This window comes from Prevotella sp. oral taxon 317 str. F0108, from assembly GCF_000162415.1.
GTDB lineage: Bacteria > Bacteroidota > Bacteroidia > Bacteroidales > Bacteroidaceae > Prevotella > Prevotella conceptionensis.
The window spans coordinates 335,883-393,553 of sequence record NZ_GG740074.1; the positions used below are offsets into that span (position 1 = coordinate 335,883).

Genomic DNA, 57,671 nt, shown 5'->3' on the forward strand with positions numbered 1-57,671 from the left:
AAGTTAATGCTTTTCTCTAATTATTATGTACCTTTTCTAGATTAAGGATTAAATATGAAAGCAAAAACAATTAGAGAAATTGCGTTGGCTTGGAAAAGTGAAAAGCAACGCTACGTTAAGCAGTCCACCTATGCTGCTTATGTGTTGATTTTAGAGAACCATTTACTGTCATCGTTTGGTGACTGTGAAGTTCTTAGTGAGAAACTTGTACAAGAATTTGTGCTGCAAAAACTCAATGCCGGGCTCTGCATTAAAACGGTGAAAGACATGCTCATCGTATTGAGAATGGTGATGAAGTTTGGTGTGAAGAACGGTTGGATGAACTATTGCGAGTGGGACATTAAGTACCCAACCACGGAGGGCAACAGAGAAATAGAAGTGCTGACGGTGGCACAACACAAAAAGATACTCGATTTCATCAGGCAGAACTTCACATTTCGCAACCTTGGCATTTACATCAGCCTGACCACTGGCTTGCGGATTGGTGAGATATGCGGTTTGATGTGGGCCGACATCAACACAGACACAGGCACAATCACCGTAAACCGTACCATCGAGCGTATCTACATCATAGAAGGTGAGCGCAAACACACGGAGCTGGTTATAAACACGCCAAAGACTAAGAATTCTTGCCGTGAGATACCGATGAACAAAGAACTATTGGCTATGGTGAAACCACTGAAAAAAGTGGTAAACGCAAGTTTCTATGTGCTAACCAATGAAGAGAAACCCACAGAGCCACGAACATACCGAAACTATTTCCATCGGTTGATGGGACATTTGGATATTCCTCGGCTGAAATATCACGGACTGCGCCACAGTTTTGCTACGCGCTGCATTGAAAGCAACTGCGACTATAAAACAGTAAGCGTGTTGCTTGGGCATGCGAACATCACAACAACCCTCAATCTCTACGTTCACCCCAACATGGATCAGAAGAAACGGTGTATCACAAAAATGCTTAAATACCTCAATAAGTAAGTCTGTTTTTGCGATAGTCAATGGCTAAAGGCTGGTCCTAAAAAACGTCTTTGTCAGTTTTTGGGGGACTTATCTGGCATCTTTCACCTGCATTTTGAGTGAGCATCGTTGGGCTATGCCATCGAAAAGGCAAGTGAAAGATACCAGACAAAAACAGAAAGACAGCAAAAGATGTTGCTTTAAGCGCGGTTCAATGACAGCGTATACAAGGAGTATGAAAAGATAGGTTTAATAACTTACCCCCTAAGCCTTAAACTTAACTACTCATTAACTGGATATATCGGCAACCCACGAACTAACAAACCCATAACCCCAGAAAGTTAATTGCTGTAATAATACTTGACAAAACACACGCTGCTCACCAACACATTCTAGCGAAAACAATGGTCTAAAAGTAGGAAAAAGAACGCTATTTCCCATATTCCGCCGCTCTTAATATATCCACTTTTAAGAACACGGAGTGCATTTAGCACCATTTTGCCTTTCTAGATGGTAGCCTGTTCGTGTTTTCTCCACCCCCAATTTCCTGCATTTTGCACCTAAAAAACCACATTTTGAAGTGTATTTCGCCCTTATTCTATACGTCATACTATCGAAACAAATGCTTTAAGTGCCAATACTCACCGTATTTTGTTGCATTATGTTGTGCATATTATTGCATTTAACCTTGCGTTTTGTAGCATATTGGCCAGTGTTTAGCTGCATTTTGCAGTGCATTTTGGTGCTAAATGCAATGCGTTTTGCCGCTAAATGCAGTGCGTTTCGGTGCTAAATGCTGGATATTTTGGTGCAAATCGTACTAAACTGGGTACTAGTTGCATATTCATACTGCACCAAATGGGTTGGCCACCATTATAAGCCCTGCTCCATTCTGCACCAAAACAAACCTGCGCGAGAATTGAATATTTGCGACTGGCTGGGCGATTGGTGATAAAAAAGCCAGCCATAATGTTAAAACTTACACTGAAAAGAAGACAAAAAGCTTGAGTTGACAAGTTGACGAACTGACGAGTTGATACGTTCTTATATCGTGCTTCTACACAAGCTGGGGCCTATATTTGACATAAGAACATAAGGGACATAAAACAAATCAATGGATATTTTTTCTGGGTTAGATAGCCAACATATTATTAGGCGCATCCATTTTTCAACTTTAGGAGTTAAGGAGTTAAGCCAAATGTATGGGTGGCGTTGGCCATCTTTTCACCCTTTCACCTTTTCACCTTTCTCAGATAGTTTCCATTTTAAACTAGGCAAGTTTGCAAACAAAGGGGATGTGCCGCAGCAGGCACATCCCCTTATGTTGCATTCGACGGCCATTCGTAAGGCCTTAATTCATCATCATTGAGCCATCTTCGGCAATGTGATGGGGAACAGCGGGCTGTCTACATGTTCCTTATAAACGATGTTCACCATCTTCTTCACCACATCGGGATGTTGGGCGGCAACGTCATTGTCCTCGTGTAAGTCGGTTGCGAGGTTGTAAAGGTGTGGCGTGCCCTTAATAACAATGAGTTTCCAATCGTCCATCCGCACGGCAATCTGATTTGTTTCGGCAAACTCCCAATAAAGATGGGGGTGACGTTGCTGTGCCTTATCGTTGCCCAAAAGCGTTGGGGCGATGGAGAGTCCATCGAAAAAGTCGGTGGTTAGACACTTGTTTCGATAGCGTTGCACATAGTTCTTTACGCCTGCCAGTTCGCAGAAAGTGGGCATAAGGTCGTAGAAGGCGAAAGGCAAGTCGCTCACTTTGCCGGCCTCGACACACCCTTTCCAGCGCGCAATGAAAGGAATTCTGATGCCCCCTTCGTAACACTGACGCTTAATGCCGCGCAACTTTCCGTCGCGATTGAAGAACGAAGGGTCGGCACCGCCTTCCTCGTGCGGTCCGTTGTCGCTCGTGAAAATCACCAGCGTATTGTCGTCTAGCCCCTTTTGTTTTAACATCTTCAATATCTCACCAACATACAAGTCGAGCCTTGTTATCATGGCTGCAAACTGCGCATGGGTGTGTTCTACGGCGTTGTATCGCGATGCCTCTTGCCCACCCCACGTCTTGTCTACAAAGAACTTCTTTTTATAGAAGGCCACAAGCGAATCGTTGGGCTGTGCCAACTCGGCATGAGGAAGGGTGTAAGTGAACACGCCAAAGAAGGGTTTGTCGGCCGTTTGCGTTTCGAGCCACTGCAAAGCACGGCGGTGAATGAGGTCGGCCGAGTATGCCGTTCGCTTAAAATAGTCGTCGCCAAACATCGGATGCGCAATGTTGTCGTCCAAAACCACGCGCTGCACGCCCTTATCTCCTCGCGACCTGCTGTACGAATTGAGGAAATTGGGGTAGTAGAGGTGGGCTTGGAACTGGCAGATATAACCAAAGAACTCGTCAATCCCCCGCTTGTCGGGCGTTGACGTCGACCCTTCGTAACCGCCCGCCCACTTGCCAAACATGCCCGTTTGGTAGCCGTTGGCCTTCATAATCTCGGGAATGATTACGTGATTGGCATCGTAGGGATGTTGCCCCACGATGCTGAAATCTCGGTTTTGGCCGTAAAACACGGGCTCGCTCTCGGCCCAATACTCCTTGTTTCCGCGCACTTCGGTGTGCCCCGAATGCTGTCCCGTCATGAAACATGCCCTCGACGGCGCGCTAACGGGTGCCCCCGCATAAGCTTGCGTAAAGCGCATGCCCTCTGCGGCCATGCGGTCGATGTTGGGCGTTAGGATGTGTTGTTGGCCATAACAGCCCAAATCGCCGTACCCCATATCATCACACATGATGTAAATGATGTTGGGTTTGGTGTTTTTTGCGGCCAAAGCGGGGGTTAGGGCCAACCATGCAGCCTGCGAAAGCAGGATAGATGATGTTGTTTTCATCGTTTTTAATTGCCTAATCCAAATAGTTTATTGTAACCAGGGTTTTGTGTTAGCTGCTTATTCAGCACGATTTGGCTGGTGGGAACCATGCTTAACCCAAATCATTCACTGCTAGGACCACAGACGAACGTTTTCGTTAAGCCAAATGAACAATGCCGAGCTTGTTCGGACATTGTCATGGCGAGAAAACGCACTTTTCGAGGAACGAGAAAAGAACGTTTTCGTTAAGCCAAATGAACAATGTCGAGCTTGTTCGGACATTGTCATGGCGAGAAAACGCACTTTTCGAGGAACGAAAAGAACCTTTCTTCTGCAACCGAAAAGCTGAATGATGCAAAAAGCGTGCTGAACCACAACAGAAGAAACGCCCAGGCACCACTTATCATGATGCCCGGGCAAAAAGAAGGAAAACTGTGTAAAGCCCATTTGCAGGGCAGATACCCGCTACTTGGCGTAGCCTGGGTTTTGTTCTAGCTTGGGATTGTCGGAAATATTCTTCTGTGGAATGGGCAGATACCTGTTGTAGGTGTGGAAAGTACGCTCCTCCACCGCACTGGTTCCATTTACAATGGCGCGCCTGGTTGGGTCAACCACAGTAGTGTCCACGGTTCCTGTTATGCGTGTCAGTATGCCGTTCAACACCGTCTCGGCCACCATCTTGCCATTGGTGGTGGTCCAACGCAAGATGTCTGCACGGCGAAGACCCTCACCGGCGAACTCCGAACCGCGTTCACGGCGGATTAACTCGCGCAGTTTCTCCTTGCTGTTGTATTTAGACTGGTCCACATCGGGCATCCCTACACGCTTACGCACCATGTTTATCTTGGAATAAACATCTGCCGAGGGGCCGTTCAGTTCGTTTTCGGCCTCGGCCCACGTCAATAGCACATCCGCATAGCGGAACACTATCGGGCAACACTCAGTGTCCCAAACATCCGCATACTGACTCATCGGGTCCAGATATTTTCGCCACGTGAGCGCGGTTTTAGAAGAGTTGGCAGCATTCGAAGGATAGTTCGGGTTTTTCACGCCATCCCAGTCCTCGTCCAGCGTATTGTACACCTTTTTGTTCCAGTCGGCACCGGGAAAGAGTATCGTCATCGCCATACGAGGGTCGCGTGCGTGGAAGGGATGGGTTGCATCATAGCCCGAACCCGCTTCATCGATGGCCATTCCGTTACTCATCTCGTAGTTGTCTACACATTTCTGTGTAGGAACAACCGACGACCATCCCCCGTCGCCATTGTTGTACAACTGCCCGATGGTGCCCAACGAGTGCGTACCCGTTTTGTATTGCACGGCAAGGATAATCTCTTTCGAGTCTCTCCCATCCAACTTAAAGAGGTTGGTATAGTCTTTGTCGAGCTCATACTGCCCCAAGTCGATGATGGCCTGTGCTGCATCCTTCGCTTTCTGGTAGTCGGCCCAATACAGGGCGGCGCGCATCTTCATGGCCAATGCTGCTCCCTTTGCGATAAATCCACGCGATGCGGGCTTGTCGCTAATGTCGGCAATGGCCTCCTCCAAGTCTTTAAACACAAGGCCTTTCACTTCCTGTTCGGTATTGCGTGGAACCTGCGCTTCCTTTGCGCTGGTAAAGGGCCTAACGATAGGTACGCCCCCATAAAGGAAACCCATACGGAAGTAGTTGTAAGCACGAATGGCCTTCACCTGCGCCACAAGGTTCTTTTTAACGGCCTCGCTGCTAAATGCACACTTACCTACATTTTCGAGAAAGGTGTTGCATCGGCCGATAATGGTGTAGTCGTAGAACGACCACCCCGGAGAAGACGGCGACACCGAACCGTTACCGATGTTGGTAAAGCCTTCCCAAGGGAAGTTGTTGTAGCCGAAATCGGAGCCGGCATCCCAATATAGTAAGGCGGCACCTCCTTCCCAACCATCGTAGCAGCCAACGAGAAACTTCTCTGCATCGTCACTTGTCTTCCATGTCGTAGGTGGCGACATGGCATCTTTCGGTAATGTGTTGAGGAAATCATCGCAAGACGACAGTGCCAACGCTGCCGCACCTGCCAATATGTATGTTTTTATTGCTTTCATAATGTGTAGTGGGCTTTTACTGTTTAGAATGTGATGTTGATACCTATGGCGTGAGAACGCAACAAGGGGTAAGACGAACCGCGCTCACTGGTTATCTCAGGGTCGATGTTGAACGGCAGACTGTGGAATGTCAACAGGTTCTCGCCTGCATAGTAGATGCGCACCCGCTCAACACCAATGGCTTTGAGCACGTTCTCTGGAAGAGAGTAGCCCAGCTGCAAAGTTTTCAGGCGCAGGTAAGCGGTGTTCCACAACCAGAAGGTAGACATGGCACGGGTCATGTCGCTCGGACTGTTGCCCGTCTCGAACACGCGGGGCATCTTTGCATTGTGATTGCTCTCCGTCCACGAGTCTTTCCACATGGTTGACGGGTGACTAGCATCGCCAGAGAACTCTCCTAGCACCTCACGGTTGAAGATATGCGACACGCTGCCAACGCCTTGCCACGTCATCGACAGGTCGAAACCCTTCCAAGTGGCACCGAGATTGATGTTATAAGTGATGGCTGGGATGTCGGTATGCTTAGTATAGACGCGGTCGTTCGAGTCTAACTTGCCGTCGCCATTGGTATCTTCATAGATAATGTCGCCGGCCATGAACTTCCTTCCAAACGGATTGCCGTATTTTGCCGTAAAGGCATCGGCCTCTTCCTGCGAATTGAAGAACTTGCCCGTTGCCTTATACATGTAATAGCTGTTGTATTGCTGGCCCAGGGCTGTTCGGCGGTCTCCCTTTTCTATATATTCTGTTCCTTCTCCCAAGTTCAATATCTTGTTCTTGTTGTAGGCGAAGTTCACACCGGCATTGATTGCCCAGTCTTTGTTCAGCTGTTTGGCATAGGCTAGTGAAACTTCTACACCCTCATTGCGCAACGCACCGATGTTGTCCTTATATTTTCCGAGCGCGAACTCTGCCGGAGCAGACACGTCCATGATGATATCCGTTGTTTTTCGGTTGTAGTAGTCTATCGAACCCGTCAAACCGCCGAAGAGGGTGAAGTCGACACCAACGCCCCATGTGGTTGAACGCTCCCACGATATGGTAGAGAGGTGGTAGTCTCCCTGGTAATAGCCCTGCATGAGCTGTCCGCCGAAGGGATAACTGCCATCAAGCTTATAGGTGTTCATCCAGGGATAGTAATCTGATGTGCCGTCTTGTTTTCCCGATAAAGCATCTTGGTTGCCTAGTTGTCCCCACGAGGCGCGCAATTTCAGGTCGTCGAGCCACGATTTCGAACGTTCCATAAACGGCTCTTCGGAGATACGCCACGCAGCAGAGAAAGATGGGAAGAATCCCCAACGATGTTCCTTGGCAAAGCGCGAGGAGGCATCTGAACGGAAGTTGGCCTCAAAGAGGTAACGCCCTGCATAATCGTAGTTCAAACGGCCGAAATAAGACACCATCGTCAACTCGCGCGTGTATCCCGAATTCTTTTGTGTCGAGGCATCGCCTGCATCCATGTCGGTAAGGTTGTTGTTGGGGAAGTTCTTACGATACATCCAGTCGGGCAAGTACTTGTAACGCTCGGTGTGCCATCCAAGCATAGCCTTGAAATTGTGTTTGGCAACCGACTTGTCGTAGTTCAAAAAGGCGTCGAACGTGGTTCGGTGCCAATCGTAATGGCCTATTTCCAACTTGCTGGGGTCGGTAGCCTTGTTGGCGTTGTACTGGATAAATTTCTGGAAGTAAGAGTAACGCTGCGAAGCATCGACGTAAGCTCCCTGAAGCGTCAGCTTTAAATCCTTAAACACCTGATAGTCTATGCCAATCATGCCCGTAAAGTTGCGGTTGTTGCGGTTTACGGTCATCCCCGACTCGAGCCAGGCCATCGGGTTGCCGTCCGAAACGGTGCCATAGCTGCCGTCTTCTTTCTTATAAGGTATCCACGGCGCAATGATGTTCAGCTGGCGGATAATCTGGTCGCTGCTGCCACCTGCGTATGCACTGCTGGCATCGCGGTAGTTGTTTTGGATATAAGCCAAGTTAAGATGTGCCGTAATGCGTTTAGACAACACCATATCGAGGTTTGCCCTAGCATTAAATTGCTCGCGCCCGGCGTTGGGCAGAATACTGCTCTGTTTGAGGTATCCCGCAGAAGCCAAATACTTCACAAACTCGTTACCGCCCGTCACGTTCACGTTGTGGCGGTTTTGCCAAGCCGTCTTAAATGCCAGCTTATACCAGTCGGTGTTGGGATAGTTGTATGGATCTGAGCCGTCGCGGAACTTCTGAATGGCCTCTTCTGTGAAACGCGGAGCTTTGCCGCTGCGCTCCAAAGCCTTGTTGTAATAGTAAGCGGCATCGGCAGAATTCATCCGTTCCATCAGTGCCGTGGCGTTCTGAATGCCCAAAAAGCCCGAATAGTTCACCTTCGGCGCACCGTTCTGCCCGCGTTTTGTGGTTACTAGAATTACGCCGTTAGAAGCTTTCGACCCATAGATGGCTGCCGAGGAGGCATCTTTCAGCACGGAGATGCTTGCGATGTCCTGTGGGTCCAGCGAGTTCAGCGTTCCTGCCTCCACCCCGTCGATAAGGATGTAAGGCGAAGCAGAGTTGAGCGTGCCGACACCACGCACCAGTATCAAACCGCCGTCAAGACCTGGTGCACCGCTTGCCCCAGTAACCGTGACGCCTGGAAGTAACCCCTGCAAACCCGAAGAGACGTTCGCTATGGGGCGGTTCCCAAGTGTCTTGCCATCGAGTTGGGCAACAGAACCAGAGAGGTTTGCCTTTTTCTGTGTGCCATAGCCCACCACAACAATCTCGTTGAGGGCACGACTGTCGTCGCTCAACGTCACGTCGTAGTTGCTTACGCCGTTTCTCACCATCACCGCTTTCGTGGCAAAGCCAACATAACTAATCTGCAACTCCGTGCCCGGAGCCACCGAAACAGAGAAACGACCATCGGCACCTGTCACGGCCAAGGCTGTTCCACCGGCCTGTACAGAGGCACCGATGATGGGGTCGCCATTGGCATCTGTCACCATACCGGTGATACTTTGTTTTTGTTGTTGAATACTTGCAAACGTATTCGCATCAGCCTTTGCCGAAACCGAGGGCGAGCCAAAGGCCATTAACCCGAGAACTAAAGAAAATGCCACGCTGCCCGCAACAAAAGGCGGGTGCTTTCTGCGCATCTGTTCTTCTTCCATAAAATTAGACATACTTTTTTTGATTTAGGTTTTCGGGCACAAATATAACACTTTATCCGTAATTCAGCAAAACTTTGATTTGGATTTATTTTGAAAGACGGGGATGGCAAACGGCAGTGCAGTCTGGCGAAAAAGTGAAGCTTACAGTACAAGTAAAATCTTAACGCTTCAAAAGTAACGACTCCCCGAGCCTAGCAAAGAGCTCGAGGAGTCCCAAAATAATTTACGAAACCTAGAACTTACCACCTAAGGCCTGGTAGAATTCGTAAGTTTTCTTTATATATTCAAGTTCCTTACTTGTCATATCACGAGTTCTAAAATACTGTCGACCACAGAATTTAACCTTTACCGATTTCGAATACGCCAAAGCAGAAATTAAAGACTCATTTTTATCATCTATCTGTTCATCACACCATTCCCATATACTGGTTTCATTATCTCTCTGCATCTCTTCCGGTTCGAATGTAAGAATTTTATCATTCCCTAGATTAAACATAATTGTCTTAATAAAAAGCCAATCATCAGCAGCGTATTGAATTCTAAATCGGAAGTCTGATGCCGTTTTATCACGCAAAAGAAAGTAACAATATATTCTATTCACGTTTGTATACTTCGGAGCATTCTTAGGTTCAACCCAAATCTTGTTCTCAAACTCATCTTTTCTGAAGGTGAAGTCTGAACGGTGAGCAGCTATTACTGAATCTACGTTAATCACCATGTCTCCTTTTTCACTGGACTCATCAGAATCTGTTGATACAGAATCTTTATCCGAAGAACCTTTCATGTAGGAACATGTTACCACACCGACCATTAGGATACTAAACACTGTTAATCCACCAAAAAAGAGGAGGATTCCTTTGATTAATTTTTTCATTGTCTAACGTTTTATTTGTTGTCATGTATTTTAATTATCTCGCACAGTTCATCTTCGAAACTAAAGATTTCATTAAGGCCCGCTATCTCGTGCTTTGTTTCTGTCTTATCTGCCTTAAAAGTAGAAATATACTTCTTATTTTTCCCATTGAAGTATAATCTACAAATAGGTTTACGATTATTATCGTCGAGTAGGATGGAAAAATAAGTGAGTGCATCTCTGTAAACGACACGTGATACGTCGACCGACTTGCGCACAATGGCTCTAACTATATTAAAGCCGTCAAGTTCTTCTTGAGTAGTAACGACTCCGTCCTTCAACCCTATTGCAGATTCTACCGGTTCACTTTCCGCATGCGCAGAAATCGTTTCTGTTGCTTCACGTTGCTCTTCCGAATTAAGTGCCGTCTTCAACCGCTTAGATATAAGTTCATTAATGTAACTATTAAAAGCACGTTTTACCAACTCAGAAAATTGGTCTTGCACTTTAGATGTTATAACTCCATCATACACCTTCTTTGCAAAATACTTCACGAACTCGGGCGTTGGGTTAACAAGTTCCTCCGCAAATATCTTCTTCAACTCGGTAGAATATTTCAAACCACTTGCAGAACTCAAAATGTCATCAATGTTGAAATACGATTTATGGAACTTCTTAAGCTCTACAAGCTGGTAGTCTTTCACATCAGTAATATCCAATTCAAGGAAAGGCTTGTCATCCATGATATTTTGGTTCTCCAAGTCGGTATAGAAGAGATACCTTATGCCATTTGTAAGCACACCAAACTTAGCCTTGGAGGCTACAAAATACTTTTTCAATTGTGTATCATGCAACAACAAATCTTGATGCCAGTGCTTACATTCGATAAGAATGATTGGTGCTCCATCTTTCATAATGGCATAATCGATCTTTTCACCTTTCTTCTTAACAAGGTCGCAATCCATTTCAGGTACAACTTCTAATGGGTTGAAAACATCATAACCCAACGCATTAATGAACGGCATAATGAATGCATTCTTTGTCGCTTCTTCGGTTAGGATGTTAGCTTTTTGCTGATTAATTTTTTCAGCTAGCTGTTTAATCAAGTCCTTTAAGTCCATAGTCTCTTTTAAAAGTCGTTTTAGATATTATTTATGGTAGTTGTATGTATCTGTTTATTTCTAAACGGTTTTTCAAGCACAAAGTTAATCGATAATCCTATTAAATCCAAGCATCTTATACTTTAATTTATCCGAAGTACATAGAATTTATATAAATTGGAAGGAGTTTGTAGTCTTTATTATGCCAATACTAGATGAATACTCCTCTCAGATACGAAGCGCAGGACTAGTCAACTCACCTGTTTACAAACTCACAAATAACGACCCCCCGTATACATCACCTCAATGTAACTATTCAGCAATAAGGCGTACAAACTATTATTGATTACCAACAAGTTACACAAACGGACACATACAAATTTTGGTAAAGTAATGTCATTTCGAGCTTTTTTCCGCAATATCACGTTTATAAGTTCTTGATAATCAACGTTCATTATTGCTGAATAGTTACCACCTCAATAACAAAAAGATCACAAACCATAAATTTGCAAGCTCATCACATTACAAACTTACAAATCCATCAATTAACAGGCTCGTCAACCAACCAACTCAAAAACTCATCAACATTCAAACTCAAAACCTTAAAATTATTGTTTTTATTTTACAACACCCCTCAGATTTTCACTTCATTCTAGCGAGAAAACAGGTTAAAAAGTAGGCAAATCACTACCATTTCTAGCCTTCCACGCCTTTCTCTATGTCCATTTTTAAGAACAAAGCCTGCATTTTGCACCTTTTTAGCTTTCTAGATTGGTTGCCAACTCATTATTATCCACACCCAATTACCCGCATTTTACCCCTAAAAACCCACTGTTTAACGAGCATTTTGCCCTTTTGAGCCATGTGTTTCATGGATGGGAAAGGTTTTATTTATACCATTGCAATGTATATTTATGCTTTTCGCATCGCATTTAGCACCATTTTGCCTTGCGTTTAGCACCATTTTACCATGCGTTTTGCACCAAAACGCAAGGCATTTAGCGGCAAATTGCACTGCATTTAGCACCAAAACGCAGGGTATTTAGCACCATATTGCACCACATTTTGCTAAAAACGGCCTAAAATATGGTGCAAATGGCAGCTTCTTTAAATAAAAATTCATTCTGTAGTGTTCATGGACTAACCTCTTTTTGCACCAACAACAACCTTCGCGAGAATCGATTTTTTGCGGCAAGGTGGGCGTTTGGTGATCAAAAAGGGCACTCATAATGTTAAAATTCTTACCAAAAATAAGACAAAGCAGATTATGCCGTTTACGCGCGGAAAGGAAACGGAGACGGAAAGCACGTATGTTTACAACCGCCAGCACAAGCGGTTGCCGCGCATGCAGCTCACAACCAACGGAGGCTGCATCAGGCAAACGCAAAAGTAATCGGGCATTGGCAGATGGGGTTCGGCTTGTAGAGAACACATTGAATAGTTTCCGCTGGGCCACCTTTTTGAGGCGTAACCACGTTTAGCGACGGACAAACAGGGCAGAATTTTCAGATTTTCCATATCTTTGTTCGGTATTTCGCACATCAGCGGGGCGGCTATCTTGGGTTTACAGCACAAAGACAATCAACACCCCGCAATCTATACGAAAATGATAGTCAAACATACTTGCTTTTGGAAAATTGTTGTTAGGCGTTTGCTTACGATGCACCTACGGCTTTCCTTATCCAATTTTGTTTGGCAATAAAAGTCAAGCAACTTCGATGAAAATAAATGCGAATAGCATGGCAATAACGAAAAAACAACTAACTTTGCTGAGAAAGATATTACAACAAAACCGCTTAACCATTGTTAGAGATATGGTAGAAAGTGACATTTTCTCCCGTTTAAAGGATGGAGACCTTGCCGCCTTCGAAAGCCTGTACAAAACATACTACGCCGTTTTATGCAAGCTTGCAAAGACAATCACCCACAGCCATGAGTTGGCCGAAGAGATTGTCGACGACCTCTTCTTTTATCTTTGGGACAACCACGGCCAACTGCAAGTTGAGTCGCTGCAAGCCTATCTCTTCCGTTCGATAAGAAACAACAGCGAGAAGGCCTGCCGCTCGTTGGCCTTCCGCAAGGGCAGGGTTACAGACAGCATAGACAACACCCTGCTCTGCCTACACGAATACCTATCCGACCCCGAACACCCATTGGGCTGGTTGCTTGAAGAGGAAATGAAAAACACGGCCAAGAAAGCCGTAGACGAGTTGCCGACAGAATGCCGACAGGTGTTCGAGCTGAGCCGTTATGAGGGCAAGAAGTATTCGGAGATTGCCCAAGAGCTGGGCATTTCTGTCAATACGGTGAAGTACCACATCAAAAACGCCATCAAAACGCTATCGTCTAGGTTGCCCGCAGATGTGGTTGGCGTGCTGCTTTTCGTGGTTGTCTGGTGGTAAGGGACGTCATATTCCACTAATAGAACAAACAGAAAGTACCAGATAAAGACAACAAACAATGAAGAATGGGCTAAGAAAATGAGAAAGCCGCAAGTGTGTGTGTTTTAGGGCATGCCTGCAAACAGCTCAAATTGTCTATGAGGAACAGCAACCTCTACTTTATCTTGCAAATCGAAATTGAAAACCATAGCCTCGACCATAGCGTGTCTGTTCTCGGTTTTCCCGCCATTATGGTAGAAGTGTTCTTTTGTAACGACATTGAATTGCTGCCAGAAACGACTCACCATCTCATTTTGGCGAAAATCGTTGTGATGCCAAGTGGAAAGGATAAACCTTGCTCGTGTTTGGCGCAAGGCATGGAAAAGTTCCTCTTCATCCTTTTCCGTCCAACCATTATAATAGTCAACATACCGCCCGTAATAAGGTGGGTCGCAATAAATAAGGTCGTTTTCCCCTGCCTGTGCTATTGTTTCAAGAAAGTGTACGTTATTGAAAACCCATTTTTTCCCTCCAATTATACGAGCAATGTTTTCAATCTGATTACATATTTTGGTTATATATGCAGGTGCAAATCGCTCGGGTTTCTTGCAAAAGGGTATGTTCCAACAACCTTGCTTGTTGAAACGCATCATCCCATTAAATCCTGCACGAGACAAGAATATAAAATCATACGGGCTGTGCTCCTTGTTGAACCTGTCGCGCACAAGACGATAGTGGGCATAACCATCCTCATCCGCCACCTCCAAAAGGGCACCTTCACGTTCAAGATATGCACGCATAGTATAAGGCGTAACCTCTCCGTTCTGTACCTTCTGGTAGAAATTGATGATGTGCGGATTGGTATCGCCAACAATGTGCGTACCCATTATGGGGCAGTTGAAACCCACCACGCCAGTTCCAAAGAAAGGTTCTATCCAGCGTGCAGTAAGGCTAACGCCCGAAGTCAATATCAGGTCATTAATCCACGGGACCAATTTCGTCTTGATACCTTGCGATTTTATAGGGGGAATGATAACAGGCATCTCTACTTTTTCAATTCTGTAAGTCTTTTACTCATTTTTTCCAGATACTCTATATAAGTTTTAAGATTGTGGTAATGCTGTTTCCCCATGCCAGCCTTTTGGGCATCGGCCGCATTATAGTAGTTCATCCAATAATCATTGAAAACCTCTTCTCCATACTTGGCGAACGTTCCCTCCCCATTCACGAGTTTGTCTACATCAACAACACCTCCGATGTTCCTCGTGTTTCCACTTCCTGGTTGGTCGCTTGCTATCTTCCACTTTGGTTGGACAAAGAATATGAAGTGTTCTATAACCGACTTTATGTCCGCCAGCGTGTCAATACTATATACCTCCATGTCCTTACCATCCTCGACACCCTGTTTATAAAGCACCCCAAGTACAAGATGGCATTTATAATCATCATACGGATAATCCGTGTTCCTTTTTACTTGGCGGTCACGGAAATAGCCCCAATAAGAGCCAAGCGTAAGGCCGTTCACCTTTTTGTCGTCACGGTAGTAGCTGGATTTAAAGTCTACGGCAAACAAATTGCCTTCCTTATCTTTAAATGTCAAGTCTGGATAGAAGTTTTGTGCCGAGGGAAATTCCAAAACAAGCCCGTTGCGCTCGGCAAAGGAAGCCAGTTTTGGGATGAGTATAATTTCTATAACCTTCGATACCACCTTCGTATCATTGGTTATTCCATAAATATTCTTATTCACATCTATAAAGCCCTTTACTATCCAATCATTGTTTGGGGTCTCAAGTAACGCTTTGTATGATTTCACTTCTTCTGCCAGAAGTTCTTGAAACACTTTCTTATCCATACTTTAAACATTTTACGAACGACATGTTAAGCCTTTTAAACTATCTTGCAACACAGATTTCATTTCAGACGGACTAGGTAATCTTAGACTTTTGGAACATTCCTTTTATCTCTTGAAAAGTGAAATCGATGCAAAAGAGCAACGCATGCTGCACTTCTAAGATAGCGGTCGGCTTGACCCTCGCTACCTTACCATATTTTAGTGGGTGTTATTTTCGTGTCCCTAAGCCTAGGATAGCACGCACACCCACGCGCTAAGCACAAGACAAAGATACAATAAAATTTGAACTCCACCCTTATCCACCACAAGCAAAACGTCATTATGCGCCGAAAAACAAGTTCTTGAAGGACAATTCAACGCACACCACAAATGCACTTGGGCGTGCCCTTGCCCAGAAAACATACTTCAAAACGTGCAGGATGGGGAACGACTCACCAACAGGAAAAACGCCAGACACATGAACAACGTCCTATGAAGGCTTATGCCACACACTGGAATTCATCTTACACAACCATTCTTTATCTGAGCATTATTTACAAGACAGCAACTTGCGGAACGGGCATTCTAGAAAGAAGAATGCCCAACAGCCACATTTTCTTGCGCTTTTCACTACCCTACCACCACCCCAAAAGGCTCTATCATGATAAAGGGGAACCGAGTATGAAAACAGAAAACGAGCATATCGACAACCTGATACGCCACTTTGTGCAAGGCGACATCACTGCGGAGGGGCTTTGCGAACTGAACAATTTCGTTAGGCAAAGCGAGGAAAACAGGCTGTATGTACGCAACTTGCGCGAACTGCTTTTCGACCGCGCTGCCGCAAAGGCACACGAAGAGTTCGACGTGGAGCAGGCTCTGCAACGCTTTCATGCGCATGTACACACTGGCAACACTGGCGAAAAACAGGCACAACGCCTGCCAATAAAGCTGCTGGTAAGGGTTGCTGCGGTTTTTCTCATTGCCGTGTTGCCCATCGTTGCCTACTTCTTAGGCATGCAAAAGGTAAACCGGCAGTTTGCCATGATAGAGACTAACGCCCCAGATGGTTCGCAACTCAGCCTTGTTCTTCCCGACGGCAGCAAGGTAAAGCTCAATTCGGGTTCAACAATCAGGTACTCGCAGGGGTTCGGCATATCGGATAGAAAGATATATTTGCATGGAGAGGGGTTCTTCTGCGTAAAGCACAACGAGCGGATGCCATTGTCTATCGTTACCAAAGACGTTGTTTTGCACGACCTCGGAACGGCTTTCAAAGTGAGCAATTATCAGGAAGACCAACACGCAACGATTAGCCTTTACGAGGGCGAACTAAGCATAGACAACCTCATTTCGCAACAAAAGGGCCTTGCAGTAAAGCCGGGCGAACGTATCGTTGTAAACAAGACAACGGGCCAACTGCATAAAGAAAGCGTCAAAGAAACAATGGATGAAGGCGCAAGCATGAACACTTTTTTGAGACGTAACCACGTTTTGCGACGGACAAACAGAGCAGAAGTTTCAAATTTTCCGTATCTTTGTTCGGTATTTCGCACACGAGTGAGATGTTTATCTTGGTTTTACAACTCTAAGATAATCAACACCTCTCAATTTATAGGAAGTCCAAAAAGACAAGGCTACGTCCATGTTTTGCAACCGACAGATAGGGCTGAATTAATTTATTCGCATCTTTGTTTGATCTCTCGTGTGTGAGAGGAGTGCTTATCTTGGTTTTGTTTCAAAAAGGCAATCAATTCCTCTCCATTTGCAGAAATATTAAAAGTCAAGTCTATTTCATTATTTTTTTCATTTTTACTTGTAAGTTTAAAGAAAATAAGCTATATTTGCCAAATATCTAATCATTAAAACTGACCATTATGAACCTGACATTAACAGCCATAAAGCGGCTCGCATTGTCGCTCCTTTTGCTTTTTGTAATAGGGGTTTCAACTTTAATGAGCCAAACCTATTACGATCGAATAACAAATGTTCAGACCCCTAATGTGGCAAACCTTGGCGTTTATGAGGAAATACCCATTACACCATTTACAGGCACTCCCAACATTAGTATTCCTCTTTATGAACTCAATCTGGAAGGTTTAAAGTTTCCCATAACCCTATCTTATCATTCAGGTAGTGTCAAACCCGATCAACACCCCAGTTGGGTAGGGCTTGGTTGGACGCTTAATGCGGGTGGTGTTATCTACCGAACAATCAACGAAGGTCCAGACGAGTACTCTGCGCCAGGCATTTTCTTTGACTATACCCATCGGGGATATTACTTCCAGCATAGTATACTAGATAACGACAGTTGGAACAATGCCGATTATTTGAAAGAGCGAGCAAGAACTACTTATACTACGTACTGGGATAGAGCGCCAGATGAATTTTCCTTTCAATTCTTGGAGTACTCAGGTAAGTTTTGGCTCTCTGAAAAAGGAGAATGGAAGGTGCAATGTAGCAAACCAATAAAGGTAGAGTTTAATGGCAACTTTGTGGATATCCCAAAAGATTTACATTGGCCTCCAAACGAAATGCGTCGTAACCAAACGCCAACGTTCGCAGGTTTTACGCTTATTGACGAAAAAGGGAATCGTTTTGAATTTGGATATACGTCCTCTGCCATTGAATATTCGAAGAAGTTCTTTAAGCAGGGTCTAGACATTTGGTTTGCCAATGCCTGGCATCTAACGGGTATTGTATTGGCGAATGGTCAAAATGTAAGACTAAATTACGAGCGGGGTGCTTATATAGACCAGCTTTACTCCTCGTACATGAGAGTTTTAGACCAAGAAGGGAAAAACCCCAAGTGGTCTTCATGCAATTCCTCTTTTGCTTCTTCGCAAGATATGACCATAAGCGGAGAACTTCTGTCGCCAGTTTATTTGGAATCTATTAATGGAGAAAATGAGGACTTGGAATTTAACCGTACCTTGTCTAACGACCTGCGGGTTCAGTCGTCTAAATACCATGATTACTTTACTTCCATGAAATTGTGGCCCGCATTCAACCTGTTGATGTATGATTTGAACCCGGAACAAAAAGAAGATTTAGATGGATGTCTTTCCAAACTGAAATGGTATAAACTTTCAGACATCACCGTTGAACGTAAGAACGGATACCCAAACATGCATCTTGTACTCGACTATGATGAAAATCCTAATCAGCGACTCATCCTAAAATCTATAAGAGAAGAAGACATGCAACATGCAAGGACCGCTAAAAAGTATAGTTTTGAATATAACCGTCCCGACATGTTGCCCCCATACCTCTCTAATGAGACAGATCATTGGGGATATTACAATGCACGCGAAGCTAGCATAATGGATTTAGACGGCTATTATGCAAAAAAGGAAGCTAATCCTAACTGTGCCTCATTGGGATTGCTCACAAAAATAACCTATCCTACTGGTGGTTATACGCGCCTGGTGTTCGAACCACACCAATATTCTAAAAACTTAAAGCTAAACCGTTGGGAAGGTTGTTTTACAGAAAATGTAGATAAGTATGCAGGTGGTGTCCGCATAAAGGAAATATACTCCTCACCCACTGATAGAGCGGAAGACGAGACCTTAGTACATCGCTATTATTTCAGTAAGTCAAAGGATGGACGGTCTAGTGGTGTATGCGGTGGACAGTTTAAGTATTTCTACCGTAACAACACGATTAAACCTTTTGGCAATAAAAGCTCTAAGCGAGTGTCCATATTCACTTCTAGTTCTGTTCTTCCTGCTTGTGCCAATAGTCAGGGTACAAGCGTAGGTTACACGGATGTGATTGAAACAAATGCTGATGGCTCTTACCAAAAGTACCACTATACCAATTTTGATAATGGACATTTGGACGAACGTTTCGAATGCAACATGCAGCAAGGGATGGAAAATAACGAGCAGTATGCCAACAAAGGGCAAGAGCGAGGACTGTTGTTGCGTAAACAAAGTTTTGACAACACGGGTAAGCTGCGTCAAGATGAAGACATAAGCTATGTGAAAAATAAGATAATCGAGAATTATGTGCGTGCTATGAATGCCAATTGTTACAATATCTGTGGGGGCGAGGCTGGTTCTTATGGCGAGGGCGTATGCTATAAGATATACACCTACTCAATGTTGCCAGCCACACGTCGTGAAGTGTTTTTTGAGAATGGCGACAGCCTGGTTAAACAGTTTCGATACAATTATAATGCTCGTGGAATTTTACAAGAAACCATTACCACTCTACCAACGAATGATAAGCTACGGCATTTTATAACATACGCAGAAGACATGAAGGCTACGCCAACTTATGATGCCATGGTGAACCGCCACATGGTGGGCGTACCCATCGAACAGTTCACGTTTAGAAACAGTTCACTCGTAGATGCCACGTTAAATACGTTCAAGCTTAATATTAAGAATAGCTGGCCCGTGCTTGATAAAGTTTACCACGGAATGTTCAAATTGCCTTACTCCAAAACCGAACCTGTACGTTTCGATGGCGAAACCGTTCCACAACGGTATGGTGAGGCCGAAATACAATTCAACAACTATGATGCTAGCAACAACTACCGTGAAGCCATCGGTAAAGGAGGTAGGCGCGTGGTGTTCTTTTGGCAAAAGGGGTTCAAACAACCTGTGGCAATTTTTAAGAATGCTCAGAACAACAGGGACACAATATATGAAAAGCGTGTAAACCGCGTATGTAAGGGACTAGCTGTTGAGTGCAAACCATACGCTAAAAAAGAAATAACATTTACTACAGAACAAGAAACAGAGGTGGAAGTAGAAATGTTTTTCCCCGAGAGTGATAAAAAGGACTTCTTTATGTATGTTGGCGTAGATCAGCATACTGTGAATCTGCTTATCGATTTCAGGCGCGATCCCCAAAACCGTGATAGATATTATGCAAAGCTGGGGCGAATATCTGCAGGTAAACACACGTTGCATGTAGTGGTAGAGTATGTGGGTAAAGAAGGGAAAGCTGACGAAAGTGGATATTCTGTGTATGCAAAAGTAAATTGTTATTATACGGTTATAACTTCACTTCCACCACGCATTGTAGGCTATAATAATGTTTTCTATGAAGGGTTTGAGCATGGAAGAGGGAAGAATACTTTCCCTGGTGGTTTTCATAGCTATTGGGGTTATCGTGGTCTGTATCGTGCACGTTTGGACATCGATCCGAAAAAACGGTATTTTATCGATTATCAAGTGTACCACAATGGGGGCTGGCAGTATAAGTGCGCTCCATTTACAGATGGAGAGTACATTATAAATGAGAACAACGAGCCTATTGATGACATACGGATATACCCCGAGGATGCGGAAGTGATGTCATTCAATTATGATGGAACAGGGCAAATAACAAGTCGAACTGACCAACGAGGCTATACCTATTCTTACGGATACGATGCCTTTGGACGATTGGTCAGCGAACATGATACGGATTGGAATACACTGAGAAGTTACGAATACCATTACAAAAATCAGGAGGCAAAATGAAAATGATTAGGCATTATACATTTAATTGGCAAGCAACATTGCTATGCCTTGCAGTATTTCTTGCAAATCCTTCTACAAAGTGCTTTGCGCAAGACAATACGCGGAGCTATATCAAGACAAGCGTGCATGTAAAAAGAAACATCGACGGATGGTTAGACAACATACAGTACGTTGACGGCCTTGGCCGACCTGTGCAGAATGTGCAGATTCATGTTACGCCAAACAAAAACAATTTGGCCGACAGGATTGAATATGATGTTATGGGAAGAAAAAGCAAGATTTGGCTGCCCATACCCACTATGGCAGACTATGTGGAAACTGCTAACATGTATAATGACTACATGGGTGTCTATCATGAAGACACAGCTCCATTTGAACTGCGCACTTACGAATCTTGGCAGAAAGGAAGGAAAACAGCAAACATCGGCCCAGGACAGGCGTGGGCAAAGCATCCCTCAATCTCATCTTTCCATACCAACAAAAGCAGTGGTGTACTAGCTTGCAAAAAGTACGCTGTGGATGAAGCCACTGGTACATTGAAAGAAGAGGGTTTCTATCCCAGCAACCAATTGCTCGTGCAAAAACTTACCGATGAAGACCGAAATGAAAAGTATGTTTTCGCCGATGCTGAAGGGCGGCAGTTGCTGGTGCGTAGAGTGGATGGAAACACGTATAGCGACGTATATTTTGTACACGATCTACGTGGCAACATTCGCTACGTGCTGCAACCGATGTACCAAAAGCAGCCCAGTATCGACAAGTTTGCCTTTCGTTATCTATACGACGAGACCAACCGCTGCATCGAAAAGCAATTGCCTGGCTGCGAGAAAACAGACTACGCCTACGATGCTGCCGACCGGATGGTGATGTCGCAAACAGGAAACCAACGTCGAACAGGACATAAAACGTTCTATCGATACGATGCTTTGGGACGTAACACCTATGTGGTGGAGCGCGCCGTGGGCAACGACAGCCTCGTAACAATTAGAAAGTTTTACGACGATTATAGCTTTCTCGATCAACAGGGGTTCAACAGTCCATGTTTTAAAGTTAGTGCACAGCGTGCCCAAGGCCTGCTAACAGGACGCGAAGTGGCAGTATATGGTTGCGACAGCCTTTTGCGCGAGGTGAATCTATACGACCGCAAGGGTAGACTTACCCGTCAGATACGCACCAACATGCGGGGTGGATATGATGATACGAGTTATGAATACAGCTTCACCGACAAACCCGTAAGCAAACTTATGGTTCACAGTACAGCAAATATGCCTACACTAACGCAACGCTACGAATACGAGTACGATCATGCCGACCGACTGGCAAAGGTTACTTATAGCCTGAACAATGCTGAAAAGAAAACGCTGCGCGAAATAGATTATGATGAGTTGGGAAGAGTTAACTCTGAAACAACAGGAGATATACCAGAGTTGGGACAAGTAATTAACTACAACATAAGGTCTTGGCCCACTAGCCGTTATTCCCCTTTACTTGAAGAGCATATCTGTTACGAAGACGCCACACAGGTCTTTATGGAGAGCGTTACACCTTGTTATAATGGCAACATCTGCGCCTACTCTTCTTCTGTGGGCAAACCCCAGAGGGGTTACCTTTGGGGTATCTGTAATATTACGCGTAGTTTCAGTTATTGTTATGATGGTCTTTCGCGTCTGAAAAGGGTTAAATATAAAGATAGTGATAGCCCAGACCACAACTACAACACCAACTATGAGTATGATTTGCAAGGAAACCTGCTCAAGTTGCAGCGCAATGGCCTTTGCGACTACGATACTTATGAACCTATAGACTGCATTTCAATGGAATACGATGGCAACCAACTGCACAAAGCCACCGACCCCTGCACCGACCCCGCTTTCCCAAATGCTCTATACTTTGCGGATGGAGCAGACCAACCAGAGGAGTACACTTACGACGCCAATGGCAACATGACTGCCGACTTAAACAAACACATCCGCAAAATAAGCTACAACACGCAAAACTTACCACAAGAAGTACGTTTCGACGATGGCAGCAGCATTGCTTACCTCTACGATGCCGACGGAAACAAGCTGCGCACCAGCTATGCCATAGCCTCGTATTCCGAGAGCATGCCCATTACACAGGTGATGCACGGCAACGTTTCTTCACAAACCCAACAACCATATATGGCACGCAACAGCATCGACTATTGCGGCAGCGCGGTTTACGAGAATGGTAAGCTGGCCTACGTGCCGATTGATGGTGGCTACATAACCTTCGCCGACAGCACTGCCACATCTGCCCCCACCTTTCATTATTATGTTAAAGACTATCTGGGCAACAACCGCCTTGTTGTTCGCGACGACGGCTTTGGCGAACAAATGAACCACTACTACCCCTTTGGTGCCTTAATGTCGGTAAGCACTCAAGGTGCAGCCCAACGCTATAAGTATAACGGCAAAGAGCTAGACCGCATCCACGGCCTAAATCTCTACGACTATGGCGCACGCCAATATGATGCAGCACTAGGACGATGGACTAGCATTGACCCATTGGCCGAGAAATATTACGACATCTCACCCTATGCGTATTGCGCAAACAATCCAGTGGTTTTTGTAGATCCTGATGGATGTAAGTTTGACTTCTCCAAGATGACAAAGGGTGAATACCAAAGTTATCTAGGCCAGATAAATCCGTTGCGTGAGGCTAGTCCGTTGTTTAACACGATGTACTCATCATTAGAGAACTCTAAAGAAACATACTTTATAAGCTTCGACAGGGTGCCGTCTGTTGTAAAGCAAGCAGGTGATATTGATGGACATTTCGTGATGGATGATAACGGTGGAGGCAGTGTTGTTTTCGATAAGGAGAAACTGGGCAACATCACGAACGTCGTGTTGGCAGAAGAACTCTTTCATGCATACCAACATGACAATAGGAAAGGGTATGACAAAGGAGAATTTAATAGAGAGTTTGAAGCAAAGATCGTCGCATACTTTATTGGACAAGATATGGTAGGATCTGCTGCTTTTGACAATACGAATGGTTTTGTAGATCGTATTTTAGATGGTAATTATGGCAGTGCTTTTCAATATCTAACTCCGAAAGCCGTTATGTCCAAGCCTTTTCTCGATGATTATATCTCTAGTGCAGAGTATTTTGCTAACTATAACATCATAAACAAGGTCGGAGGAGTAAACTATCATCTACACACTACAGTCAGCCCTTATTCTTTACAGAAAATAGTATTAGACACATATAATAAATAACACAATACAATATGAAGACAAAAATTTTAGCAATGTTTTTCTTACTGCCTCTATTCTGTTCGGCACAAATCACTATGGATGATGATTGTTTTGATAGGAGTAACAGGATATTCGCAAAAGTAATACTCGAAGTTTTTGATACAAGCTTCGTCCATAAAATGGTGGATAATGGTCAACGTTTTCTCCTTGTGCTGAACGTTGATACTGCTGGGTATGTGCTAGGTGTGCGTAATGGTAGAGGCAACTTTCCCGAAACCCAAGTAAAGGAAATGACGGATAAGCTCAGAGAGTACTTCCAAACTAATATGGTACAGTTCCCCCTTTGCTATGTCCTTCAAGACATAGGACTATCGAGTGAGGACCAATTAAAGTTGGCACGTAAGATATTTAGCGAAAAGAAAGAGAGGCTATTCGGTGCAAATTTCCCAGGAGGCTTGTTTTTTCCTTATGAAGCTGATAAAAGGAAAGGCTTTAAGGGTTCTAAGTTCGACTATTTGTTGCTGAGAATAAGCCAGCAGAAGATACCGATTAAGAAGAAAGTAAGTAAAGGTGGGAAAAAGGACGATTAGAATGATAACGCGCCACATCACCCACAACGGCTGTGACCTGCACAACAACCCCCAGCGCATACAGTTTGCCAACGGCAACGTAACGCAATACGCCTATGGGTAGATATGATTAACCTATCAACAGAAAAGAATAGTATATATGAGTTTGCGGGGCATGCTGCCCCAAAAACAGATGCAGGAACTGATACGGGGAATGCAATTGATAATGAGAATAAGATACGGAAAGAATTGGGAAAACCATTAAGAAAAAGGAACGAGAAACATGTTGAATAGTGTATATCTAATGCTAGTGGCCATGCTTTTGCCTGGTGTTTCTAGCAAGTACCAGCTTATGAGGGATTATACATGGACTTACCAGTATACCTTAATTATGAATGTAGACAAAAGACCAGTGAAGAAGTCTGAGAAAAGGCTGATAAGTACACAAATTATGTGCGGAAACGGTGGATGTAGGACAATAGCTTTTAAGGATTCAAGCATAGCTTTATCTTGGAAAGAAACTGGGCCTATAGATACATTGAAGTGGAGTATCAAGGGTGACACCTTGACGTTGTTCACGCATTTTGATCACATTGAGTTTATGCGGAAGAATACGTATGAGAAGTTTATAGTGCGAGTGAATAAGGAACAACAAAAGGGGGATCTGGTGTCATTTAAATGCCCGAATATTTCATATCATTTTGCCTTAGAGCCAACTGATGTACAGACACAAGGGAAATAGAAGAAGGCCTACACGGAAAAACCCGCCTAGTGGCCAACGAAATCGTTGCTCACACCTTGAAATAGAGGTTAAACCCTATGATCTGCAAAAAGAATATTAAACAACGACAAATGTGACATCAATGATATGAAAGCAAAAGTTATCGCATTTCTCCTTTGGGCCTGTCTTCCATGCCTTGGACAAGTGGTGATTTTACTTGTTGTTGCTTGTAAAGAAACGGATGGTAGCAGGGAGTATTACCCACAGTTACCCGTAACCTCCTATGCGCTTAAGACCAACGGAGACACGTTGAATGTTGTAGAAACGGATGCCAAAGGGGGAAATGGGCGTGTGTGGAAACTGTATCTTAAAGGTGATGAATACTATATGGAGTGGCTTGGCGTGGAGATGCTGATGATGTCTACCCATCAATTAACCGATTCCTTATATGCAAACTCGATGAAGTATCAGCAGTATCGCGTGTGTATAGAGCGTATGAACGACTCGCTTTTTGCCTGTTCGTTCTATCAAGACATACCCACAAAATGGCTTTTGCTTAGAATGTATTATGACAAGGACTATAATCTTACCGCTATACAGCGAGAAGAGGCTTTTGTTGATTATGAATGTGAGCGTTGAATTTAAAGTTTTGTTTCTGAAGAGTTTTACCATTGCAGCTATGCGTTCAAGCCAGTATGTGTAGAAACGATTACGGCACAGGTAAATGCCATACAACGAGTAATTTGAAAGTTTAACAACCGAGAAATATGGAAAGGAAGGGTTTAATAAAGATATTGATGGCTATCACTACGATTGTTGTTGTGCTTGTTTCTTTTATGAGATACATGGAAAAAGGTGATGAGCTGAAATTCCACTTTTCTTCTGGAATTAAATCATACACATTGAAAAGGCAAGGAGATACGTTGAAGCTTATAGAAAACAATGGTGAACAAACACGAAACAGGGTGTTTGTTATGTATCGTAAAGGCAACGATTTCTATTCGGCTTTGCTCGGCCGCGAACGGCTGGTTTTGTCTAACCGATTAACGCTCGACACCATATATAAGAACTCTCTCGTGGGTGCGGAAGTAGCTCTTGCGGTAAAGCAAGAAAAAGATTCACTTCGTTCCTCTTTTATTTTTGTGTCGGGTGAATGCAATTTTCCTCGGATAAAGCTGTTTTATGATAAAGAATACAACATAAAGAAAATACAAAGCTATGAGCTCCTTTTAAACTATGCGCCAGATTAGGGCGAAGTATTATGGGATGTCTGAGTTCCAGGACCGGATAATGAAACCATGTATGGTACAGAGGATAACCCCTATATCTAGAGAGGCTGTCATGTCTAATGCCTTTCTTGATGATTATATGGTTAGTGCCGAGAAATATGCGAAGCATAATATAGAAAAAGAAATTGGTGGAATAAATTATCGCTTGCATACAAAGGTTATGCCTTATGCACTGCAAAAGATAATATTAGACACCTATAAATAAGACATCGATAATATGAGAACAAAAATTATTGTATTTCTCCTTTCATTCTATCTACCCTGTCTTGGGCAGGTAGCGATTGATAATGATTGTGGTTTTCGCAGTTGTAGGATATTCGGGCGAGTGGTGTTGACAGTTTTGGGACTAAATACTGTACGAGAAATGTTAGAACACAATCAACGCTTGACTTTATGGCTAAATATAGACAGCTTAGGATATGTTCTAAGTGTTAAAAAGGCTGGTGGGGAAATGCCCCAACCACAACACGAGGAAGCGGTAAGTAAACTTAAAAGCTACTTTCAACAAAATATGGTACAGATGCCTATTTGCTATGCTCTAGAAGACATTGACCGTACGTATGAAGAACAGCTGAAGCTTGCGATTGAAAGTTTTCGTGAAAGTGGACTAAGAACAATCATTGCATTTTTCCCAGGTGAACTGCCGTTGCGCTACGAGATGGCTAAGAATTCTGGCTATAAAGGTTCAATGCTCGACTATTTGTTGCTGAAACTAAACGAGCAGGAAATACCGATTAAGAAGAAAGTACGTGTGCATGAGAAAAAGGACATCTTCGTTGAGCCATGAACAACGCCAAGCTTGCTTAAAGTATGATTGGACAAAATCTGCATTTTAGTCTAAAGGTTAGTTGATAAGTAAAATATACAAATTTGGTGCTCGTTCACCTTAAAAACATAAAGAAGATGAAGAAAAAGTTGATAAGTAAAATATATAAATTTGGTGCTCGTTCACCTTAAAAACATAAAGAAGATGAAGAAAATATTGTTCTATCTACTTGTAATCGTTTGCCTCACTACCTCATGTGTTTGGCAAAGAACAAAGAGATATAAAATACCGAAGACAAATAAGGTACTGCTAATTTATAGACCTTGGTTTACGGGGGCTGCGTACGTAACAATTAGAGACAGTGGTGCGACTGCGCTCAAGAAATCAGACGTTGATGTTATACGCGTTCCCATATACGAATCGACAGAACTTAATTTTGTGCTGGAACAGTCTGATCCCGATAAAATATATTATGTCGACCCATGGGATTTTGCCACACTACATCCTAGACAAAAGAAGTATAAAAAAATCAGGTTTGAAGACAAACGATTTTACCAGCCGAGACAACCAGCTACCAGGTTCGATGTTCGGCCTGGGTATATAGAGGTGGGTGTAAGAGCTTATGCCAACTATGTAATTTACAGCGAAGGGAAGGACTATATCGAACTAGAACCATTCTGATGTTTGATACTATTACCAATATTGAGGGGTGCTATAGACAAGCCCAGGTAATATTTCCTAAATAATAGAAATAATGAAATTTAGAACTACACTTATGAATAGACAACGATTTCTGCACATCGTCTTGGCAGCATTCATTCAATGTTCCTACGGGATAATGGCGCATGCCCAAGGGTTTAATGCGGTAGAGAAAATACGCAACGCCTACCGCGTGGGCGACAGGATGACGGGAAGGCAGCTGCTGGTGGGCAATGTGGCTGGCCTGCTTAACGATAGTATATGCGACTTGTCTCAAACGCAAGTGGCCAACGATCGCTATACCTGCCGTTATGAAAAAGGCCCAAACAATGACGTGATTAGCCGATTGGAGCATGGCACACGCTATTTCTTCGAACACAAGGGCGACAGCTTGCTTATTATGGGGTTTGAAAACCATTTGGCAAAGATAGATTACGACCTACCCGAGCTGTGGTTAAAGTTCCCCATGCACGCTGGCGACAGCCTTTCGGGACTGTATCATGGTTGTGGACTATATGGCGAACGATGGAATGTGAGGAAACTAGGTGATTATAAAACGTGGGCAAAGCTGTGCCGAACAATGGTATTGCCAGAAGGCGACACACTACGCAACGTGTTGCGCCTGCATACTCAACGACAGGTCTGCACGCTCAATAGTCCAGCGAGAATGCCCGGCGACAGCCTGCCACACTTTACAACCGACAGCATTCGCTGGCATTTGGCCAACAACAAGGGCGTACTTGTCGAAAACGTTTATCGCTGGTATGTGGCGGGGTGGCGTTATCCTATACTAGAAGCTTACGTTACGGGGGGCACGCAGAGCCAAGCACCTTTGTTTACCACAGCATTTTATTATTCGCCTCGCGAACAGGAATGTCTGTCCGATGACAATCCAAATACGCTTATCCGTAAGGCTGTAACCCAACAAGAGGTCAATGGCAACGCACTCGCAGATAACGATAAGGATCTTGACTATAAGGTTTCGGTAGACAGTGAACGCAAAACGATACGCCTGACTTACAATTTGGAGCGAGAAACCCACGTTCGGCTTATCCTCTCGGATAATGCAGGCATTGTTTACAAAACTTCAGAACGAAAGGACACACCAGGCAAAACACATGTACAAGAGATAGGGTATGGTACGCTCCCACGAGGACGTTATGTGTTATATATCAATGCGAATGGGAAACGCTACGCAGAGAAATTTAAACACTAATAGCCTGTAAAGTCTAAAAGTTCACAAAAGTCAAGTAAGTAAGGACTATGTCCTATTTAGAATGAGGTAGCAGGCGAAGTTATTTTTATTAAACAGCCTGAAATTGAGAACCAATTCAGGCTTATAGCATCTATTCTTCGCCTGCCCCTGCATTTTATCTCTCTAAGGTTTAAATTCGCCGCAAAACAGAGGGCGATACGAGAAAAAGACGTATCTTTGCCGCAACAGAATATTCAGCAAGCATCTACTTAGCCACTGCACCAAGGGGGCGAGTAGCCGCATAGCCTTCTGACAAAGCATAAATAAATAATGAAAAAGAAACTTTTACTACTATTACTCCTAACGGCAAATACGGCCTTGTCCACATTCGCCATCAACAAAAAGCCGTTCACCATTCCAGAGGTTAAGGAGTGGAAAGGGACAGAAGGAACGCTCGTTCTTTCGGGTCGCATCGTGTGCAATGGTGCAGAAGAAAGACGAATTGCACAGCAACTGGCCGACGATTATCGGCAGATGTTCGGCACGGCACTGACCCTTGCCCAAGGTAAGGCGCAGAAAGGCGACATCGTATTGAGCCTTAAAGCCCCCAAGACGTTGGGCGAAGAGGGTTACATCATGACGATAAACGCTCAGGCTACCATCGCCGCCGCCAACCGAAAGGGCCTTTATTGGGGCACACGAACCCTGCTGCAACTTGCCGAACAATCGGAAACGCGCGCTTTGCCCTGCGGCTTTATCAGCGATGCGCCCGATTATCCGTTCCGCGGCTTTATGCTCGACTGCGGCCGAAAGTTCTTTTCCATGCCCATGCTCCGCCAATATGTGCGCATGATGGCTTATTATAAGATGAATGTTTTTCACATTCACCTCAACGACAACGCCTTCCATTGGTTCTACAACGAAGATTGGAGCCGTACGCCTGCTGCTTTCCGCATGGAGAGTAATTGGTTTCCTGGCCTCACGGCTCGCGATGGACATTACACCAAAAAAGACTTTATCGCCCTGCAAGAGCTGGCCGACAGCGTGGGCGTTGAAATACTTCCCGAAATTGATGTGCCTGCACACTGCTTGGCTTTGACGCGTTTTCGTCCCGACTTGGTGAGCAAGGATTATCCGCCCGACCACCTCGACCTGCTCAACCCTAACACCATTACCTTCTGCGACTCGCTCTTTACCGAGTATCTTGAAGGCAAAAACCCCGTGTTCCGCGGTAAATACGTGCATGTGGGAACCGACGAATACTCGAACAAAGACCAAAACGTGGTGGAGAAATTCCGTGCTTTTACCGACAATTATATCCGTTTGGTTGAGAAGTTCAACCGTAAGGCGGTGGTGTGGGGTCAACAGACGCACGCCAAAGGCACAACGCCCATCAAGGTGAAGGATGTGTTGATGTTCTCGTGGTCTAACGATTACTCCAAGCCCGACGAGATGATGAAGTTGGGATATAACCTTGTGAGCATCCCCGATGGTCAGGTTTACATCGTGCCGAAGGCCGGCTATTACTTCGATTACCTCAACACGAAGAAGCTTTACGACGAATGGACACCTGCCAACATCAACGGCATGAAGTTTGCCGAACGCCATAAACAAATTGAGGGTGGCGCATTTGCCGTGTGGAACGACATCGTGGGCAATGGCATCAGCGACAAGGATGTGCATTATCGCGTGCTGCCTGCACTGCAAACGATGGCCACCAAGATGTGGACGGGCGCCAAACCAACATTCGCCTACGATGCGTTTGTTGGCAACGCTCGCGCATTAAGCGAGGCACCCGGCATGAACTACGCGGGCTATTACCCTACGGGCATGGTGTTGCAACAGCCATCCGTCGCCCCCAATGCCGTGCAGAAGATACCGCAAATAGGCTGGAACTATCGTGTTAGTTTCGACATCGAGGCGCAACAAGAGGCTCGCGGCACCGTTCTGTTCTCCTTCGGCGACACGCATTTTTATCTTTCCGACCCCGTTGCAGGCAAGATTGGTTTCTCGCGCGACGGCTATCTCAACACGTTCGACTACCAGTTGTTCCCTGGCGAAAAGGTTCGCATGACCGTTATTGGCGACAAAGAGAAAACCTCTCTTTACATCAACAACCGCCTTGTGAGCGATTTGCCCGTACGAAAGATGAACTTTGGCAAGCGCGGCGACATGTATTACATCAGCACACTGGTGTTCCCACTGCAAAAAGCTGGTAACTTTAAGAGTAAGATAACCAACTTAAAGGCAGAAAGTATGGAATAGTGGGGTCCAAAAGGAACGTTTTCGTTAAGCCAAATGAACAATGTCGAACTTGTTCGAACATTGTCATGGCGAGAAAACGCACTTTTCGAGGAACGAGAAAAGAAGGTATGGTGCAGCATGCTTTGGCGCAACGTGTCTTACCAATACGGCAAGTTAACAAGAGTAGTTTATCCTGAACTGTAATTTTAAAACCCTCCACAGAAAAGGCGCAAGTATTGTCTTTCGACAAAGCTTGCGCCATAACAGAGTTATATAATTTGCGACAGCTTAACAACGTGCCACAAACAGGTAAGGAGTGCCACGCCCCCCGCTACAAAATGCAATGAGGCGTGGCTAACGTAGGGTTAGTTTTCCCAAGGGTTGTAATCCTTCACGTCCCAGTAGGGTTCTTCTTCAAAATCGTCGGCCTTGGAATCGGCAGCACCACCAATTTCACCTTCTCCTCCCTGAGGCAGAGAGGCCTCGTACATGATAGGATATGCATTGAATGCAACTATTTCAGCCAACGGCTTTTCGTATGTTCTCTTACTTTTCATTTTACTATCACTTTTTTGCCTTTGTGGATATACACACCCTTGACAGGGTTACTAATTCTGCGACCGCTAAGGTCGTAATAAGAGTCGTCGGAAGTTGAAGTCGGATTGTCGTCTGCGCCCACTTCCTCTATGCCCGTTGTTTCGTCGTTGTCGAATAGCAGTGTGAGTTTCGCACCGGCAGGCACATTGATGTTGATGTATGCCTTGTGCACGCCTATGGTAAGTTTGCCCTCATCCTTGAACTGCTGTGCTTGCGTTACGCGGAAGGCCTTGCCTTTGCTTACGTAGAAGTTGGTGTTGCCGCCCTCGTTAGGCGTAATGTCCTTTGCGTTCACCGTCACTGGTTTCAGGATGTTCGTTCCCGAATAGCTCCACTTGTCGTCTTCGCCAATGCGGTAATAGAAGTCGGTTGGCGATGAGCCGCCGATTGCCCTGAGCACTACGCCCGTGTTGGCGGGCACATACAGTCCGTCTGTGGCAGCGCCTTCACCAAGATTGATGCTCTTCATGTGGATAACGCTCTTGCCTACCTTTTCGCCAGAGGTGAAGGCGATGACCTTCGGGCAGTTTTTAGCCACATCCCAGAACATGCGGTTGCCGCCATTGTCTACGTCGCCGAAGTCTACATCGAACTCTCGGCTGAATGTACCGAATTCGTTCGTGATGGAGAAGGCAGAGGTGCCGTCGCCCTTAATGCGGTAGTCTAGTGCCGAGGCATAATCGCCCCACGCCGTCTTGTAGCCGTCCAGTTTCGATTTCTTCACATATATCTTCTGTGTGCATGCGCCCGTACCGGCTGCGCCACGGAAGAACTCGCTGAAAGGTGCACCCAGCGAGAAATAGTTGCGCGAAAGCTTGGTGGCAGGCGTGTTGCCCGTAAATACCACCTGGCTGATGGTTGTGCTTACTGGCTGTATCGTGTTTTTGGCCACGCGTTTGGTCTTTGTTACGAAGGCCATGGCGCCGATGTAGTCTACATCCGCATTCACAACCACTTCTTTCATGTTGGCGTTGGCGTTTTCAAAGGCATAGTCGCCGATAAGCCCCACCTTATAGGTAGTGGTTGTTGCGCCGTCGTTGTAGGTAATGGTCTTGGGCAACACAAACGTCTTCACGTCGGCCGTGGTAGAAAGGAAGTCTACCGTTGTTGTAGAGGTAGGTATGTATTCGTCGGTAGCGGCCGTAGTTCCCTCGGCCTTGACGGTGAACGAAGGCTTAAGCGTAAATTGTTTCCAGAAGGGGTCGGCCTTATACTGTGCCAACAGGTTCTTACGCACATACACCGTGATGTGTTGCTTGGCGTTGTCGGTGGCCACCGTGCCGTCGTCGAAGGCCATGGTGTTGGTTCCTTGGTCTATCTTGGACGAAGGTATCATCTCGTCGCAGAGCAGCGTCATCGTTTTCAATGCGGGGTTCAACCCGAAGGCGCGTTTGCCTATGGTGTTCACCTTAGCTGGGATAACGATGTTGGTGAAGTTTGCATTGCCCTCGTAGAAGGCGAAGTCGCCAATCTTGGTGATTGAGGGTGGCAGCAGCGTAAAGTCGGTGCGTGCTTTGCCCGGAGGGAAGATAAGCAGCTCGCTCTTGTCCTTGCTCAGCAGTATGCCCTGCACGCTTGAATATTTCGGATTGGCGGGATCGACGTCGATGTCCGCCAGCTTTGAGTCGAACTTAAACGCTTCGGGGTGAATATTGGTACAGCCCGCCGGCACGATAACGCGTTCCAGCACGTTGCATCTTCTAAATGCGTCTTTGTCGATAGACTTCACGCCTGTGGGTATCTTGATGCTTTTGATGCCGCTGTTGGCAAAAGCGCCTTTTCCGAAAGAAACTATTGCGCTGTTGTTGGCAAAGGTAACCTTTTCCATAGCGGGCGTGTTGCCGAAAGCGTTGTCATGAATGCGAGCGACAGAAGCTGGGAAGTTAAACTCTTTCAGCTTTTGCTTATCGGCAAAAACACGCGATCCAATAGCTTCCAGTTTGCAGCTACCCAGGAAGTTGAAGTTGGTGAGATTATCACAACCAACGAAAGCCCCTCCCCATATTGCTTTAAGTTCAGAACCATCGGGCACATTCACGGTTTCCAATTTATCACACCCAGCAAAAGCATCACCTAAAATTTTAACCGACTTTGGTAGCGTTACGGTTTTTAGTTCGTGACACCACAGAAACGCTCTAACATATAAGTTTTCGAGTTTCGACGGCTCTTCAAACGTCACGGTGGTTAGCTTTGTGTTCCTGAAAGCCTCAGAACCAATAGTGGTAACTTTTGCAGGAATCGTAATGTTTGTGATTTTAGAATATATAAAAGCCATTTTCCCTATGTAGGTAACAGTGCTTGGAATTGTATATTCCCCTTGCCGTGCCGTAGGGTAAAACAACAATTTTGTTTTGTCTTTATTAAACAACACGCCGTCTGCATCCGAACAATAGTTGGGATTGTCGGGGTCTACCACATATTTTTCAAGGTTAATAAACGTGCCGAAAGCGGCCTCACCAATACGAGTAAGTGTCTTGGGGATTCTGATTTCTTTCAATTTATAGCAAACAGATGAGGCATATTCTCCCACAGAATCAACATTATTGAGGTCTATCGATGTAAGGTAATTGTTCCAAGAAATTGTGAAACCGTAAGGTATAGTTTTAACCTCATCGGGCACTTTGAATGTGGTATTTTTTTTACCAGCAGGATAATATATCAGTTTTGTTTTATCTTTGCTGTACACCACTCCGTCTATGCTGCAATATGTTTGATTACCTGCATCAACCACAATCTCTTCCAATTGTCTAGGACTGTATGCAAATGTAGGCCACCTGCCCATATATAAGTCGACAACCGATGCGGGGACAACCAACTTTTTCAATGTAGGTGTTTCCATAATTGCATCTACATGCACCTTTTTTGTGTTGCTGTTAATGGTAAAGCAATTGCCTTTTGAAGAGAGGTCCTTATTAAAAGGCACGCATATCAACTCTTCGTGCCCCTTGGTGTAAAGCACGCCGTCGTCTGAAATAAACGCGGGGTTACCTGCATCTACAAGAATCTCCTTTAGCTTGTAGCATCTATCCAGCAAAACGTTTGCTCTAGGATGTATAGTGGTTACGCTGGCGGGAAGCCTCAACGAGGTTATGCCCGAATAGGAAAAACAATAGCATGCAAGGGTAGTAATGGTGTTGGGCAATACTACTTCTGTAATGCCCGAATCCCATCTAAAGGGGTCATTATCACCAGCACCGCCAATTTGGGTTACAGTGAAATGGGTGTCTATGCCGTCGAATACCGTTGCGGGGATGATTACCTTGCCCGATACGCCCCTTACATTGTACACGGCCAGTTTGGGACTTGACGTACTGGCATCTATCACACGGTAGGTGATGTGGCCTTGGATGAAGTATTCGCCCTCAACGTAAGCATGGGCCGCCAGGTTTCCAACAATCAACAAAAACAATAGGCAAACGCCTCGAACGGAGCACTGCATAAGGGAACTGCCAGACAGTAGGTGCCGTAGCGGCGTCCCTATGTGGTCTAAAAATCTTTTCATAAGCTTATATATTAATCATTTTGTAAATCTCTTTCTTCTATTGTGAAATCAATATCCTGCTGTACCTCTACAGGTATATCTACATATAAGGTATAGGTTGATGGTAATAACCGTTATTTTTCGTTTCTCGAAAAGTGCGTTTTCTCGCCATGACAATGTTCGAGCAAGCTCGACATTGTTCATTTGGCTTAACGAAAACGTTCTTTTTCGCTTCTCGTTCTCCGAGAATAACGGTATCTTGTCATATCAATGCCCAAGTAGGTTCGGCATTGCGCATTTGGTTTAACGAGAGTGTTCGTGTTTGGAGTGCCCCATGTTGTACTTTGTTCCCATTTTGCTGTCCGCAACATGGCATTGGCCGGCTACCATGCCAAGAAGGGCATGAAAGCCAGGCTCTGCTTTGGCCTCACGAGAGGGGGCGGCTGGTCGCGCGCACGTCCAAAAAGAAATATGTTGTTTTTCGTTCCTCTAAGAGTGCGTTTTCTCGCCATGACAATGTTCGAGCAAGCTCGACATTGTTTATTTGGCTTAACGAAAACGTTCTTTTTCGCTTCTCGAAAAGTGCGTTTTCTCGCCATGACAATGTTCGAGCAAGCTCTACATTGTTTATTTGGCTTAACGAAAACGTTGGTTAAATAAGCTGCGATGTGGCAATAACAGGGCGACGAATTGTTTGGAACAGCTAAATCCTTCGTCCCCTTTGTACACGAGGTGGGCTGCATCCGACCGAAAGATAAGAAATGATTCGTTTTGTCGCCCATCCTCCCTTTACAGAAAAGCATTTCGTTTCTCTGCATCACGCCTTCATCTTTACCTACAAATAAGAAAAGACGTAGTGGGTTAGTATGCGTCTCTAATCTGTTCATTATCCTTCAAATTTCTTTCGGCTATCCTTCTATTTAGCTGATGCGACAAAGGTAAGTATTTCTGCCGAGAAGAGCAAGGATGTGAACTGTTTTTGCGTGTTAAGAAACTGTAACGTCCTAAAAACGAACAGTTTGACAGAAAAGTTGGAAAGAGCTGACAGGCCTGTCGGACTGGTCAGACCAGTCGGACTAGTCAGACCTGTCAGACCTGTCAGACCAGTCCGACCTATCGGCTCTTTTTAGTCTTTCCATGATGTTAGCCGGTGGGCGTTGCGCCTGCAATTCGCGTTTCATAAACTCGAAATAAGGGGCGGCATGCTCAAAAAACTGGTAATAACCCTTGCAAAGGTAGTTAAGGCCAGATTGGTTATAGCGGTCGCGAACAAAACGATTTTTGGGACATTCGCCATGACACGCAAAGCGGAAACGGCACTCTTTACACTGCCGGGGCAAAAGTGCATTCTTCAATTTGGCAAACTCTTTCTGCCGTGGCGAGGTCATCATCTCGTAGATGGTCTTGTCTTTCAGATTGCCAAGCTTATACTCTGGGTACACAAAATGGTCGCAAGCATACACGTCGCCATTAAATTCCATCACGCCCGCATGCCCACATTCGGCCGCCATCGTACATAAACCAGGAGCCACACCCACCCAGTTGGCCAGCGTGGCATCGAACAATTGCACGTAATATTGGCCAACATCGTTGCGCACCCACTCGTCGAAGATGGTGCACAGAAAGTTGCCCCACTGTTCGGGCGTTACCGAAAAGGGGGCCAACTTGCCGCCTTCGTACATGCCAGGGGCGAGCCTCAGCCCGTCGTTGCGCGTAACAATACGCTCCACAATGGGTGTAAACTGGATGTAACGGCACTTTATCTCCTTAAAGAAATGGTAAAAATCCAGTGGATAATCGGCATTGAAATCGTTGACAACAGCCAGTGCGTTCCACTCCACTCCATGCTTATTAAGTAGCCTTATGCCCTGCATCACCTTGTGAAACGAGGGTTTGCCCGATGCCGTCTTGCGGTATTCGTCGTGAAACTCTTGCGGTCCGTCGATGGAAACGCCCACAAGGAAGTTGTTCTCCTTAAAAAAATTGCACCACTCGTCGTTAAGCAACGTGGCGTTGGTTTGTATGCAATTGTCCACCTGCCTACCGCGAGCGTAGGCACGTTGCAACTGCAATGCGCGCTTATAAAAGGATATGGGGCGCATCAATGTTTCGCCGCCATGCCATGTAAAGAGCACTTCGGGCGTGGTTTGCGCCTCCATGTACTCGCGGACGAACTTCTCCAACATCTGGTCGGAGATGATATGGGTGGGGCAATTTGCATATAGCTGCTGCTTTTCGAGATAATAACAATACTCGCAACGAAGGTTGCAAAGCGACCCTGCCGGCTTTAACATGATGTACATCGGGTGGCCGAACGGATTGATTGTTGCCATAGCTAACTTATGGAATTGATGTTTTAGCGTGTTCTGCAAACATCCCATCGTGGCACAATCGCCTTTGAAGGACATCGCAGGAACTTACCTTCAAAGGTAAACAAAATATTTCTGAAAAACACCAAAACAGCCATGCGATGCGGCAATACAACATGAAACATGTGCCAAGCAAAGGAAAGGGCAGGTTAGAAAGGCCTACAACAAAGGCATCTCGGTTGTGCACCGCCAGTTGTTTTGTGTGCCAACAGCCGCATGGAGAAGCCTCTGGCGGGGGCGTTTACAAAGCTCCGCAACCCACTTATGCACAAGGCACAGGCCTATGCGCCACCCATTGCACTGCCCAACAGTTGCAGTCCACACCCCGCCGGTTAACATTCTTTTAGATAAAAATAAGCCAACATCACGCAAGTTTTCATATAATTGCAGTTTAAAAGGCAAACATCAAACAAAAAACAGACGGATTATGAAGCAGTTACATTCATGGCTTGCTGGTGTGGGTGCCGTTGTCGCCGTATTCACATTCGTTGCTTGCCAAAACGACAAGGAAGAGGATATGCAATCGTATCCAACGGCTTTGGTAACAGTGAAACCCAAGGCTTTGGATAACTCGTTCGTGTTGCAGCTCGACGATTCTACGCAACTAATACCCAGCAAAATGAAGACTTCGCCCTATGGGTCTAAGGAAGTGCGGGCCTTGGTGAACTATAACGTGGTGGCAGGTCCTTCGGCTAAAAAAGAAGATGGGCGCGTGGACGAAAGAACGTACGTGAACATTAACTGGTTGGACAGCATCCGCACCAAACCGGTGGCCAAGAACATGGGCGACAACAACGTGAAAACCTACGGCAACGACCCGCTGGAAATTGTGAACGATTGGGTGAGCATTGCCGAAGACGGATACCTTACGCTGAGGTTTAGAACAAGATGGAGCAAAGGCGCTAAGCACATGCTGAACTTGGTGGCAACGCCTACGAAGGACAATCCTTATAAAGTGACGCTCTATCACAACGCATACAACGACCTTTTCGGGCGAATGGGCGACGGGCTTATTGCGTTCCGCTTGGCCGGACTGCCCGATACGGGGAAGAAATATGTGTGGCTAACGGTGGAATGGGAGTCGTTCTCGGGAAAGAAAATGGCGAAATTTAAGTACGCAACACGTAAGGACAACGGCACGCCCAGAGGAAAGATGGCCATTCTTACCGCCCCAGTACAGATTACAAGCGTAAACTAGGGACGTGCGGTTTTTCATCGGAGACAAAGAAAAGATAATCGTTAAGCGATTGCATGGCGGCGACAAATCCGCCATGCAAGACTTCTACACCCTTTACGCAGACTATCTTACCAGCGTGTGCGCCAGGTATGTCGACAACGACGACGACCTAAAAGACGTGCTGCAAGACAGCATGGTGAAGATGCTCACCAGCATCGGCCAGTTCGACTATCGCGGACCTGGCTCGCTGCAAGCCTGGGCAACGCGCATCGTGGTTAACCAATCGCTGTCGTTCATCAAGCGAAAACGCACGGCGGCCATCGTGTCGCTCGACATAGACCTGCCCGACGAACCGGAAAAAGACGACCCACCCATAGACCACATACCGCCCGAAGTTATCCACCAAATGGTGAGAGAACTGCCAACGGGCTATCGAACGGTGTTCAACCTCTACGTTTTCGAAAACAAGAGCCACCAAGAAATAGCCCAACTACTAGGAATAAAGAGAGATAGTTCGGCCTCGCAACTGCATCGCGCAAAGAACATGCTGGCCAAAAAGATAGAACAATATAACAAAACCAACCTTGCACAATGAACGAACAATGGAGAACGAACATGCGAGAGAAACTTGACGGACACCGCCAAGCAGCTCCACTGTTGTCGTGGGACGAGGTGGAACGCCGCGCCGCCGCGGCAGAAAAGTCGGCCAAGGTTGCCGCGTGGGGGCGTCGCGCCATGGCTGCCGCCGCAATGGTGATATTCTTATGCGGTGTGGCCGCTACGCTGCTGCTGCTCAACAATGGGCAAAACGCGCAACAAGTGGCCAACCTTGAACGCCATTATGCACCCCAACACAATACCACGAAACCCGCAGACAATGGCACAAACGCCGTTGCACACAACATCAACGCAGAAAAAGGAACACGCACTGCCAACACCGCCGGCAGCGACAACACGCAATACTACTACGCAAGCGACAATAGGAACATCGTAAACCAAGAAACAAACCTATACGCCGCGGTGCCTGCAAACAACCAACAAAAGGCAAGCCAACCGCAAGCCAACATCGAAACCACGACCGACACCCAACAGTCAATAACAGACTACACCTCCAAAAACAGTACTGACAAGGCCCCACTGGGGCAACAAACCACGAGGACACAGCCCAATAGAACAGAGAGCTTGCCTGCCAAACTTCCACGAAACACGGCAAAGCCCACTAGGGCAGGCGGTGCATGGATGGCCAAGGCATACGTTTCAGGCGGGGCTATGGGCGCAAACAACAGCCAGATGCAACGCCCCATGCTGGCTACGGCGCATACCTATGGCGCACCTTTCGACGAGGAGATACGCAACGGGGAGTATGTGCGGCTTGAGAACACATCGCCAGCTGTGGAAACAAAGGCTCACCACAGGCAACCGCTTAGGGTGGGTGCGGCTGTGCGCTATGCGCTGAACAACCGTTGGAGCATAGATGCAGGCCTAACCTATGCGCGCCACCGGTCGGACATAACGCGTAAGATGGGCAACGTTGTGAACGAAACGCAACAAACGCTGCATTATCTGGGCGTACCGCTGAACGTGAACTATCGCATTGTGGGCAATCGCCGTTTCAACGTGTATGCGGCGGCTGGCGTTACGGGCGAGAAACTGCTGAAAGGCAAGCGCAAAACGGTTACGCAAAACGAGGACATGCCCGACGATGTTCAAACGGAATCCGTTAAGGAGAACCGCGCCCAGTTCTCGGTAAACGCTGCCATCGGCGCCGAATACAAGATAGACGACCGGCTAAGCGTTTTTGCAGAGCCCGGCATAAGCCACTATTTCGACAACGGCAGCGAACTCTCCTCTATATATAAGGAGCGTCCCACAAACTTTAACCTCAATGTGGGCTTGCGTTTCTGCGTAAACAAGTAACCAAGCATAAGGCCCTTGCGGGCTGAACACAAACAAAGGGGCTTGCCAAATGGCTGTTTGCCTACTGAACACGTTGGCCGGATATGCCGTTCGGGACCCCGAAAGAACTGACAAAATAAGGATAAGATAATGTTGTTAATGAAAAAGAAGGCAGTAGGCCATTAGCCACAACCCAACAGGGTTGTGTATGGCAGACCTGTACTTCGGTGGTTTTTTGCAGATACTTTTACTCATTTGAAAGAAAATAGGTATGCTGATTGTTAGGATAACACGCTGCTTGTTAGGAGTAAGGCCGTATTCCACTAGGTTGGGATGCGGCCTTCCGCATTTCGTTTCGGGTTTTCGCAACTGGCCCTCCCATTAAGATACTGAGGCCGTATTGACTTTAAATGTTTCTATAAATTGGCGGAGTTAGTTATCCTTATGATGCCAACATAATATAAACAGTTTCGGGATATACGAAGTGAAAAAAAATCAGCTCACTGGCTCATAAACTCACGAAAGCACAACAACTCCCGAAAGCATCACCCCATCAACTAACAACACATAACACTCCCCTCTCCCTTTGGAGAGGGGTTGGGATTGAGGCTTTATCAACTCATCAACTGGCAAACGCATCATAAGCTCAAAATTCCAAAGCCTTAAATCCTTAAATTTGTTATTTTTATTTTACAATACCGCTCTATTTTTCATGCCGTTCTAGCGAAAATTTAAGCTAAAAAGTGGGTAAATAGGTACTATTTTCAAACATTCATACCACCTTCTTTGTCTATTTTTTGAAAAAGAGCCGTATTTTGCACCATTTAGCCTTCCTAGTTTGGCTGTAGGATCGAAGTTTTTCAAGTCCAATTACTCGCTTTTAACCCTCAAAAACCCACCTGTTAATGGATATTTTGCCCTTTCCAAACATATTTTTAATGGTTAGAAGGGCTTTTAGTGATACCATCACAGTGTATGTTTATGCGTATCACCCTGCACTTTGAAATATTTTTCCCTGCATTTTGCACCATTTTACCTTGCGTTTTGCACCAAAACGCACTGCAATTAGCACCAAAACGAACTGCAATTAGCACCAAAACGCACTGCGTTTAGCGGCATATTGCACTGCATTTTGCTGCAAATGGCACAAAATCTGGCGCGAACGGTAACCGCATTAAATAAAAATTCATTTTGGCGTATTCACATATACCCCCCTTTCGCATCAAAACCAACCTCCGCGAGAATCGATTTTTTGCGACAAGTCGGGCGATTGGTGCACAGAAAGGGCACTCATAATGTTAAAACCTGCACTGAAAAGTTGACAAAAACAGATAAGGCGATGAATAAACGAGTTGACAAGTTAACCAGTTGGCGAGTTGACAATGTTTCAAGTCTACAAGTTAACCAGTTGACGAGTACGCTGGTTCGTGAATTGATGAATTGGAGAGTTGGGGGATATGAATTGGGGAACTTATGAGTTAAGGAGTTGCGAGCCGACTAGGATTATCGTCCACTCCGTACAAGCTGTTTGGTTTAAAGTTACATGGAAACAGGAAACTTCGACAGGTTTCATATCGTAGTTTCAAAAATTCTTCCTATATTTGCAACATGCAAACGTATTGAAGCGATTCACATAATCAGTGATGAAGACAAAAGCAACCAACAACCTTAATTCAGCCCAATTGCTGATTAACAACAAGCAATACACAACAAGTGTACATTGTTCGTATTATGCTGTCTTCCAGAGTATGAAGTATGTGTTGGCAAATACGTCAATAAACCCTATTCCTCTCGCCACCCAAGATTCCCACTTGGGCGAGTCTTCTCACGAGTATGTTCTTTTAGAAATAAAGAATAGGTTGCAAAGCTCACCTCGTAACGAACGGAGATTTGCAGAAACTGTGAGATTTCTGAAAAAAGAACGTGTAGATGCAGATTATAAATCCCGTGAATTTACAGACGAGGAAAGTCTAGATTGCTTGGACAAAGCAAAGAAAATTGTAGCAGACCTCAAAACATATTTTGGTGAATTATGAAAAAAGAGAATATTGAAAAGAAGTTACGCTCTTGGCTTTCAGAAATGACCAAGAAGTATTGTTGGCTTCGCATTAAGTTTGAATTCAGCGAGGTCGAAGGCGTGTATATGGTTTCTTTCTCACCTGCAAGTAAAATAGAACGCTCTGATGATTTCAACAAGGATGCGATGCAATTTGCCGATGACATGGACAACGAATTCGGCCCAGATGCCCCACTCTTCACAGAAGAGGAGGAACTCTTTAAATTATCGGAAACTGCGGAAACAATGGTTGGCCACATCTCTACGACAACCATTGCTGTCGGTCCGGTAAAAGTTCATAACGACAACTCGTGGACCTCTCCTATTGCACCGCAGGTATATGTTGAGGTGAAGAAGAATTTCCGTCCCTCAGCCTCTTCAAAAGAAATTAATTACGCATCAGCCGCATAACAATGAAACAAATTCCATTTCGTATTGTAGGTTTGCAGGTTGAATCGTTTGTCCTTAACGACAATCAGCTCCGAGAGAAGAAGGCCGTTGCAGTGAACACCAGCTACGAGTTTGGTGTAAATGCCACCAATCATCTTGTTATGGTACGCATTGTTTACAAATATTTTCAAGACGAGGCAGAGTTACTTCAGCTGGCTCTCGTTAGCACATTCGACGTTAAGCAAGAAGATTTCGACGAGATGCTGATTGACAATAAATTTACGTTAGATCCATTTCTCAGTCAATATCTGTCTACCATTAATGTAGGAGCCGCACGTGGGGAAATACATGCCCGGTGCGAAGTTGCCAAATCAAAACTTGCTGAATTTATTCTTCCACCGATAAACTTAGTGGAGGCTTTACCTAATCCCATTGAAATAGAAGTCTAGGCGCGTTATAGAAAGTGGAAATCTGCTTACTGCAAGGTCTAGGGGGAGTGGCTACCTATGGGTATGTCTTAGTAAACCAACACGACAAGTAAGCCTATGTTGGTTGATGTACGTATTGAAAAAAGGCCATCGGCATTGCTGCCGATGGCCTTTAATCATATTCTCGCCTTGAAAGGCGGAGATGGGGCGGCGATGTTCGCGCGCTTACTCTTGCGTTGCCGTTTCTTTATCAGAATAGTCGATAACGTTCTTGCGGTTGGCCTGCATGCGGTCGTACTCTTCTTTTGAGCCGACGATGATGCGTTCCCACTGACGAAGACCCGTTCCGGCAGGTACGAGGTGTCCGCAGATAACGTTTTCTTTCATTCCTTCGAGGCGGTCTACCTTTCCACGGATGGCAGCTTCGTTTAGCACCTTGGTGGTTTCCTGGAACGATGCGGCACTCATGAAACTCTTCGTTTGCAGAGCTGCACGGGTGATACCTTGCAATATCTGCGTTGAAGTGGCAGGCACAGCATCGCGAACTTGCACGGGACGGAGGTCGCGACGCTTGAGCGAAGAGTTCTCGTCGCGCAGACGGCGAGCCGTAACGATTTGACCGGCGCGCATGGTTTCGCTGTCGCCAGCATCGGTTACCACCTTCTTGCCCCAGATGCGGTCGTTCTCTTCCGAGAAGTCGAGCTTGTCTACCAACTCTTGCTCGAGGAAAGTGGTATCGCCCGGGTCGTTGATTTGCACCTTGCGCATCATCTGGCGCACGATAATCTCGAAGTGCTTGTCGTTGATTTTCACACCTTGCAGGCGGTAAACGTCTTGCACCTCGTTAACGATATACTCTTGCACAGCCGTGGGACCCTTGATGGCCAGAATGTCGTTGGGCGTTATCACACCATCAGAAAGCGGCGTACCAGCGCGAACGGCATCGTGTTCTTGCACCAAGATTTGCTTGGAAAGGCTGACGAGATACTTCTTTTGGTCGCCCGTTTTCGAAGTGACAACGATTTCGCGATTACCACGCTTTACCTTACCCATAGTAACCTCGCCATCGATTTCGGACACAACGGCAGGGTTGGAGGGGTTGCGTGCCTCGAAGAGTTCGGTAACACGGGGCAGACCACCCGTGATGTCGCCTGCACCACCCACGGCACGGGGAATCTTTACGAGGGTTGTACCCGTCTTTATCTTCGCGCCATCTTCAACCACCACGTGGCCACCCACGGGGAAGTTGTACGTGCCCAACACTTCGCCATTAGCCGCCACGATGTCGCAAGTGGGCACCTTCGAACGGTCTTTGGCATCGGTGATAATCTTTTCGGTAAGTCCTGTGGTCTCATCAGTTTCTGCACGGAAGGTAACACCTTCCACCACATCGTGGAACTTCAACGTACCAGCATATTCGGAAACGATAACGGCATTGAAGGGGTCCCATCTGGCAATGAGCGTACCTTTCTTAACCACGTCGCCGTGCTTGTTGTAGAGCGATGCACCGTAAGGAACGTTAAGCGTAGAGAGGACGATAGAGGTGTTGGGGTCGACGAAACGGATTTCGGCCAAACGGCTAACCACCATCTCACAGTTGCGTTCGCCGTCTTCGCCATCTTCTACGAAAGGCACGGTGCGCAACTCGTCGAACTCGATACGCGAGTCGTTCTTTGCCACGATAGAGGCGTTGGCGGCTGCGTTACCAGCCACACCACCCGCGTGGAACGTACGAAGTGTAAGCTGCGTACCTGGCTCGCCGATGGCTTGGGCAGCGATAACGCCCACAGCCTCGCCCATTTGTACCATTCGGCTTGTGGCCAAGTTGCGGCCGTAGCACTTCATGCAGACGCCATGCTTGCTTTCGCAAGTTAGTACCGAGCGTATTTCAACACTCTCGATGGGCGAATCGTTGATGATGCGCGCAATGGGTTCGGTAATTTCTTCGCCAGCCGAGATGATCAGTTCGCCCGTTGTGGGATGGATGATGTCGTGTACAGAAACGCGACCGAGGATGCGCTCGTAAAGCGTAGATATAATCTCGTCGCCGTTTTTAAGGGCGGTGCAAACCAGTCCGCGCAGCGTTCCGCAGTCTTCCTCGTTGATAATCACATCGTGCGACACGTCAACCAAACGGCGTGTGAGGTATCCGGCGTCGGCCGTTTTCATGGCCGTGTCGGCAAGACCCTTACGGGCACCGTGCGAAGAAATGAAGTATTCCAACACCGACATACCCTCTTTGAAGTTAGAGAGGATGGGGTTTTCGATAATCTGTTGTCCTTCGGCACCTGCCTTTTGCGGCTTGGCCATCAGTCCACGCATACCCGAGAGCTGCTTAATCTGGTCTTTCGAACCACGGGCACCCGAGTCGAGCATCATGAACACGGCGTTAAAGCCTTGGTCGGCCTCGGTCATCTCTTTCATCAGCACATTACCCAAGTCGTTGTTTACGTGTGTCCACGTGTCGATTACCTGGTTATAGCGTTCGGTATCGGTAATGAAACCCATGTTGTAGTTCTCGGTAATTTGGCGTACTTCCTCGTGACCGCGCTCAACAATCTCCTCTTTCTCTTTAGGAATGATGATGTCGTCGAGGTTGAACGAAAGTCCGGCAACGTATGCCATGCGGTAACCCAAGTTCTTGATACCATCGAGAAATTCGCAAGCGCGAGCCATACCCACACTCTTAATAACGTCGGCGATGATGCCACGCAGGGTTTTCTTCGAGATAATTTCGTTGAAATAGCCCACCTCGTCGGGGATAATGCCGTTTACGATAACGCGACCCACAGAGGTTTCTACCATGCGGGGTTGCAGTTTACCGTCAACGAGGTCGGTTACAACTACCTTAACGGGCGCGTGCAAGTCGCAGCGGCCTTCGTTATGGGCGATGATAGCCTCTTCGGGTCCGTAAAAAGTAAGTCCCGAACCCTTTGCACCTGGGCGTATCTTGGTGATGTAATATAGTCCAAGCACCATGTCTTGCGAAGGCACAGTGATAGGCGCACCGTTGGCAGGGTTAAGGATGTTGTGGCTTTGCAGCATCAACACTTGTGCCTCGAGAATGGCCTCGTTGCTCAATGGCAGGTGAACGGCCATTTGGTCGCCGTCGAAGTCGGCGTTGAACGCAGTACAAGCCAAGGGGTGCAGCTGAATGGCCTTACCCTCGATAAGCTTGGGTTGGAAGGCCTGAATACCCAAACGGTGGAGCGTAGGCGCACGGTTGAGCAGCACGGGGTGGCCTTTCATCACGTTTTCTAGGATGTCCCAGATAACGGGTTCGCGGCGGTCTACAATCTTCTTGGCACTCTTTACCGTCTTAACGATGCCGCGCTCGATGAGCTTGCGGATGATGAACGGCTTGTAAAGTTCGGCAGCCATGAGTTTGGGCAGACCGCATTCGCCCATCTTCAATTCGGGACCGACAACGATAACCGAACGTGCTGAATAGTCTACACGCTTACCCAAAAGGTTTTGGCGGAAACGTCCAGCCTTACCTTTGAGCGAATCGGAAAGCGATTTGAGCGGTCTGTTGCTTTCGCTTTTCACGGCCGAACTCTTACGCGAGTTGTCGAAAAGGCTGTCTACGGCCTCTTGCAACATACGTTTCTCGTTGCGGAGGATAACCTCGGGAGCCTTAATCTCAACCAAACGTTTCAGGCGGTTGTTACGAATGATAACGCGGCGATAGAGGTCGTTGAGGTCGGAGGTGGCAAAACGGCCACCATCCAGCGGCACGAGCGGGCGCAATTCGGGCGGGATAACGGGGATAATCTTGAGAATCATCCACTCTGGGCGATTGATTTCGGTGCTAGAACGGAAAGCTTCTACCACCTGCAAGCGTTTCAGAGCCTCTGTCTTACGTTGTTGGCTGGAGTCGTTATTGGCGCGGTCGCGCAGTTCGTAAGACAATGCATCGAGGTCAAGGCCTGCCAAGAGGTCGTACACGGCCTCGGCACCCATCTTAGCGATGAACTTGTTGGGGTCGGAATCGTCGAGGAACTCGTTGTTGGGGTCTACCTGCGTTTCGAGAATGTTGAGGTACTCGTCTTCTGAAAGCAAGTCCATTTGGTGTGAGCCGTTAAGGTCTTCGCCTTCGCTATCCTTGCGGCCTTCTAGCACACCAGGCTTGATAACGATGTACTTTTCGTAGTACACCACGGTATCGAGTTTCTTCGTGGGCAAGCCCAAGAGGTAGCCAATTTTGTTGGGAAGTGAACGGAAGTACCAGATATGAGCCACGGGTACCACGAGTTCGATATGTCCCGAACGTTCGCGGCGCACCTTTTTCTCGGTTACTTCAACGCCGCAACGGTCGCAAACGATGCCCTTATAGCGTATGCGTTTGTACTTTCCGCAGGCACATTCGTAATCCTTTGTAGGACCGAAGATGCGTTCGCAGAAAAGACCATCGCGCTCGGGCTTGTATGTACGGTAGTTAATGGTTTCGGGTTTGGTAACCTCACCATACGAATTTTCCAAGATTTCTTCGGGCGAAGCCAATCCGATGGTAATCTTCGTGAAATTGTTCTTTACCTTTGTATCTTTCTTAAAAGCCATTTTACTTTTTCAATTAAGGGTGTGAATTAATCCATCTTGATGCTCAATCCCAGACCGCGTAGCTCGTGCAACAGCACGTTGAGCGACTCGGGGATGCCTGGTGTGGGCATCGGCTCGCCTTTGACGATTGCCTCGTAAGCCTTGGAACGGCCAACAACGTCGTCGGACTTGATGGTGAGGATTTCTTGAAGGATGTGACTTGCACCGAAGGCCTCGATGGCCCAAACCTCCATTTCTCCGAAACGCTGTCCACCAAACTGCGCTTTACCACCAAGCGGTTGCTGCGTGATGAGCGAGTATGGACCGATGGAGCGGGCGTGCATCTTGTCTTCTACCATGTGGCCTAGTTTCAAGAAGTAGGTTACGCCCACGGTAGCAGGCTGGTCGAACTTCTCGCCCGTTTCGCCATCGTAGAGATAAGTAGAGCAGAGACGGGGCAGTTCGGCCTTGTCTGTCCACTCGGAAAGGTCTTCAAGTTGGGCACCATCAAAGATGGGTGTTGCGAACTTCACGCCCAACTTCTTACCAGCAGCACCGAGGATGGCCTCGAAAATCTGTCCCAAGTTCATACGCGAAGGCACGCCCAAGGGGTTCAGCACGAGGTCGACAGGACGTCCGTCTTCGAGGAACGGCATGTCTTCCATACGCACCACCTTCGACACGATACCCTTATTACCATGTCGTCCGGCCAATTTGTCGCCCACACCAATCTTGCGTTTCTTGGCAACATACACCTTGGCCATTTGAAGAATGCCCGAAGGCAGTTCGTCGCCGATGGTGATGGCGAACTTTCGACGCTTAAGCTCGGCATCCAGCAGTTTGTACTTGCGGATGTAGTTCATGATGAGCTTTTGTATCAAGTCGTTCGTATGGGCATCGTCGGTCCAGTCGTTAGACTGAATGCCATCGTATTCCAAGTTCTTGAGCGCAGCCGCCGTGAACTTGCTACCCTTATTGATAATTTCTGCACCCGTGTAGTCTTTAACGCCTTGCGACACCTTGTCTTCGGTGAGTTCGAGGAGTTTGTCTACCAGGATGTCTTTGAGGTCTTCGTTCTTAGCCTCGTATTCTTCGTCTATCTTGGCAAGTATAACCTTGTCTTGTTTCTTCGAGTCGCGAGTCTTAATGGCACGCGAGAACAATTTCTTGTCGATAACAACGCCACTGAGCGAGGGGTTGGCTTTGAGCGACGAGTCTTTAACGTCGCCAGCCTTGTCGCCGAAGATGGCACGAAGGAGTTTTTCTTCGGGCGAGGGGTCGCTCTCTCCCTTTGGCGAAATCTTACCGATGAGGATGTCGCCTGGTTCGATACGCGCACCAATGCGCACCACGCCGTTGTCGTCAAGGTCTTTGGTGGCCTCTTCGCTCACGTTGGGGATGTCGCTGGTAAACTCTTCCACACCACGTTTGGTTTCGCGGACGTCGAGCGAATACTCGTCTACGTGAACAGAAGTAAGCACGTCGTCGCGCACCAAGCGTTCAGAAAGCACGATGGCGTCTTCGTAGTTGTAACCCTTCCACGGCATGTAAGCCACAAGGAGGTTACGACCCAAGGCCAATTCGCCATTCTCGGTGGCATAGCCTTCGGTAAGAATGTCGCCTGCCTTAACACGTTGTCCCTTCACACAGATGGGGCGAAGGTCGATGGTCATGTTTTGGTTTGTACGGCGGAACTTGGGTACGCGGTATTCTTTCAGTGCAGGTTCGAAGCTTACATACTCTTCATCCTCTGTGCGATCGTATAGAATACGGATGGTGGTGGCGTCTACATAGTCGATAACGCCATCGCCTTCGGCCGTAATCATGGTACGCGAGTCTTCGCAAACTTGTTTCTCCAAGCCCGTACCTACAATGGGGGCATCGTTGTGGAGCAAGGGCACAGCTTGGCGCATCATGTTACATCCCATCAGTGCGCGGTGACCGTCGTCGTGCTCCAAGAAGGGAATAAGACCTGCCGATACCGATGCAATCTGCTGAGGCGACACGTCCATGAGGTCTACCTCGGCGGGTTCCACCACGGGGAAGTCGGCATCTTGGCGACACTTTACCACATCGCGGATAAAGGTTCCGTCTTCGTTCAGCGGCGCATTGCCCTGTCCGATGATGTGGTCTTCTTCCTCTTCGGCCGTAAGATACACCAAGTGCTTGTTGTTAAGGTCTACCACACCATTAGAAACCTTGCGGTATGGCGTTTCGATAAAGCCCAGTTCATTGATGTTGGCATACACACAGAGCGAGGAGATAAGTCCGATGTTAGGACCTTCGGGGCTCTCGATGGGGCAAAGGCGTCCGTAGTGCGTGTAGTGAACGTCGCGCACCTCGAAACCAGCACGCTCACGAGAAAGACCACCTGGGCCTAGAGCCGAAAGGCGGCGCTTGTGCGTAACCTCGGCTAGGGGGTTGGTTTGGTCCATGAATTGCGAGAGGGGGTTGGTGCCGAAGAACGAGTTGATAACGCTAGAAATGGTTTTGGCGTTAATCAAGTCGGTGGGTGTGAACACCTCATTGTCGCGTACGTTCATACGTTCGCGGATGGTACGGCTCATACGGGCCAATCCGATAGAGAACTGGTTGGCCAGCTGTTCGCCCACGGTGCGCACGCGGCGGTTGCTCAAGTGGTCGATGTCGTCAACGGTAGCGTTCGAGTTAACCAACTGAATGAGATACTTGATAATCTCGATAATATCGTCTTTGGTTAGCACGCGCGTATCCATATCCGTGTCCAAGCCCAACTTTTTGTTGATGCGGTAGCGGCCTACTTCGCCCAAGTCGTATCGCTTGTCCGAGAAGAACAGGTTTTGGAACACTTCTCTTGCGCTGGCATCATCGGCAGGGTCGGCATTGCGCAGCTGACGATAGATGTACAGCACAGCCTCTTTTTCAGAGTTGCTGGGGTCTTTGGCCAACGTGTTGAAGATGATGGAGAACTTGTTTGCAGCATCGGCATCCTTGTGGAGCAGCACAGTAGAAACGCCGCTGTCGAGAATTTCGCCAACGTTTTCTTCAGTAATTTCCGTTTCGCGCTCCATAATCACCTCGTTGCGCTCGATAGATACAACTTCGCCCGTATCCTCGTCAACGAAGTCTTCGTTCCAACTTTTCAGCACACGGGCGGCCAGGCGTTTGCCAAGAGCCTCCTTCATGTTCTTCTTGTTAACCTTAACCTCTTCGGCCAAGTCGAATATTTGCAGGATGTCGCGGTCGTTTTCGTAGCCGATGGCACGCAGCAGCGTGGTTACGGGCAACTTCTTCTTACGGTCGATGTAGGCATACATCACGTTGTTGATGTCGGTAGCGAACTCAATCCACGAACCTTTGAAGGGGATGATACGCGCCGAATAGAGCATCGTTCCGTTGGCATGCACGCCCTGTCCGAAGAAAACGCCGGGCGAGCGGTGCAGCTGCGACACGACAACGCGCTCGGCACCGTTGATAACAAAGGTACCGTTAGAGGTCATATAGGGAATTGTACCCAAGAAAACGTCTTGGATGAAGGTTCCGAAGTCTTCGTGGTCGGGGTCGGTGCAGTATAGCTTCATCTTAGCCTTCAAAGGCACGCTATACGTAAGCCCGCGTTCCAGACACTCGTCGATGGTGTAGCGCGGCGGGTCGATATAGTAGTCAAGGAACTCAAGAACGAAGTTGTTCCGTGTGTCGGTTATGGGGAAGTTTTCTGCGAAAACCTTATACAAACCGTCGTTCTTGCGTTCCTCGGGGGGCGTGTCTAACTGTAAGAAGTCTTTGAAAGACTTTAACTGCACATCGAGGAAATCCGGATAGGGCATCGGATTGTGAACGCTGGCGAAATTTACTCTGTTATCAACAATTTTTGAAGCCATTCAATATTATGTTATATAATGGATATAGGCGTATTCTATATGTTATCCGTATCGGTGCGAGGGGGCTTTGCTTGTTCTTTTCTCTCCGCGAAGAGGGTGCATAGCCTGCCTATGAGATATTGTGTGGGAAAAGGGAATGTGTCCTTAAATGTGATAAGACACAAAAAGGTTAGGACTCGCCTACTGGGCAAATCCTAACCGTATTTCGGAGTTGGGGGTTGTCTTACTTCAGCTCAACCTTAGCGCCGGCCTCTTCGATAGCCTTCTTCAGGTTCTCGGCCTCGTCCTTAGACATGCCTTCCTTCAAAGTAGAGGGAACACCGTCTACAAGGTCCTTAGCTTCCTTCAAGCCCAGGCCGCAAGCTTCCTTAACAGCCTTAACTACTTGAAGTTTTGCTGCACCAGCCTCAACGAGAACCACGTCGAACGACGACTTCTCTTCAGCACCACCAGCAGCAGCACCAGCACCGGGAGCGGCAGCAACAGCAACAGCTGCAGCAGCGGGTTCAATGCCATATTCCTCTTTGAGGACATTTGCCAACTCGTTTACTTCTTTTACTGTCAAATTTACTAATTCTTCAGCGATAGCTTTGATATCTGCCATTTTATTCTAATTTTTTAATTGTTTTTAATATAAGTGTTGTTGATTGACTTTTAATTGAACTCCCTCACGAACATCTTCTTGTCTATGCCACGAGAGGAAGACTCAACGAATTATTCAGCACGCTCGCCCAAAGTTTTGAGCACACCATGAATGGTGCCTGCGCTTGATTGAAGAGCGGAAACAACGTTCTTCGCGGGCGATTGCAGCAAGGCCACAATGTCGGCGATAACCTCGTTCTTGCTCTTAAGAGCTACCAGCTCGTCCAGTTTGTCGGCTCCCACATAGAAGCTTTCTTCTGCGTATGCAGCCTTGAGAGCAGGAATTCCTTCCTTCTTATAGTCTTTCAGCAATTTTGCAGGTTCGTTCGCAACCGTGGTGAACATGATTGCGGTGGTACCTTTCAATGTGCCGTAAAGGGGTTCGAAATCGATGTCGGATGCCTCGAAAGCTTTGTGTAGAAGCGTATTCTTCACAACAGAAAGCTTAATTTCCTTCTTGAAACAAGTTGCGCGCAACCTGTTCGTCGCTTCGGCGTTAAGCCCGGCGAGGTCTACAAGATAGAAATGAGGATACTCCTTCAGCTTCTTACCGAGTTCTACGATGATAGTATCTTTTACTTCTTTCTTCATTTTACAAAACTTTTAGAGTTATTCAACTGATTTCGGATCAATCTTGATACCCTTACTCATTGTGCTTGAAATAAAGATACTCTTGATATACGTACCTTTAGCAGCGGCAGGTTTGAGCTTGATTACAGTAGCCACGAATTCCTTCGCGTTTTGGTAAATCTGCTCAGGAGTGAAAGAAACCTTTCCGATTGAGGTATGGATAATACCAGCCTTGTCTACTTTGAAATCTATTTTACCCGACTTGATGTCTTTCACTGCCTTGGCCACGTCCATCGTTACCGTACCGCTCTTGGGGTTAGGCATCAGTCCGCGAGGGCCGAGAATACGGCCTACGCTACCTACCTTACCCATTACCGAAGGCATGGTGATGATAACGTCGATGTCGGTCCAACCACCCTTAATCTTTTCGATGTACTCGTCAAGACCAACATAGTCGGCACCAGCTTCTTTGGCAGCAGCTTCTGCATCGGGCGTACAGAGAACAAGAACGCGCACGGTCTTACCAGTTCCGTTGGGCAGCGTACAAACGCCGCGAACCATCTGGTTGGCCTTGCGGGGGTCTACGCCCAAACGCACGTCGATGTCGAGAGAAGCGTCAAACTGAGTCGTGGTGATTTCCTTCACCAACTCAGCAGCCTCTTTCAGTGTATAGGCTTTCCCTGCTTCAATCTTATCAGCTACTGATTTTTGCTTTTTTGTCAGTTTACTCATTTTCTTAATTGAAGTTTTAATTATTTACCAGGGAACTCCCCATTTACAGTGATACCCATACTTCTAGCCGTACCTGCGATAAGTTTCATGGCAGACTCAACCGTAAAACAGTTCAAGTCTTTCATCTTATCTTCAGCTATCACTTTGATCTGCTCCCAGGTGACAGAAGCTACCTTCTGTCGGTTTGGCTGAGCAGAGCCGCTCTTAACCTTGGCAACCTCTTTTAGTTGTACAGCTGCGGGAGGCGTCTTGAGCTCAAAGCTGAATGACTTGTCAGTATAGTAGGTGATGACAACCGGAATTACCTTACCGGCCTTGTCCTGAGTCCTTGCATTGAACTCCTTGCAGAACCCCATGATGTTGATTCCCTTCGAACCCAATGCAGGGCCTACGGGAGGAGAGGGGTTGGCAGCGCCACCTTTAATCTGTAACTTGATTAATCCAGCAACTTCTTTAGCCATTTGTTGTTAATATTAAAAATTGATTTTTGTTGAAAGCATCACGCCCGTAACTGCGCATCAGCCTTCCTTTTCTACTTGCATAAAACCTAACTCCAAAGGCGTTTTGCGCCCAAAGATCTTGACCATCACCTTCAGCTTGTGCTTCTCGGTGTTCACCTCTTCGATAACACCCATGAAACCGCTGAATGGCCCATCCGTAACCTTCACCGTTTCGTCAACAGAATAGGGGATGTCGATGTCGTTCTCCAATTCCGTGTTCTCCGCGGCGCCGAGCATCCGGTTGATGTCTGCCTGCGGCACGGGAGAGGGGTTATCCAATCCGCCAAGAAAACCTAAGACATTAGGCATGAACCTCAGTGTGTGCGCAACGTCCCCTTTAAGGTCCGCCTCGACGAACACGTAGCCAGGAAGACTAATCTTCTCTTTCTCCACGCGTTTGCCATTACGCAAAGACGCCTGTTTTTCCATCGGTATCAATACCTGAAAAACATGCGACTGAAGCATCGTGTTGTGTTTCAATTCGGCCTCGATGTATTCTTTCACCTTTGCCTCTTTTCCACTAACAGCACGAAGCACATACCAATTTTTCTGTGTTTCTGCCATCGTTCCTTAACAAATTAATGCGGATATATCCCACTCATGATGAACTTAAACGCGCTGTCCATGGCGAACACCACCAATGCAATGACTAGGGAAGCAGATAATACAACCATTGCACTGTGTGTAAGTTCGGCACGCGTAGGCCAAGTAGTATTATGCGCCAGCTCGTTGTAACAAGCCTTGCAGTAGTTTACTATCTTCTTAAACATATTATCTTCTTATTAGCACGGGAAGGAGGACTCGAACCCACGACCCTCGGTTTTGGAGACCGATGCTCTACCAACTGAGCTATTCCCGTAAGTAAGGGTTCCGCAACCGCATGCTGCGGAACCCCCTGGTATGCTTAATACTTAGCCGAAGCCAACCGTATTATTCAATGATTTCGGTAATCTGACCAGCACCTACCGTACGGCCACCTTCGCGGATAGCGAAACGAAGACCTACGTTCAGGGCAACGGCGTAGATAAGATCTACAGTGATTTCTACGTTGTCGCCAGGCATTACCATCTCTACGCCTTCGGGAAGAGTGATTTCACCCGTACAGTCCATCGTACGAAGATAGAACTGAGGACGATACTTGTTGCCGAATGGCGTGTGACGGCCACCTTCTTCCTTCTTCAGAACGTATACAGAAGCCTTGAACTTCTTGTGAGGCTTAATCTGGCCGGGGTGGCAAAGCACCATACCGCGCTTGATTTCGTTCTTGTCGATACCACGGAGCAACAAACCTACGTTGTCGCCAGCTTCACCCTCTTCGAGCAGCTTGCGGAACATTTCCACACCAGTAACTACGCACTTCTTGTCTTCGCCAAGGCCGAGCAACTCAACTTCGTCGCCAACCTTTACCTTACCTGTCTCGATACGGCCAGTAGCAACCGTACCACGGCCAGTAATAGAGAACACGTCCTCAACAGGCATCAAGAAAGGTTTGTCCACTTCACGAGGAGGCAGAGGAATCCAAGTGTCAACAGCATCCATCAGTTGCATAACCGAATCAACCCACTTGTCAACGCCGTTCAATGCACCAAGGGCAGAACCGCGGATGATAGGCGTGTTGTCGCCGTCGTACTCGTATTGATCAAGCAGCTCGCGCATTTCCATTTCAACAAGCTCAAGCATTTCCTCGTCTTCAACCATGTCGCACTTGTTCAGGAACACAACCAACTTAGGAACGTTTACCTGACGGGCGAGAAGCACGTGTTCGCGAGTTTGGGGCATAGGACCATCGGTAGCGGCAACTACGATGATGGCACCGTCCATCTGAGCAGCACCAGTTACCATGTTCTTCACATAGTCGGCGTGACCCGGACAGTCTACGTGAGCATAGTGACGTTTAGCCGTTTCGTATTCAATGTGAGCGGTGTTGATGGTGATACCACGCTCTTTTTCTTCGGGAGCGTTGTCAATCTGGTCGAAAGACTTAACGTCTTCAGAACCGAAGCCCTTCTCATGGAGAACCTTAGAAATGGCAGCGGTCAAGGTGGTCTTACCGTGGTCTACGTGACCAATAGTACCAATGTTAACATGCGGCTTGGTGCGCACAAATGTTTCTTTAGCCATAGCTTTGCTTTTTATTTATTAATTGATTTATCAAATGGTTTTCCAATGCAAAAAAGAACCGTGATAGAGCTGTAACTGAGAGTTGAACTCAGGACCTCTTCCTTACCAAGGAAGTGCTCTACCACTGAGCTATTACAGCATTGGTTAGAGCGGAAAACGGGGCTCAAACCCGCGACCCCCAGCTTGGAAGGCTAGTGCTCTATCAACTGAGCTATTTCCGCATGATGGCATTCTCGCCTCACTCTATCACACAAACAACGGTTGCATTGTTCATCGCGAGAACGCTAAACTTCTACTGAAAGTGGGTGGTGATGGATTCGAACCACCGAAGTCGAAAGACAGCAGATTTACAGTCTGCCCCATTTGGCCACTCTGGTAACCACCCTTATTTTTTCGTTCGCACACCTTATATATATAGGTAGGTGCGCATACCCTTAAAACCTTTTGTTGCGTTAGCCTGTTAAGCCCCCTGCCCGCCCTGCCCCAAGAGGGCAAAACCTTGCAGCCGTCTTTCAAAGCATGTAGCACGTGTTCTAAGACGGCTGCAAAGGTAGATATTATTTTTTATTCACCAAAATATTTCCGCGTTTTTTTTAGCGTTCGCGCTGTTTTTCCTTAATTTTCGTTAGTTGAACCTTTAAAGAGTCTACGCATTGGTCAACACTTTCCTCAAACGTGTCGCAAGTTTTTTCGGCAAAAGCGGTGTTCCCGGGGAACGTCACCGTTATGCTGGCTTGCTTGTTCATGGCCGTGGCGGGTTTCACCACCTTCAGCGACACGTCGGCTTTCTGCACCTGCTCGTAAGTCTTTTCCAGCTTAGACACTTTCTTCTCGATAAACGCATGCAACTGTTCAGTTGCGTCGAAATGAATCGCTTGAATTTTGATCTCCAT

43 protein-coding genes and 4 tRNA genes are annotated in these 57,671 nt (G+C 46.6%); 23 read left to right on the forward strand and 24 right to left on the reverse strand.

Annotated elements, in window-relative coordinates; genetic code table 11:
• Nucleotides 1–54: 54 nt before the first annotated feature.
• Complete coding sequence (locus HMPREF0670_RS10800; protein ID WP_009231189.1) at nt 55–981, forward strand: tyrosine-type recombinase/integrase; 927 nt, start codon at nt 55–57, stop codon at nt 979–981.
• Nucleotides 982–2,074: 1,093 nt separating this feature from the next.
• On the forward strand, nt 2,075–2,329 hold the full coding sequence (locus HMPREF0670_RS10805) for a hypothetical protein (RefSeq protein WP_044078151.1): 255 nt from the start codon (nt 2,075–2,077) through the stop codon (nt 2,327–2,329).
• Here HMPREF0670_RS10805 and HMPREF0670_RS10810 read toward each other — a convergent pair.
• Complete coding sequence (locus tag HMPREF0670_RS10810; RefSeq protein ID WP_009231190.1) at nt 2,323–3,855, reverse strand: arylsulfatase; 1,533 nt, start codon at nt 3,853–3,855, stop codon at nt 2,323–2,325. The two genes, HMPREF0670_RS10805 and HMPREF0670_RS10810, sit on opposite strands and share 7 nt — an antisense overlap.
• 240 nt (nt 3,856–4,095) lie before the next feature.
• Between HMPREF0670_RS10810 and HMPREF0670_RS16740 the strand changes: the two genes are divergently transcribed.
• Nucleotides 4,096–4,329: a hypothetical protein gene (locus HMPREF0670_RS16740; RefSeq protein WP_044078152.1), complete on the forward strand. Its 234-nt coding sequence runs from the start codon at nt 4,096–4,098 to the stop codon at nt 4,327–4,329.
• Here HMPREF0670_RS16740 and HMPREF0670_RS10820 read toward each other — a convergent pair.
• The 4 genes from HMPREF0670_RS10820 to HMPREF0670_RS10835 all read right to left on the reverse strand — a co-directional run bounded on the left by HMPREF0670_RS10820 (nt 4,300) and on the right by HMPREF0670_RS10835 (nt 11,042).
• Nucleotides 4,300–5,916, reverse strand: a complete 1,617-nt coding sequence (locus tag HMPREF0670_RS10820) for a RagB/SusD family nutrient uptake outer membrane protein (protein WP_009231191.1) — start codon at nt 5,914–5,916, stop codon at nt 4,300–4,302. The two genes, HMPREF0670_RS16740 and HMPREF0670_RS10820, sit on opposite strands and share 30 nt — an antisense overlap.
• Nucleotides 5,917–5,939: 23 nt before the next feature.
• The gene (locus tag HMPREF0670_RS10825) at nt 5,940–9,080 is read right to left on the reverse strand and encodes a SusC/RagA family TonB-linked outer membrane protein (protein WP_044078153.1); all 3,141 of its coding nucleotides are present in this window, start codon (nt 9,078–9,080) and stop codon (nt 5,940–5,942) included.
• A 220-nt stretch (nt 9,081–9,300) separates the two neighbouring features.
• Nucleotides 9,301–9,942: a hypothetical protein gene (locus tag HMPREF0670_RS10830; RefSeq protein ID WP_009231193.1), complete on the reverse strand. Its 642-nt coding sequence runs from the start codon at nt 9,940–9,942 to the stop codon at nt 9,301–9,303.
• Nucleotides 9,943–9,953: 11 nt separating this feature from the next.
• Nucleotides 9,954–11,042, reverse strand: coding sequence for a type I restriction endonuclease (locus HMPREF0670_RS10835; protein ID WP_009231194.1), 1,089 nt, complete (start codon nt 11,040–11,042; stop codon nt 9,954–9,956).
• 1,246 nt (nt 11,043–12,288) lie between these two features.
• Between HMPREF0670_RS10835 and HMPREF0670_RS17445 the strand changes: the two genes are divergently transcribed.
• The gene (locus HMPREF0670_RS17445; RefSeq protein WP_255346291.1) at nt 12,289–12,414 is read left to right on the forward strand and encodes a hypothetical protein; all 126 of its coding nucleotides are present in this window, start codon (nt 12,289–12,291) and stop codon (nt 12,412–12,414) included.
• Between the two features lie 346 nt (nt 12,415–12,760).
• Complete coding sequence (locus tag HMPREF0670_RS10845) at nt 12,761–13,423, forward strand: RNA polymerase sigma-70 factor (RefSeq protein ID WP_232213908.1); 663 nt, start codon at nt 12,761–12,763, stop codon at nt 13,421–13,423.
• 104 nt (nt 13,424–13,527) lie between these two features.
• On the opposite strand, the gene HMPREF0670_RS10850 is transcribed toward HMPREF0670_RS10845, so the two are convergent.
• Nucleotides 13,528–14,445, reverse strand: a complete 918-nt coding sequence (locus HMPREF0670_RS10850) for a DNA adenine methylase (RefSeq protein ID WP_009231196.1) — start codon at nt 14,443–14,445, stop codon at nt 13,528–13,530.
• Nucleotides 14,446–14,447: 2 nt separating this feature from the next.
• Nucleotides 14,448–15,254, reverse strand: coding sequence for a type II restriction endonuclease (locus HMPREF0670_RS10855; RefSeq protein WP_009231197.1), 807 nt, complete (start codon nt 15,252–15,254; stop codon nt 14,448–14,450).
• 660 nt (nt 15,255–15,914) lie between these two features.
• On the opposite strand from HMPREF0670_RS10855, the gene HMPREF0670_RS10860 reads away from it, so the two are divergent.
• The 12 genes from HMPREF0670_RS10860 to HMPREF0670_RS10915 all read left to right on the forward strand — a co-directional run bounded on the left by HMPREF0670_RS10860 (nt 15,915) and on the right by HMPREF0670_RS10915 (nt 31,441).
• Complete coding sequence (locus tag HMPREF0670_RS10860; RefSeq protein WP_009231198.1) at nt 15,915–16,946, forward strand: FecR family protein; 1,032 nt, start codon at nt 15,915–15,917, stop codon at nt 16,944–16,946.
• A gap of 164 nt (nt 16,947–17,110) precedes the next feature.
• A complete protein-coding gene (locus HMPREF0670_RS10865; protein ID WP_044078155.1) occupies nt 17,111–20,713 on the forward strand; it encodes an RHS repeat domain-containing protein in 3,603 nt (1,200 codons plus the stop codon).
• Nucleotides 20,710–23,958 carry an RHS repeat-associated core domain-containing protein gene (locus HMPREF0670_RS15350; RefSeq protein ID WP_052296877.1) on the forward strand — a complete coding sequence of 1,083 codons (3,249 nt, stop codon included), beginning with the start codon at nt 20,710–20,712 and terminating at the stop codon, nt 23,956–23,958. Before HMPREF0670_RS10865 ends, HMPREF0670_RS15350 begins: the two co-directional genes overlap by 4 nt.
• Before the next feature lie 11 nt (nt 23,959–23,969).
• A complete protein-coding gene (locus tag HMPREF0670_RS10875) occupies nt 23,970–24,527 on the forward strand; it encodes a hypothetical protein (protein WP_044078156.1) in 558 nt (185 codons plus the stop codon).
• Between the two features lie 105 nt (nt 24,528–24,632).
• Nucleotides 24,633–24,800 (forward strand): hypothetical protein, encoded by a 168-nt coding sequence (locus HMPREF0670_RS16395; protein WP_157579621.1) that lies wholly within the window; start codon nt 24,633–24,635, stop codon nt 24,798–24,800.
• Between the two features lie 574 nt (nt 24,801–25,374).
• Complete coding sequence (locus HMPREF0670_RS10885; RefSeq protein ID WP_009231202.1) at nt 25,375–25,866, forward strand: hypothetical protein; 492 nt, start codon at nt 25,375–25,377, stop codon at nt 25,864–25,866.
• A gap of 128 nt (nt 25,867–25,994) precedes the next feature.
• Nucleotides 25,995–26,477, forward strand: a complete 483-nt coding sequence (locus HMPREF0670_RS10890; RefSeq protein WP_009231203.1) for a hypothetical protein — start codon at nt 25,995–25,997, stop codon at nt 26,475–26,477.
• Between the two features lie 52 nt (nt 26,478–26,529).
• Nucleotides 26,530–26,721, forward strand: coding sequence for a hypothetical protein (locus tag HMPREF0670_RS10895; protein ID WP_139145435.1), 192 nt, complete (start codon nt 26,530–26,532; stop codon nt 26,719–26,721).
• 12 nt (nt 26,722–26,733) lie between these two features.
• Nucleotides 26,734–27,303 (forward strand): hypothetical protein, encoded by a 570-nt coding sequence (locus tag HMPREF0670_RS10900; RefSeq protein ID WP_044078159.1) that lies wholly within the window; start codon nt 26,734–26,736, stop codon nt 27,301–27,303.
• A gap of 183 nt (nt 27,304–27,486) precedes the next feature.
• Nucleotides 27,487–27,963, forward strand: a complete 477-nt coding sequence (locus HMPREF0670_RS10905) for a hypothetical protein (protein ID WP_044078160.1) — start codon at nt 27,487–27,489, stop codon at nt 27,961–27,963.
• A gap of 94 nt (nt 27,964–28,057) precedes the next feature.
• On the forward strand, nt 28,058–29,197 hold the full coding sequence (locus HMPREF0670_RS10910; protein WP_157579622.1) for a hypothetical protein: 1,140 nt from the start codon (nt 28,058–28,060) through the stop codon (nt 29,195–29,197).
• A 309-nt stretch (nt 29,198–29,506) separates the two neighbouring features.
• A complete protein-coding gene (locus tag HMPREF0670_RS10915; protein ID WP_009231207.1) occupies nt 29,507–31,441 on the forward strand; it encodes a family 20 glycosylhydrolase in 1,935 nt (644 codons plus the stop codon).
• Nucleotides 31,442–31,785: 344 nt separating this feature from the next.
• Here HMPREF0670_RS10915 and HMPREF0670_RS10920 read toward each other — a convergent pair whose 3' ends face one another.
• The 3 genes from HMPREF0670_RS10920 to HMPREF0670_RS10935 form a co-directional block, all read right to left on the reverse strand.
• Nucleotides 31,786–31,977: a hypothetical protein gene (locus HMPREF0670_RS10920; protein ID WP_009231208.1), complete on the reverse strand. Its 192-nt coding sequence runs from the start codon at nt 31,975–31,977 to the stop codon at nt 31,786–31,788.
• Nucleotides 31,974–35,519, reverse strand: coding sequence for a leucine-rich repeat domain-containing protein (locus HMPREF0670_RS10925; protein ID WP_009231209.1), 3,546 nt, complete (start codon nt 35,517–35,519; stop codon nt 31,974–31,976). Before HMPREF0670_RS10925 ends, HMPREF0670_RS10920 begins: the two co-directional genes overlap by 4 nt.
• A gap of 1,055 nt (nt 35,520–36,574) precedes the next feature.
• Complete coding sequence (locus HMPREF0670_RS10935; RefSeq protein ID WP_009231210.1) at nt 36,575–37,831, reverse strand: anaerobic sulfatase-maturation protein; 1,257 nt, start codon at nt 37,829–37,831, stop codon at nt 36,575–36,577.
• Nucleotides 37,832–38,294: 463 nt separating this feature from the next.
• On the opposite strand from HMPREF0670_RS10935, the gene HMPREF0670_RS10945 reads away from it, so the two are divergent.
• The 6 genes from HMPREF0670_RS10945 (at nt 38,295) to HMPREF0670_RS10970 (ending at nt 43,835) form a co-directional block, all read left to right on the forward strand.
• Nucleotides 38,295–39,065 (forward strand): NigD-like protein, encoded by a 771-nt coding sequence (locus HMPREF0670_RS10945; RefSeq protein ID WP_044078162.1) that lies wholly within the window; start codon nt 38,295–38,297, stop codon nt 39,063–39,065.
• Nucleotides 39,066–39,069: 4 nt separating this feature from the next.
• Entirely contained in the window at nt 39,070–39,639 is a 570-nt protein-coding gene (locus tag HMPREF0670_RS10950) for an RNA polymerase sigma factor (RefSeq protein WP_009231213.1), read from the forward strand.
• Nucleotides 39,636–40,961, forward strand: a complete 1,326-nt coding sequence (locus tag HMPREF0670_RS10955; protein ID WP_044078163.1) for a porin family protein — start codon at nt 39,636–39,638, stop codon at nt 40,959–40,961. Before HMPREF0670_RS10950 ends, HMPREF0670_RS10955 begins: the two co-directional genes overlap by 4 nt.
• A 1,622-nt stretch (nt 40,962–42,583) precedes the next feature.
• A complete protein-coding gene (locus HMPREF0670_RS10960) occupies nt 42,584–42,976 on the forward strand; it encodes a HEPN domain-containing protein (protein WP_232213909.1) in 393 nt (130 codons plus the stop codon).
• Entirely contained in the window at nt 42,973–43,407 is a 435-nt protein-coding gene (locus HMPREF0670_RS10965) for a hypothetical protein (RefSeq protein WP_009231216.1), read from the forward strand. Before HMPREF0670_RS10960 ends, HMPREF0670_RS10965 begins: the two co-directional genes overlap by 4 nt.
• Before the next feature lie 2 nt (nt 43,408–43,409).
• Nucleotides 43,410–43,835: a hypothetical protein gene (locus tag HMPREF0670_RS10970; RefSeq protein ID WP_009231217.1), complete on the forward strand. Its 426-nt coding sequence runs from the start codon at nt 43,410–43,412 to the stop codon at nt 43,833–43,835.
• Nucleotides 43,836–44,039: 204 nt separating this feature from the next.
• Here the strand turns inward: HMPREF0670_RS10970 and rpoC are convergent, their stop codons facing one another.
• The 14 genes from rpoC to hpf all read right to left on the reverse strand — a co-directional run bounded on the left by rpoC (nt 44,040) and on the right by hpf (nt 57,671).
• The gene (rpoC, locus tag HMPREF0670_RS10975; protein WP_009231218.1) at nt 44,040–48,374 is read right to left on the reverse strand and encodes a DNA-directed RNA polymerase subunit beta'; all 4,335 of its coding nucleotides are present in this window, start codon (nt 48,372–48,374) and stop codon (nt 44,040–44,042) included.
• Between the two features lie 26 nt (nt 48,375–48,400).
• Entirely contained in the window at nt 48,401–52,213 is a 3,813-nt protein-coding gene (gene rpoB / locus HMPREF0670_RS10980; RefSeq protein WP_009231219.1) for a DNA-directed RNA polymerase subunit beta, read from the reverse strand.
• 223 nt (nt 52,214–52,436) lie between these two features.
• On the reverse strand, nt 52,437–52,817 hold the full coding sequence (gene rplL / locus HMPREF0670_RS10985) for a 50S ribosomal protein L7/L12 (RefSeq protein WP_009231220.1): 381 nt from the start codon (nt 52,815–52,817) through the stop codon (nt 52,437–52,439).
• Between the two features lie 110 nt (nt 52,818–52,927).
• The gene (gene rplJ / locus HMPREF0670_RS10990) at nt 52,928–53,446 is read right to left on the reverse strand and encodes a 50S ribosomal protein L10 (protein WP_009231221.1); all 519 of its coding nucleotides are present in this window, start codon (nt 53,444–53,446) and stop codon (nt 52,928–52,930) included.
• 18 nt (nt 53,447–53,464) lie between these two features.
• Nucleotides 53,465–54,157: a 50S ribosomal protein L1 gene (rplA, locus tag HMPREF0670_RS10995; RefSeq protein ID WP_009231222.1), complete on the reverse strand. Its 693-nt coding sequence runs from the start codon at nt 54,155–54,157 to the stop codon at nt 53,465–53,467.
• A 20-nt stretch (nt 54,158–54,177) separates the two neighbouring features.
• Complete coding sequence (gene rplK, locus HMPREF0670_RS11000; RefSeq protein WP_009231223.1) at nt 54,178–54,618, reverse strand: 50S ribosomal protein L11; 441 nt, start codon at nt 54,616–54,618, stop codon at nt 54,178–54,180.
• 57 nt (nt 54,619–54,675) lie between these two features.
• On the reverse strand, nt 54,676–55,221 hold the full coding sequence (gene nusG, locus HMPREF0670_RS11005; RefSeq protein WP_009231224.1) for a transcription termination/antitermination protein NusG: 546 nt from the start codon (nt 55,219–55,221) through the stop codon (nt 54,676–54,678).
• A gap of 14 nt (nt 55,222–55,235) precedes the next feature.
• The gene (secE, locus tag HMPREF0670_RS11010) at nt 55,236–55,427 is read right to left on the reverse strand and encodes a preprotein translocase subunit SecE (RefSeq protein WP_009231225.1); all 192 of its coding nucleotides are present in this window, start codon (nt 55,425–55,427) and stop codon (nt 55,236–55,238) included.
• A 16-nt stretch (nt 55,428–55,443) separates the two neighbouring features.
• Nucleotides 55,444–55,516, reverse strand: a tRNA-Trp gene (locus HMPREF0670_RS11015).
• Between the two features lie 71 nt (nt 55,517–55,587).
• Nucleotides 55,588–56,778, reverse strand: a complete 1,191-nt coding sequence (gene tuf / locus HMPREF0670_RS11020) for an elongation factor Tu (RefSeq protein ID WP_009231226.1) — start codon at nt 56,776–56,778, stop codon at nt 55,588–55,590.
• 67 nt (nt 56,779–56,845) lie between these two features.
• Nucleotides 56,846–56,917: transfer RNA gene (locus HMPREF0670_RS11025), tRNA-Thr, on the reverse strand.
• 9 nt (nt 56,918–56,926) lie between these two features.
• Nucleotides 56,927–56,999, reverse strand: a tRNA-Gly gene (locus tag HMPREF0670_RS11030).
• Nucleotides 57,000–57,080: 81 nt separating this feature from the next.
• A tRNA-Tyr gene (locus HMPREF0670_RS11035) sits at nt 57,081–57,163 on the reverse strand.
• Nucleotides 57,164–57,371: 208 nt separating this feature from the next.
• Nucleotides 57,372–57,671, reverse strand: coding sequence for a ribosome hibernation-promoting factor, HPF/YfiA family (gene hpf, locus HMPREF0670_RS11040; RefSeq protein WP_019188752.1), 300 nt, complete (start codon nt 57,669–57,671; stop codon nt 57,372–57,374).

What these genes read in the sequence shown, in the direction of transcription:
- HMPREF0670_RS10800 (WP_009231189.1), top strand. Translation starts at nt 55, where the DNA reads ATGAAAGCAAAAACAATTAGAGAAATTGCGTTGGCTTGGAAAAGTGAA.
- HMPREF0670_RS10805 (WP_044078151.1), top strand. Translation starts at nt 2,075, where the DNA reads ATGGATATTTTTTCTGGGTTAGATAGCCAACATATTATTAGGCGCATC.
- HMPREF0670_RS10810 (WP_009231190.1), bottom strand. Translation starts at nt 3,855, where the DNA reads ATGAAAACAACATCATCTATCCTGCTTTCGCAGGCTGCATGGTTGGCC.
- HMPREF0670_RS16740 (WP_044078152.1), top strand. Translation starts at nt 4,096, where the DNA reads ATGTCGAGCTTGTTCGGACATTGTCATGGCGAGAAAACGCACTTTTCG.
- HMPREF0670_RS10820 (WP_009231191.1), bottom strand. Translation starts at nt 5,916, where the DNA reads ATGAAAGCAATAAAAACATACATATTGGCAGGTGCGGCAGCGTTGGCA.
- HMPREF0670_RS10825 (WP_044078153.1), bottom strand. Translation starts at nt 9,080, where the DNA reads ATGTCTAATTTTATGGAAGAAGAACAGATGCGCAGAAAGCACCCGCCT.
- HMPREF0670_RS10830 (WP_009231193.1), bottom strand. Translation starts at nt 9,942, where the DNA reads ATGAAAAAATTAATCAAAGGAATCCTCCTCTTTTTTGGTGGATTAACA.
- HMPREF0670_RS10835 (WP_009231194.1), bottom strand. Translation starts at nt 11,042, where the DNA reads ATGGACTTAAAGGACTTGATTAAACAGCTAGCTGAAAAAATTAATCAG.
- HMPREF0670_RS17445 (WP_255346291.1), top strand. Translation starts at nt 12,289, where the DNA reads ATGCCGTTTACGCGCGGAAAGGAAACGGAGACGGAAAGCACGTATGTT.
- HMPREF0670_RS10845 (WP_232213908.1), top strand. Translation starts at nt 12,761, where the DNA reads ATGGCAATAACGAAAAAACAACTAACTTTGCTGAGAAAGATATTACAA.
- HMPREF0670_RS10850 (WP_009231196.1), bottom strand. Translation starts at nt 14,445, where the DNA reads ATGCCTGTTATCATTCCCCCTATAAAATCGCAAGGTATCAAGACGAAA.
- HMPREF0670_RS10855 (WP_009231197.1), bottom strand. Translation starts at nt 15,254, where the DNA reads ATGGATAAGAAAGTGTTTCAAGAACTTCTGGCAGAAGAAGTGAAATCA.
- HMPREF0670_RS10860 (WP_009231198.1), top strand. Translation starts at nt 15,915, where the DNA reads ATGAAAACAGAAAACGAGCATATCGACAACCTGATACGCCACTTTGTG.
- HMPREF0670_RS10865 (WP_044078155.1), top strand. Translation starts at nt 17,111, where the DNA reads ATGAACCTGACATTAACAGCCATAAAGCGGCTCGCATTGTCGCTCCTT.
- HMPREF0670_RS15350 (WP_052296877.1), top strand. Translation starts at nt 20,710, where the DNA reads ATGAAAATGATTAGGCATTATACATTTAATTGGCAAGCAACATTGCTA.
- HMPREF0670_RS10875 (WP_044078156.1), top strand. Translation starts at nt 23,970, where the DNA reads ATGAAGACAAAAATTTTAGCAATGTTTTTCTTACTGCCTCTATTCTGT.
- HMPREF0670_RS16395 (WP_157579621.1), top strand. Translation starts at nt 24,633, where the DNA reads ATGATTAACCTATCAACAGAAAAGAATAGTATATATGAGTTTGCGGGG.
- HMPREF0670_RS10885 (WP_009231202.1), top strand. Translation starts at nt 25,375, where the DNA reads ATGAAAGCAAAAGTTATCGCATTTCTCCTTTGGGCCTGTCTTCCATGC.
- HMPREF0670_RS10890 (WP_009231203.1), top strand. Translation starts at nt 25,995, where the DNA reads ATGGAAAGGAAGGGTTTAATAAAGATATTGATGGCTATCACTACGATT.
- HMPREF0670_RS10895 (WP_139145435.1), top strand. Translation starts at nt 26,530, where the DNA reads ATGGTACAGAGGATAACCCCTATATCTAGAGAGGCTGTCATGTCTAAT.
- HMPREF0670_RS10900 (WP_044078159.1), top strand. Translation starts at nt 26,734, where the DNA reads ATGAGAACAAAAATTATTGTATTTCTCCTTTCATTCTATCTACCCTGT.
- HMPREF0670_RS10905 (WP_044078160.1), top strand. Translation starts at nt 27,487, where the DNA reads ATGAAGAAAATATTGTTCTATCTACTTGTAATCGTTTGCCTCACTACC.
- HMPREF0670_RS10910 (WP_157579622.1), top strand. Translation starts at nt 28,058, where the DNA reads ATGAATAGACAACGATTTCTGCACATCGTCTTGGCAGCATTCATTCAA.
- HMPREF0670_RS10915 (WP_009231207.1), top strand. Translation starts at nt 29,507, where the DNA reads ATGAAAAAGAAACTTTTACTACTATTACTCCTAACGGCAAATACGGCC.
- HMPREF0670_RS10920 (WP_009231208.1), bottom strand. Translation starts at nt 31,977, where the DNA reads ATGAAAAGTAAGAGAACATACGAAAAGCCGTTGGCTGAAATAGTTGCA.
- HMPREF0670_RS10925 (WP_009231209.1), bottom strand. Translation starts at nt 35,519, where the DNA reads ATGAAAAGATTTTTAGACCACATAGGGACGCCGCTACGGCACCTACTG.
- HMPREF0670_RS10935 (WP_009231210.1), bottom strand. Translation starts at nt 37,831, where the DNA reads ATGGCAACAATCAATCCGTTCGGCCACCCGATGTACATCATGTTAAAG.
- HMPREF0670_RS10945 (WP_044078162.1), top strand. Translation starts at nt 38,295, where the DNA reads ATGAAGCAGTTACATTCATGGCTTGCTGGTGTGGGTGCCGTTGTCGCC.
- HMPREF0670_RS10955 (WP_044078163.1), top strand. Translation starts at nt 39,636, where the DNA reads ATGAACGAACAATGGAGAACGAACATGCGAGAGAAACTTGACGGACAC.
- HMPREF0670_RS10960 (WP_232213909.1), top strand. Translation starts at nt 42,584, where the DNA reads ATGAAGACAAAAGCAACCAACAACCTTAATTCAGCCCAATTGCTGATT.
- HMPREF0670_RS10965 (WP_009231216.1), top strand. Translation starts at nt 42,973, where the DNA reads ATGAAAAAAGAGAATATTGAAAAGAAGTTACGCTCTTGGCTTTCAGAA.
- HMPREF0670_RS10970 (WP_009231217.1), top strand. Translation starts at nt 43,410, where the DNA reads ATGAAACAAATTCCATTTCGTATTGTAGGTTTGCAGGTTGAATCGTTT.
- rpoC (WP_009231218.1), bottom strand. Translation starts at nt 48,374, where the DNA reads ATGGCTTTTAAGAAAGATACAAAGGTAAAGAACAATTTCACGAAGATT.
- rpoB (WP_009231219.1), bottom strand. Translation starts at nt 52,213, where the DNA reads ATGGCTTCAAAAATTGTTGATAACAGAGTAAATTTCGCCAGCGTTCAC.
- rplL (WP_009231220.1), bottom strand. Translation starts at nt 52,817, where the DNA reads ATGGCAGATATCAAAGCTATCGCTGAAGAATTAGTAAATTTGACAGTA.
- rplJ (WP_009231221.1), bottom strand. Translation starts at nt 53,446, where the DNA reads ATGAAGAAAGAAGTAAAAGATACTATCATCGTAGAACTCGGTAAGAAG.
- rplA (WP_009231222.1), bottom strand. Translation starts at nt 54,157, where the DNA reads ATGAGTAAACTGACAAAAAAGCAAAAATCAGTAGCTGATAAGATTGAA.
- rplK (WP_009231223.1), bottom strand. Translation starts at nt 54,618, where the DNA reads ATGGCTAAAGAAGTTGCTGGATTAATCAAGTTACAGATTAAAGGTGGC.
- nusG (WP_009231224.1), bottom strand. Translation starts at nt 55,221, where the DNA reads ATGGCAGAAACACAGAAAAATTGGTATGTGCTTCGTGCTGTTAGTGGA.
- secE (WP_009231225.1), bottom strand. Translation starts at nt 55,427, where the DNA reads ATGTTTAAGAAGATAGTAAACTACTGCAAGGCTTGTTACAACGAGCTG.
- tuf (WP_009231226.1), bottom strand. Translation starts at nt 56,778, where the DNA reads ATGGCTAAAGAAACATTTGTGCGCACCAAGCCGCATGTTAACATTGGT.
- hpf (WP_019188752.1), bottom strand. Translation starts at nt 57,671, where the DNA reads ATGGAGATCAAAATTCAAGCGATTCATTTCGACGCAACTGAACAGTTG.